The following is a 47,408-nucleotide window of genomic DNA, read 5'->3' as shown; positions in this document are numbered from 1 at the left end:
GCGGCGACCACGCGAACCAGACCGCCGACCGCAAACGCTCGGACCAGCTCACCCCAGGGCAACCGCCTGCCGCAGCCTGCCCGACCAGGACCGGCTGCGGCAGCGTGCCTCGCGGCGGTCTTCCGGATCAGGTTGCCTGCGTGGCGATCGTCTGCAGGAGTCGTACGACGCCCTCCGGGCCGTCTACCACGACGTCCGCCCTCTCCGAGAGTTCGGTGACCTCCTCGCTGCCGCTGCAGACCAGGAGGCCGGGGGTGCCGTCGGAGCGGAGTTTGCCGACGGCTGCGTAGGCGGGGAGGTCGCCGAGGTCGTCGCCGGCGTAGAGGACGGACTCGGCGCCGAGTTCGCGGACGTACTCGCTGAGCGCGACGCCCTTGTCCATGCCGGGTGGGCGGAGTTCGAGGACCATGCGACCGGGTTCGACGATGAGGCCGTTGCGGGTGGCGAGGTCGGTGAGGGGCGCTCGGAGGGCGTCGAAGGTGCCCTGGGGGTCGGGCGCGCGGCGCGTGTGCACGGCCAGGGCGTGACCCTTGTCCTCGATCCAGGTGCCCTGCGCGGTGGATTCGAGAAGGCCCGGCAGGTCGGCGCGGACTGCTGCGACGCCGGGGTGGGGGTCGGGTGCGGTGACCTCACCGCTTACCGCGTCCCACCGTTCGGCGCCGTAGTGGCCCAGCACGACGAGGTGCTCCAGGCCAGGGGTGTCGGCGAAACCGCCGTACTTCACGGCGACCTCGGCCGGCCGGCCGGTGATCACCGCGACGGCGGCCACCTTCGGCGCCAGTGCGGCCAGGGCCGGGACGGCGTCGGGGTGGGCCCGGGCCTTTTCCGGGTCCGGGACGATCGGGGCGAGGGTGCCGTCGAAGTCCAGCGCGATGAGTGAGCGCGCGGGGCGGGTGAGGATGGCGGCCAGGCCGTCGCGGCCGGGCTGGGTCGTGGGGGTCGGGAGGTGATCCTTGTGACTGCCCATGGGGCGACCTTATCGGGGGACGGGTGCTGGACCATCCCGACGAGGGTTTCCCGATCCCGGCCCAGGCAGATCCGGCCCGTCCGGGGGTGCCCCCTCTGGGGGAGTTCGAGGACGAGGCCGTTCAGGCCGACAGCGGGGGTCTGGGGGCGGCACCCCTCAGGGACGGGAAGGGTAGGGGCGGCGGGGGCGAAGAACCCCTGCAGCGCCGCCGCGCGTCACCGCTCCCCCCGCCGCCGCTCCCGAACCCGCCGCAACCGATTCACCGTCACCGGATCATGCGCCAGCGCCCGCGGGTCGTCCAACAGCGCGTTCAGCAGCTGGTAGTAGCGCACCGGCGCCAGCCCCAGCTCCTCCCGTATCGCCCGCTCCTTGGCCCCGGGCCCCGAGAACCCCCGCCGCTCCAGCGCAAGAATCGCCCGCTCCCGCTCAGCGAGAACGGCGGCCTCGGGTTGGTCCTGGTCCTGGTCCTGCTCCTGGTTCACGTGCCGCACCGTAGCTCACCCCACTGACACCCGAGCCGACAGCCGAGCCGACCGGCAACTACTCCGCACTCTCCGCCCGAGTGGCCCCCGACTGCAGCTGCCCCAGGATCGCCGACGGGCTCCCCCCGGACGTCACCGTCCTGCCGATGCTCTTCTTGACGTCCGCGCTCACCGCGGCCCAGGACGTCCGCCCCACCGGATAGAGCTCGGAGAGCGGGAGCTGATCGAGGAAGGGCTTGAGGGCGGCGTCCTGGTCGTCCCCGGCCATCACCGTGGACGCGGAGTTCGTGACGGGGAGCAGGTTGTACTCCCGGGAGAAGTCCAGGACGTTCTTCTTGTCGTAGGCGAAGTCGAGGAACTCCCCCACCTGCTCGGCATGACCGTTCTGCTTGAAGGCCATCATCCAGTCGGCCACACCCATGGAGACCTTGGTCGGGCCCTCAAGGCCGGGCATGGGCACCATGCCGAACCTCACGCCCTTCTTCTCGGCCATCTGCATCAGCGAGGGGTGCCCGTTGAGCATGCCGACATCCCCCGCGGCGAAGGCGGAGAACGCGTCGGCCCGGTTGAGCTCCCCGGGCGGAACCGGCCCCGTGAGCCCCTTGCCGACCAGGTTGTTCTTGAGCCAGTTGAAGGTGGAGACGTTCTCCGCGGAGTCGATGCTGTACGTACCGGTCTCCGCGTCGGTGTACCCGCCCCCGCCGCTGAGCAGCCACTGCATGGTCTCGGCCTGTGCCTCCTCGGCACCGAGCGGCAGCGCGTACGGATACTTCACGCCCTCCGCCTTGAGCGCCTCGGCGGCGGCGGCCAGCTCCTTCCAGGAGGTCGGCGGGGTGAGGCTGGCGTCCTCGAAGAGGGACTTGTTGTAGAAGAGCAGGCGCGTGGAGGAGGCGAACGGGATGCCGTACTGGACGCCGTTCACCTGCCCCGCGTCCGCGAGCTGCGCGACGAAGTCCGCCTGGACGGGAATGGAGAGCAGTTCGTCGGCCTCGTAGAGAAGGCCCTTCGCGGCGTAGTCGGCGTACGCGCCGATCTGCGCGATGTCCGGCGCCTTCCCGGCGTCGACCATCTCCTTGACCTTGGCGTCGACGTCGTTCCAGGAGTACACGGTGACGTCGATCTGCACGCCCTCGTGCTGCTCCTCGTACTCCTTGGCGAGCCTGTCCCAGTACTTCTGGGAACTGTTCGCCGCGCTGTCCCCGTAGTCCGCGGCGACCAGCCTCAGCGTCACCTCGTCCGAACCACCGGTCAGCCCACAGCCGCCCAGAACCGCCGACAGGCCCAGCGCGGACACCGCCGCAATCGTTCCCGTACGCCTACGCCGCTGCACGCAAAACCGCCCCACACCCATGTTCGAAACTTTCGAAACGTCATACATATTGCCCCCATAAGGTCTACACCACGTAAGTGGACTAGACCTCTCGCGGGTATGCAAGACACACTGTTCCCGTGAGACATGTCATCGCCCTCGATGTGGGCGGCACCGGGATGAAGGCCGCCCTGGCGGCAGCGAGCGGCGAGCTGCTCCACCAGGCCCGCCGCCCGACCGGGCGCGAGCGCGGACCGGACGCGGTCGTCGAGGGCATCCTCGACTTCGCCGGCGAGCTGCGCGCCTACGGCGAGGAGCGCTTCGGCGAGCCCGCGGCGGCCGCCGGCATCGCCGTCCCCGGCATCGTCGACGAGGATCAGGGCGTCGCCGCCTACTCGGCCAACCTGGGCTGGCGTGACGTACCCCTGCGGCGGCTGCTCGCCGAACGGCTCGGCGGCGTCCCGGTCGCCCTCGGCCACGACGTGCGCACCGGCGGTCTGGCGGAGGGCCGGATCGGCGCCGGCAAGGGTGCCGACCGGTTCCTGTTCGTGCCGCTCGGCACCGGGATAGCCGGCGCCATCGGCATCGACGGCCGGGTGGAGGCGGGTGCGCACGGCTTCGCGGGCGAGATCGGCCACATCGTCGTACGGCCCGGTGGAGCGCCGTGTCCGTGCGGGCAGCGCGGCTGCCTGGAGCGGTTCGCCTCCGCTGCGGCGGTGAGCGAGGCGTGGGCCGCCGCGTGCGGGGACCCGGAGGCGGACGCGGCCGACTGCGCCAAGGCCGTCACGTCCGGTGATCCGAACGCCGTACGGGTCTGGCACGAGGCCGTGGACGCCCTGGCCGACGGTCTGGTCACCGCCCTCACCCTGCTGGACCCGCGCACCCTGATCATCGGTGGCGGCCTGGCGGAGGCGGGGGAAACCTTGTTCACACCGCTGAGGAAGGCCGTCCGGCGCCGGGTGACCTTCCAGAAGCTGCCGTCCATCGTCCCCGCGGCCCTGGGCGACACCGCCGGATGCCTGGGTGCCGGCCTCCTGGCCTGGGATCTCCTCGACCGAACCGACCGTACGGAGGTAACTCCCTGATGGCAGCCGACCTAGGGGCGCGGGACAGCGCTGAATCTGCGGCTACCGCCGCGCGGGCTCGATCAGCCACGACGCACCCGCAGCCCGCGACGGACAAGGTGCCCCTCATCCTGGCCGGCGCCAACGTAGTCATGCCGACGGGGACCCTCGCAGCGGGCCAAGTGATCGTCGACGGCACCCGCATCGCCGGTACGGCCCCGGAGAACGCCCACCGCATCGACCTCACCGGACACTGGCTCCTGCCAGGGTTCGTGGACATCCACAACCACGGCGGAGGCGGAGCCTCGTTCACGTCGGGCACCGCAGACGACGTGGTCACCGGCATCCACACCCACCGCCTGCACGGCACCACCACCCTCGTCGCCTCCACCGTCACCGGCGACATGGACTTCCTCACCCGTCGCGCGGGCCTGCTGTCCGAGCTGGCCGAGCAGGGCGACATCGCCGGCATCCACTTCGAGGGCCCCTTCATCTCCCCGTGCCGCAAGGGCGCGCACTCCGAGGAACTGCTGCGCGACCCGGACCCGGCGGACGTGCGCAAGCTGATCGACGCGGCGCGCGGCCACGCGACGATGGTCACCCTCGCCACCGAACTGCCGGGTGGCCTCGATTCCGTACGGCTGCTCGCCGAGCACGGCGTGATCGCCGCGATCGGGCACACGGACGCGACGTACGAGCAGACGGTGGAGGCGATCGAGGCGGGCGCTACGGTCGCCACGCACCTGTTCAACGCGATGCCGCCGCTCGGCCACCGCGAGCCGGGCCCGATCGCGGCCCTGCTGGAGGACGAGCGGGTGACCGTCGAGCTGATCAACGACGGCACGCATCTGCACCCGGCCGCGCTGGAGCTGGCGTTCCGTCACGCGGGCGCGGACCGGGTCGCGTTCATCACGGACGCGATGGACGCGGCCGGCTTCGGCGACGGCCGCTACATGCTCGGCCCGCTGGAGGTGGAGGTCGCCGGCGGAGTGGCCCGCCTCGTCGAGGGCGGCTCGATCGCGGGCTCGACCCTCACCCTGGACCGCGCCTTCAAGCGGGCGGTGACGATCGACCGGCTGCCGGTCGAGGACGCGGTGGCGGCCCTGTCCGCCAACCCCGCCAGGCTGCTCGGCCGCTACGACCGCATCGGCTCCCTGGAGCCCGGCAAGGACGCCGACCTGGTGGTACTGGACTCCGAGTTCGACCTCAAGGGCGTGATGCGCCGGGGCGAATGGGTGGTGAATCCCCAACTGGGGTGATCTGTCCTGCTGTTGAGGGCGGTGGTTGTCCTGCGAGACTGGGACGGCCGCCGCCCTTTTGGCATGATCGGCAGCTGCCGGAAGGACAACCGGCGGACGGACGGCACACGCATGCTGAACTCTTCGGGGGAGGTCGAGTACAGGTGATCCTCACGGTCACGCTGAACACCGCTCTCGACATCACCTATCGCGTGCGGGCCCTGCGCCCCCACGCTTCCCACCGCGTCTCCGAGGTGACCGAGCGCCCCGGCGGCAAGGGGCTGAACGTGGCCCGGGTGCTGGCGGCCCTCGGCCACGAGGTGACAGTCACGGGCTTCACGGGCGGCGCGACGGGGAGCGAGGTCCAGGACCTGCTCGCGGCCACGCCCGCCGTGGTGGACGCGCTGGTCCCGGTGACCGGAGCGACCCGCCGGACGATCGCCGTGGTGGACGAGCTCACCGGCGACACGACCCAGCTCAACGAACCCGGCCCGACGATCACCCCGGCCGAGTGGTCCGCGTTCCAGGAGGCCTACGAGGACCTCCTCACCTCGGCCGCCACGGTGGCCCTGTGCGGCAGCCTGCCGCCGGGCGTACCGGTCGGGGCGTACGCCGGCCTGGTCAGGTCCGCGAGGGCCGCGGGCGTCCCCGTCCTGCTGGACACCAGCGGCGAGGCCCTGCGCCGGGGCGTCGCCGCCCGCCCGGACATCATCAAGCCCAACGCCGACGAACTGGCCGAACTCACCGGCTCCCACGAGCCGTTGCGTGCCACCCAGGACGCGCGCCGCCGGGGCGCCCGCACGGTGGTCGCCTCCCTCGGCAAGTCCGGCCTCCTGGCCGTCACCCCCGAGGGCCGCTGGCAAGCCACCCCACCGGCCCGCCTCCACGGCAACCCGACCGGCGCCGGCGACGCGGCGGTCGCGGGCCTGCTGTCGGGTCTGGTGGAACACCTCGCCTGGCCGGACCGCCTGACCCGAGCTACGGCGCTCAGCGCGGCGAGCGTGGTGGCACCGGTGGCGGGGGAGTTCGACCGGGGGGCCTACGAGGAGTTGCTGGGGCGGGTGGCGGTGACCGGGGAGGTCACCGCCGCGTGATCAGGAGCTGGACTTGATCCAGCCCTTCACCAGCCACATCTGGTCGAGCAGGGCGTCGCACTGGTTGCCCTGCTCGCAGGACACCTTGATCGTGTTTGTGCCCTTGTTGAGCTGGACGTAGTTGTAGGTCTTCGTCCAGCCCTTCTCGTAGTCGCCCTCGGGGCCGCCCGCCCAGTTCTTCAGGTCGACCGGGGTGTTGGCGGGGGTGCCGTTGACCGTGAGGGTGGCGTTCTGGTCCTTGCCCGGGACGCTGTAGCCGACGAAGACGGTGTACTTGCCGGACTTCGGGATCTCGTCGACGCTCCAGCTGACCGAGGAGCCGACCGCGTTGAACCCGGCGACGTAGACGCCGCCGTCCGCCCTGGCGCCCTTGATGTCGGACGCGGTGGTGGCACCGCCGGCGAGGGCCAGCGCCTTGGCGTCGATCGTCGGCAGGTCGTCCTCCGCCGCCTGGCTGTTGCTGTTCGACGGACTCGGCGCGCTGCTCTCCTGGGACTGCGTCGGGGTCGACCCCGTGTCGCCCCCCGCGTCGTCCTTCTCGCCGTCGCCGCCCAGCATCGCCACGCTGATGCCGATGACGACCGCCGCGACGACCGCGATCGCGCCGATCAGCAGGCCCTTGGTGTTGGGTCCGCCGCGGCCGCCCGAGCCGTGGCCGCCGCTGTAGGACGGCTGTGGGCTGGCCGTGGTCACGCCGTCGGGGTGTGTCTCCGGTGCCGCGTAGTGCGCGTTCGGCTGGCCGTACGTGCCCTGCTGTTGCGGTATCTGGCCGTACGCGGCCGTGGGGGCCTGCTGGCCGTACTGCCGCTGTCCGACCGGGCGCACACGGTTCACCGAACCCGGGTAGCCGTAGCCCCCCGACGGCGGCTGGGCGCCGTTGGCCTGCCCGTCGGCGTAGAGGTAGCCGAACGGGTCGTCGTCCTCGGGCGTGCTGGCGCCGTTGTTGCCGGACGTCATCCCTTGGTACTCCTCACCAGGTGCGGGCGGATGCGATGCGTGTGGTCAGAATGGCGAGCCTACCCGCTCCTGATGGCCCAAACGGGTGACTCGGATCGCATCAGCTCGCTGACCTGGGGGTTACCCGGCGCGTCTGTGTTGTTTGGGACGAGATCGTTTCTCTACGTACATCCGCTCGTCAGCGGACTTCAACACTTCGTCCGCAGTCATCCCGCAGTGCGCCCACCCGATGCCGAAGCTGGCGCCCACGCGGACCGCCCGCCCTTCGGCGCGGATGGGCTGGATGATCTCGTTACGCAGGCGTACGGCGAGGTCCTGGGCGTCCGCCTTGCCGAGCCCGTCGGCGAGGATCACGAACTCGTCGCCGCCGAGCCGGGCCACGGTGTCGCCGTCGCGGACCTGGCGGGACAGGCGCCTGGCCACCTCGATGAGAACCGCGTCACCCGCGTTGTGCCCGAACCGGTCGTTGATCGACTTGAAGCCGTCGAGGTCACAGAAGAGGACCGCGAGTCCCTTGGCACCGTCGTCCCGCTCGCCCTCGACCGGCGCGACGGTGTGCACATGGTGGTCGTAGGCGTCGAACGCCGCCACAGCCGGACGGAAGTCGAAGCCGTGGCCGTTGGCGTCGTAGGCCGGGTGGCCGTAGGCCGCGTCGACCGACTCCAGGGCGGCACCCGGGTGCGTGGAGCGCTGACACAGCCGCGAGGCGAGGCGGGAGCGCAGCTCGGCGGAGTTCGGCAGTCCGGTGAGGGAGTCGTGCGAGGCGCGGTGGGCGAGCTGCAGCTCGCGGCGCTTGCGCTCCTCGATGTCCTCGACGTGGGTGAGCAGGAAGCGGGGTCCGTCGGCGGCGTCGGCGACGACGGAGTTGCGGAGCGAGACCCAGACGTACGTGCCGTCGCGGCGGATCAGACGAAGCTCCGCGCGACCCCCCTCGGCGGACGTACGCAGCAGCGTGCCGATGTCCTCGGGGTGGACGAGGTCGGAGAAGGCGTAGCGGCGCATCGCGGAGGCGGGGCGGCCGAGCAGGCGGCACAGCGCGTCGTTGGTGCGCAGGATCCGGCCGTGCTGGTCGCCGCCCATCTCGGCGATGGCCATGCCGGACGGGGCGTACTCGAAGGCCTGCCTGAAGCTTTCCTCACTGGCGCGCAGGGCCTGCTGCTCCCGCTCCAGCCTGACCAGTGCCCGCTGCATATTCGCGCGTAGACGTGCGTTGCTGATGGCGATCGCCGCCTGGAACGCGTACATCTGGAGCGCCTCGCGCCCCCAGGCGCCGGGGAGCCGGCCATTGCGGGGCCGGTCCACGGACAGGACCCCGATCAGCTCGCCGCAGGCGCTGCCCTGCACGCCGGGCGTGTACATCGGGGCGAAGAGGCGGTCCGAGGGGTGCCACTCGTCCTCGAAGCGGGGCGCGGGACCGTCGGTGTACCACTGCGGGACGTCGTCGTCGTCGAGTATCCAGCCCTCGGTGTGCGGGATGAAGACCAGGTCGCCCCAGCGCTCACCCATGCTCAGCCGACGGTCCCAGGAGTCCCGGGAGCCGACACGGCCGGTGATGAGGGCCTCGGCGGCGGGATTGCCGGAGAAGGCGGCGACGACGAGATCGCCGTCGGGGCGTACGAGATTGACGCACGCCAGCTCATAGCCGAGGCCGTTGACGACACCGTCGGCAACTGTCTGCAGCGTGTCCGCCAGGCTGCGGGCCGTGTTCATGTCAGCCATGACCTGGTGCAGTTGTCGCAGGGTCGCAAGACGGACGTACGGCTCCGACTCGGTCTCCATGCTCGCCCTCCCCCCGAGACCTCGCAGCGAATCAAGGGTTCTACTTCGGCGTAACTTCCCTTGCTAGTTCCCCGCCACTGAATCACAGCGCGCTGCTCACTCGGTACACAGGGTCAACAATTAATGGCCCTTGTGACTCAAGTCACAGGTAAACGTGAACAATTGAGCGGTGTTTCTGCGTTTTTCCTGTGCGTTTACTGAACGCAAACTTTGTGCGTGTGTGGAGATGCCACGAAACGGCCTTGATCAGGTACGTCAGTCGTCCGTCCATGGTCCTAGGTCCACGTCCCGGTCCGTTCTCGGGCGAAGGCCCGATGCCGGATGCGCGGTGCCGACATTAGCGTTTCCGGCGTGCCGAACACTTCCCCGCCCGCGCCGCCCGTGCCCGCCGTCCTCCCCGCCTCGCGCAGCGCCGCCGGGCATGCTGAGGGAGTGAGCAACGACGAGTTCCGTGCCGCCATGTCGCGGCTGGCCGCCGGTGTGGTCCTGGTGACCGCACTGGAGCCGCCGCTGGACCCGGACGACCCGCACGCACCCGTCGGCGAGGACGTCGGCATGACGGCCACGGCGTTCATGTCGGTGTCCCTGGACCCGCCGTTGGTCCTGGTCAGCGTGCGCGAGGGGTCCCGCATGGACGACCTGCTCGACGAGCAGCCCCTGTGGGCCGTCTCGGTCCTCTCCGAGAGCCAGCGCCACATCGCCGGCCGCTTCGCCATGAAGGGCCGCGTCAGCGACCGCCTGCTGTTCGCCGACATCCCCTACGTCCGCGGCCAGGAGACCGGCGCCCCGCTCGTGGGTGGCGCCCTGGCCACCCTGGAGTGCCGCACCGAGCAGCGCGTGACGGCCGGCGACCACACCCTGGTGATCGGCCGCGTGCTGTCGGCTTCTCTGCCGAGTGCGAACGGGGGGCCGCTTACCTATTTCCGGGGCCGTTACCGGCAGTTGGGATGATCTCGCGGACAGGACCGTTCGCAATTCCATGGCGGGGAACTGATCATCCGGCTTACGGTGCCGGGATGACGTCGACGACTTCAGCGCCCCGCCTGGAAGAAATCACACCCGCGAACTTCGAGGCCGCCACCGGCATACGCGTGCGTCCTGAACAGGAATTCGCAGTCTCCCCGGTGATGCAGTCCCTGGCCGAGGCGTACGTCCACCCCGCGGACGTCGCCTGGCCCCGCCTGATCGTCGACGGCGGCCGCCCGGTCGGGTTCCTGATGGCCTTCTTCGACATCGACTGGCGCGGCGACGGCACCCTCCTGCGCTCCGGACTGTGGCGGCTGAACATCGCCGCGGACGAACAGGGCCGGGGGTACGGCCGGTTCGCGGTCGAGTCCGTGGCCGCGGAGCTCCGCCGCCGCGGCGGCAGGCAGCTCTACGTCACCTGGCACCCCGGCCCGAACGGCCCGGAGGGGTTCTACCTGGGCCTCGGCTTCCGCCCCAACGGCGAGACCAGCGAGGGCGAGACGGTGGGTGTGCTGGAACTGGACCGGACCGGCACCGCACCGGCTAGATCGGCCTGACGTCGAGCCGGGACGCCCGCTCGGCGTCCGTCACGATGTCGATCACTGCGATCCGATCCCGTACGAACGCAAACCGCAAGGCGCGCTCCACCCGCCCGCCGACCAGCACGACGGCCCCCATGGCGCCGTCGACCAGCATGAGCCGCGCGACACCGGCAAGCGACCCGTACGTCGCCGCACCTCGCGCCACCGCCGCCGCCCCCGTGGCCACCCCGGCCTCGGTGCGCGCGATGACGTCCGGGTCCAGGACCTCCAGCAGCCCCTCGAAGTCACCCTCCCGCGCGGCGGCGAGGAAGGCGCCGACGACCTCCCGCTGCCTGCGCCGCCCGGCCGGGCCGGCCTCGTGCACATCGGCGCCCTGCACCCGGCGCCGGGCACGGCTGGCGAGCTGCCGCGCCGCGGCGGGCGTACGGTCCACGACGTCCGCCACCTCCTCGAACGGCACCCCGAACAGGTCATGCAGCACGAACGCCAGCCGCTCGGCGGGCGTCAGCATGTCCAGTACGACGAGCAGGGCGACGCCCACCGAGTCGGCGAGGACCGCGTCCTGCTCGGGGCCGGCGTCCGTGCCGGGCACGGCCGCACCGGGACCGGGGCCCGCAGGCGCGCGGTCCAGCGGCTCCTCGGCACGGGACTTGCGAGAGCGGAGCATGTCGAGACAGACCCGCCCCACGACGGTCGTCAGCCATCCCCCGAGATTGTCGATACGGGCGGTGTCGGACCGACTCACCCGAAACCACGCCTCCTGCACCGCGTCCTCGGCCTCGGCGACCGAGCCGAGCATCCGATGAGCCACGGCACGGAGGTGTCCGCGGTGCGCCTCGAAGCGCTGGGCGAGAAAGTCGGCGTCCCGATGGCCGGTGTCCCGAAATCCCTTGCAGTCGCCGCCGCTCATCTGTCCCAGCCTCTCGTCGCAGTCCCTCGTCGCAGTCGTCACTGCCCTGACGGACGGGGTGACGGGGATGTGACGGAGGCGCCTCGCCTTCCCCCTAGACGGCGGAGGTGAGCCCGGTCCCCTGGGCGTCGGGGTTGGATACGGGTGCCACGGCGGCCGCTTCGGGTGCGGGCGCAGGCGCGGGCGTGGCGACCGGGGTGGCGATCGCGGCGACGATGGCGAGGACGGCGACAGCGCGCAGGGTCCACTTCAGCACGAGGGAGGATCCAATCCGGACGTGTGATGGCTTGGGCCTCGATCGTCGCCGGCGACCCGGTGTCCAGGGATCATCCGAAGGTCGCGACCGCCTCCCCCGTACGGCGGAGGCGACGGTCGGCGCCGACCCGGACTACGTCCAGCCCCGCCCCGTCCGCCCCCGCTTGGTCTCCGAGCGCTGCTTCTTCTCCCTCAGCCGGCGTTCGTTGATGCCGCGGGGGATGCGGGTCGGTGTGCGCGGCTTGGGTGGCGGGGCCGTCGCCTCGGCGAGGAGGGCGGCGAGGCGGACGGCGGCGGTCTCGCGGTTGCGCCACTGTGAGCGGTGCTCGGAGGAGCGGACGGTGAGGACACCGTCGACGAGGCGGGACGCCAGCCGTTCCAGCGCCCGCTGCTTCCACACCTCGGGCAGCGCCTGAGTGCCCGCCAGGTCGAACCGCAGCTCGACCTGGGAGTCACTGGTGTTGACGTGCTGGCCCCCCGGGCCACTCGACCGCGAGAAACGCCACATGAGCTCGGCCTCGGGCAGGGAGACGGAGCCACGGATGACGTACGGACCAGACATGCCGTACATGTTCCCGCTTCTGTCCGGTCCACGTCACCCGAATATCCCCTACGGGTGCTCTTTGGCAAAGAAAGTAAAGACACCTGGAACTTGAGGTACCCCTCTCCGCGTTCATAGGGGTAGCTGTAGCTTCTAGCCGTACCGCAACGAGGGAAGGGACTCCCAACAATGGCTGTAAGCCTGTCCAAGGGTGGCAACGTCTCGCTCACCAAGGAGGCACCGGGCCTGACCGCCGTCACCGTGGGCCTCGGCTGGGACGTCCGCACCACCACCGGCACGGACTTCGACCTCGACGCCTCGGCGATCGCGGTCAACCCCACGGGCAAGGTCTACTCGGACGGACATTTCGTCTTCTTCAACAACAAGCAGACCCCGGACCAGACCATCGTCCACACCGGTGACAACCGCACCGGCGAGGGCGCGGGCGACGACGAGGCGATCAACGTCAACCTGGCCGGCCTCCCGGCCGACGTCGACAAGATCGTCTTCCCGGTCTCGATCTACGACGCGGAGAACCGCTCGCAGAACTTCGGCCAGGTCCGCAACGCCTACATCCGCATCGTCAACCAGGCCGGCGGGGCCGAGATCGCCCGCTACGACCTGTCCGAGGACGCGGCCACCGAGACCGCCATGGTCTTCGGTGAGCTCTACCGCAACGGCGCCGAGTGGAAGTTCCGCGCCGTCGGCCAGGGCTACGCCTCGGGCCTGGTCGGCATCGCGCAGGACTTCGGCGTGAACGTCTGACGGACGCCTCGCTGTGCTGGAACCCCTGGCTTCGGCCGGGGGTTCCGGCGTTCCGGGGCCCTCGGCCGTTCAGGGCCCCGGATCGTTCGGGGCCTCGGTCGTCCACCTCTTCGATCGTTCATGTCTTCGATAGGTTGCCGCACGTGATCCTCGACCCGCTCCCCCTCAGCCCCGACCGCGACATCCCGGCCCCGCTCCTGACCGAGCTCACCGCGCTGTACGCCTCCAACCGTGAGTTCCACGCGCTCAGCGGCGAGTTCCCGGACCCGGACGACGTACGGCCCGAGCAGGTGGCGGCCGCGCTGGCCGACGAGTTGGCCAACCCTGACGTGGAGGTCCTGCTGGCCCGCAGTGCCGGGCAGCTGGTCGGGATCGTGATCACGCTCGCCCGTCACCCGGACCCGTCCGACCCCGACCCGTGGATCGGCCTGCTGATGGTGGACGCGAGCGCCCAACGCCAGGGCCACGGACGCCACTTGGCCACCCTCGTCGAGGACCGCGTGCGCACCGCGGGCCGTACGGCCGTACGCCTCGCCGTCCTCGACAACAACCCCGACGCCATCGCCTTCTGGACCGCCCTCGACTACGAGGTCGTCGGTTACGGCGAGGACCTCCAACTCGGCCGTGCCTGCACGGTCCTGCGCAAGCCGCTCATGGATCCCGACGGCCCCCCGCGCACCCCACGCCAGGCCGCCCGAGTCGCCGTACTCGACCCGGAGGGCGCGGTCTTCATGTTCCAGTGCGACAACGTCGAGGTCGGCGCCCACTGGGCCCTCCCCGGCGGCGGCCTGGAGGCGGACGAGACACCCCAGGAGGGCGCCCTGCGCGAACTGCGCGAGGAGACCGGCTGGACCGACCTCGAACCGGGCGCCCTGCTCTGCACCTGGGAGCACGACTTCACCCACTACGGCATCCCGGTCCGCCAACACGAGCACATCTACGTCACCCGGGGCCCACACCGAAGCCCCACCGGCCCTGACCTCCCCGCGGCCCACGCCGCCGACGGCATCCTCTCGTGGCGGTGGTGGCCCCGAGCAGACCTCGCCAAGGCCCCCGAGCCCCTGTGGCCCCCGGACCTGCCCCGCTTGCTGGACGAGTGGGAAGCGGGCAGGGAGGCCTGAACCGGCGTGGACTGGACACCGCCGGCAGGCACCGCCCTCGGCGCGTGCGTCGGCGTCGGCTCGCCGCTCCTGCCTGGCGGACCGCACCAGCTGGCGCCGGGACCTGGCCGACCGGACCCGGCAGGAACGCCGGCAGACCTATGTGACGGTCCTGACGAAGTACCGCCTGGCCTACGAGGCCATACACGCGGCCGCCGCCGTCACCGGCCGCGACCAGACCCGGGCGGGCGAGCGGGACGGCCGTACGGGAGGCGTTCCGGTCCTCCGCCTGCGACGGGGCCACCGGACGGCGGGCCGACGGGCCGGCATCACGGTTGCGCGGGCTTTCCGTCCCCGTACAGCCAGTCCTCCCAGACGGACGTGAAGTCCTCGTCCGGAGCCGACTTCTCGACGTACGCCGTGAAGTCCCCGGTGTCCGCGTTCCCGTGCCGGTGGCCGGCCGTCCAGCCCTGGACGATGTCGTAGAAGGTGTCGTCGCCGACGGCCTGGCGGATCTTGTGGAGAACCATCGCACCGCGCTGGTAGACCGGGTCGCCGGAGATGTGCGCGGCGCTCGCGGGCTCGGCGGGCGGGAAGGACCAGAGGTCCTCGTACTCGTCCTCGCCGTGGTCGTACAGGGAGTCGAAGGTCTCCTGCGCGCTGTCGCCGCCGTTGTCCTCCTGCCACAGCCACTCCGCGTACGTCGCGAAGCCCTCGTTCAGCCACATGTCCCGCCAGCTCTCCGGCGTCACGGAGTTGCCGAACCACTGGTGGGCCAGCTCGTGGACGAGCAGTTCGGTGCCGGGAGTGCCGGGGAAGACGGGCCGGTTCTGGGTCTCCAGGGCGTAGGCGGAGGCGTTCTCACGGGCGACGATGGCGCCCGTGGAGGAGAAGGGGTAAGGGCCGAAGTTGTACTCGGCCCACTCCACGATCTCGGGGAGCCGGGCGAGGACTTCGCGGCTGGAGCGTGCCTGGGAGGGGGCTACGGCGGTGTAGACGGGCAGCGCGCTGCCGGCCGCGCCCGGCACGCTGGAGCGGCGGACGTCGTAGTCCCCGATGGCGAGCGTGACCACGTAACTCGCCATCGGCTCGGCGGTGCGCCAGTGGAACGTCGTACGGCCGCCCTCGGTGGCCCGCCCGGCCAACTCACCGTTGGAGACCACCTGGAGCCCCTCCGGGACGGTCACGGCGATGTCGTACGACGCCTTGTCGGACGGGTGGTGATTGCCGGGGTACCACGCCATGGACCCCGTCGGCTCCCCGAGCGCGAGCGCACCGTCGGCGGTGGGAAGCCACCCCTCCTGGGAGCCGTCCGGGTCGGTGATGGTCTGGGGGGTGCCGGAGTAGCGGACGGTGAGCCGGAAGGTCTCGCCCTTGTCGAGGTCGGCACGCGGCCGGACGACGACCTCCTGGCCGTTACGGCTCCAGCGGGCACGCTCGCCCTCCACCGTGACCCGCTCGACGTCCATGCCCTTCAGATCGAGGTCGAAGGCGGAGAGGTCCTTGCCCGCACGTGCGGTGATCTCGGCGGTGCCGGTGAGGTGGCGGTCGTCGGGGTCGTAGGCGAGGTCGAGGTCGTAGTGCGTGACGTCGTAGCCACCGTTGCCGGCCTTGGGGAAGTACGGGTCGCGCACGCCGGAACCACCGGGAGTGCCGTGGACGCCGCCGCACGCGGTGAGGGCGAGGGCGAGCAGGCCACAGGCGATGGGCGGGACAACAGGCACGGAACGGGACACACCCGCGATCCTATGAGCGCGGGCCACGACACCGTCACCTCCGCGCACAGCCGCGAGCCACGACACCGGCGGGCCTACATGCCTGCACGCGGGCCGCGACACCCCCACGCCCGAGCCGTGCCACCTCGCATCCGCGCCCCGCACCGACCCGTGACACCATCACCCCCGTGCTCGACATCGGCTACGCCCTCTCCAACCGCTTCCCGGACCCCCCGCAGACGGACTACCGTCGCGCGGACGTCCGTGCCCTGCGCCACGATCTGTTCTGCGGCGACGTGTACCTCGCCGACACCAAGGCGGACCGGGAGTTGTCCACAGCCTGGGGATGGGTGCCGGTGCTCGACTTCGCCTGGGCCCTGTGCGACATCGCCGAGCTGCTGGACCAGGACCCGGCCGGCTCCCGCGCCGCCCGCCCCCAGCACGCGGAACTGGACTTCACCGAGTCCACCGACCGCATGCTCTTCGAGCGCCGCTTCGGCTGGGTCGACATCGAGGCCGACTGGATGCGGGCGGAGGAGCCCCCGCTGACCTTCTCGCACGCCGAACTGCGCCGTGAGGCCCGCGACTTCCTGCACGATCTGATCGCCGACCTGATCGACCTGCACGAGGACCTGGCCGAGAACCCGGCGATCTGGACCCTGCAGGCCCGCTTTCCCAGGCCGGCCTAGCCCCGGCTTCCCACGGGCGACGAACGGACCACCGACCACGGACCACGGAAACGAAGGAGCCCCATCCCGCACAGTGTGGGATGGGGCTCCTGATCCGAGCGCCGGGCAGGCCTTGCACCTGCATCTCCCCGCAGGAAGCGGGACGTCTTTCCTTGGACCACCAACGCAACACCGACCACCAAGAGTTCCGGCGACCAGCTGCAAGATCAATCATACCGCACCCGTCCGGGCACCGCACACCTACTCCTCGGCCTCCACCCGCACCCCGACCGCCGCCGCCAGCATCGGTGCCAGATCCAGCAGCTGCGAAGGACTGATCACCGCCCCGGCCAGCCTTTCCACCCCCCGTGTGATGTCCAGCTCGCCCGCCCTGCGCAGATCCACGTCCGTGAGAGTCACCCCGGTGAGGTCCGCCCCCTTCAGCGCGCAGTCCACGAACTCCACCCGCTCCAACCGGGCGCCCCCGAAGTCCGGCTCGACCAGGACGCACCCCTCGAAGACGACGTCCCGGAGCCTGGCCTTGCGCAGGTTCAGGTAGTCGATCTTGCCGCCGCGGATCACGACCCGCTCCAGGACGGCCCCGTGCAGCTGCACCCCACCCAGCCGGGCGTCCACCAGTTCCACATCGCGCAGGGTCGACTCGGCGAGGTCGGTCCCGACACCGCGTGGGCCGGTGAGGACCGAGTCGAGGATGCGGGCGTGGTGAAGTCTCGTCTCGTCCAGGGCGCAGCCCCGCAGCGCGCAGTCCATGAAGCGGGCGCCCCCGCCGTCCTGTCCGGTGAGGTCCTCCTCCCGGAACTCCAAGCCGTCGTAGTCCCCGTCCGGTTCCAACTCCCCGTCCCGGAACGGCTCCAGCCGCGGCAGCTGCACCTCGGGCCGCCGCGCGCGCTTCACGCCGCCCCTGCCCGGACCGCCCGCCCCGCCGCCCGCACCCATCGCTCGCCTCGCCATGCCCCCATGCTGCACCCCACCACTGACAATCCCTCTGACCTGCGCCGACTCCACGCCGACGCGACACCGGTGCCGCGCCGACACCACCCGACCCCGCACCCCCGCTCCCCCCATGTCACATTCCGAGCGCCCAGGACCGTCGTACTCACAGAACAGGGAAGCAAGGCGACCCCGAGACGAGGGAGACCCCCAGCCATGCACCGCATCACCGTCATCGGCGGCGGCTTCGCCGGACTCACCGCAGCCATCACCGCCGCCGAGGCGGGCGCCAGAGTCACCGTGTACGAAGCCCATCACACCCTCGGCGGGCGGGCGCGGACCGCCGCGGGGCCGTACCGGACGAACGAAGGACCGCACGCCCTCTACAACGGAGGCCCGCACTGGGCCTGGCTCAAGCAGCGGGACCTCATCGGGCCGCTCGCACCGATCCCGCCGCTGGAGGCGGCCCGGCTGCGGCTGCGGCACCGGGGAGTCCTGCGCCGCACCCCGCCGTTCGCCATGCTCAAGCTGCTGCGCCGGGGCCTGCCGCAGGCGCCCGTGGACGTCGACTTCATGACGTGGGCCACCGGGATCGCCGGCGAGGAGGGAGCCCGTGCCGCCGCGCACTACTCCGCCGTCGCCCTGTTCCACCACGACCCCGGCGCGCTGTCAGCGGCGTTCGTGCAGGAACGGCTGCGCCGGGCCACCAAGCTGCCCCCGGAGGCGCACTACCCGCGCGGCGGCTGGGGGGCCGTGATCGACCGGATGGCGGCCCGGGCGTGGAACCTCGGGGTGCGGATGGAGACCCTGTCCCGCATCGACAGCCTCGACGACCTGACGACCGGCACGCCCGTCGTCGTCGCGACCTCCCTCGACGCCGCCCGCCGCCTCCTCGGGGACAACTCGCTGACGTGGACCAGCGGGCGTACGGCACTGATCGACCTCGCCGTGCGCACCCGGCGTGGTGATGCCTTCGCCGTCTCCGATCTCGACCAGACCGGATGGCTGGAGCGGTTCACCGCGCAGGACCGGTCACTGGCGCCGGCCGGTGAGCAGCTGGTCCAGGGGCAGATCCCGATCGCCCCGCACGAGAGCAAGGCGGCCGGCATCGCGCGTGCCGAGCAGCTCCTCGACCTCGGTTTCCCCGGCTGGCGCGAGCGCGTCACCTGGCGGCGCGAGTCCGTCGCGAACGGCCGTACGGGCGCCGTCGACCTGCCCGGCACCAGCTGGCGCGACCGCCCGGCCGTCGACCGGGGTGCCGGGGTCTACCTTGCCGGTGACCAGGTCGCCGCCCCCGGCGTCCTGTCCGAGGTCTCCTTCAACAGCGCTCTCACAGCCGTCTCGCTCGCCCTCGGCCGCAACGCCCTTGACCTCAAGCAAGCTTGAGGTTGGAGCATCGGTCAGCCGGCTCCGGTGACGGGGCGGACGCCTGACAGACCCGAGTTCACAGCAATGGGGGATTTCGATGCACGCCATCCGTCTGCACACCTTCGGCCCGGCCGAGAACCTCGCCCACGAGCAGGTCGACGATCCCGTACCAGGCCCCGGCCAGGTCCGTATCGCCGTGGAAGCGGCCGGTGTCCACCTCCTCGACACGGCCCTGCGCGAGGGCATGGCGGGCCCGGCGCCGCAGTTGCCCACGCTGCCCACGATCCCCGGCCGCGAGATCGCCGGCGTCGTCGAGTCCCTCGGCGAGGGCGTGGCCGCGCTCTGGCTCGGCAAGCGCGTCGTCGCGCACCTCGGTTTCGCGCCCGGCGGGTACGCCGAACTCGCCGTGACCGACGTCGACCGCGTGCACGAGATCCCGGCGAACCTCGATTCCGCCCAGGCCGTCGCGATGATCGGCACGGGCCGTACGGCGATGGGGATCCTGCAGTTCGCCGAGCTCGGCCCGGACGCGGTGGCCGTGATCCCGGCGGCGGCGGGCGGGATCGGCACCCTGCTCGTGCAGTACGCCAGGAACGCCGGCGCCGTGGTCGTCGGCCTCGCCGGAGGCCCGGAGAAGGTCGCCCGGGTACGGGAGAACGGCGCCGATCTCGCCGTCGACTACAAGATCCCCGGGTGGCCCGGGAAGGTCCGCGCCTTCCTGGGCGGACGCCCGGCCACGGTCGTTTTCGACGGCGTCGGCGGCGATGTGGCCCGCGACTCCGTCGCCCTGCTCGGGCCCGGCGGCAAACACCTCGTCTTCGGCTGGTCCGGCGCGGGGCTGCACGACGGCGAGCCCTACCTCGTCGACGGCGTCTCCCAGCAGGTCCTCGGCCCCGTGATGATGCAGCGGGCCGGCGGCCCCAACCCCGTGCAGACCCTCGAACTGCGCGCCCTGGCCGAGGCAGCCGAAGGCCGCCTCACCCCGGCCGTCCAGCGCTTCCCGCTCGCGCAGGCCGCGGCCGCCCACCGCGCCCTGGAGACGCGCGCCACCACCGGAAAGGTGGTACTGGAGCCGTGACCAGCCGCAAGCACGCCCGCCAGGAAATACCGCACCCGTCCCGGGAGGGGATTCCGCAGCCGTCCCCAGATGCGACACGTCCTGAACCATGGTCTTCTGGCCAGGTGAGTTTCACCCGAACAGGTGAACCCCCCGCGGCCACCTCGGATGCCGACCCCCGCCGCTGGTGGGGCTTGGTGATCATCGCCCTCGCGCAGCTCATGGTCGTCCTCGACGCGACCATCGTGAACATCGCGCTCCCCTCCGCCCAGAGCGACCTCGGCATCTCCGACGGCAACCGCCAGTGGGTGATCACCGCCTACACCCTGGCCTTCGGCGGACTGCTCCTGCTCGGCGGCCGGATCGCCGACCTGGTGGGCCGCAAACGCACCTTCGTCATCGGCCTCGTCGGCTTCGCCGCCGCCTCCGCGCTGGGCGGTGCCGCCACCACGGCCGGCATGCTCTTCGGCGCCCGCGCCCTCCAGGGTGTCTTCGCCGCCGTACTGGCCCCGTCGGCCCTGTCGTTGCTGACGACGACCTTCACCGACCGCAAGGAGCGCGGCAAGGCCTTCGGCATCTACGGCGCGCTGGCCGGCAGCGGAAGCGCGATCGGGTTCATCGTCGGCGGCCTGCTCACCGAGTACCTGGACTGGCGCTGGTGCCTGTACGTCAACGTGCCCATCGCGGTGATCGCCGTCTTCGGCGCGCTGACCCTGCTCCACGACAGCCCCGGCCACGCGGGCGCCCGCCTCGACGTGCCCGGCGTGCTGCTCGGCTGCGGCGGCCTGGTCGCCATCGTCTACGGGTTCGCCGAGGCGGAGCCGCGCGGCTGGACCGACCCGATGGTCCTGACCCTCTTCGTGGTCGGAGTCGCCCTCCTCGCCACGTTCGTCTGGTGGCAGACCAGGGCCCCGGTGCCCCTGCTCCCGCTGCACATCATCAAGGACCGCACCCGCGCCGGCTGCTTCCTCACCATGGCGCTGGCCGTCATCGGGATGTTCGGTCTGTTCCTCTTCATGACCTACTACCTCCAGGTCATCCTCGACTACTCGCCCGTGATGACCGGCCTCGCCTTCCTCCCCCTCACGGTCGCGATCATCACCGGCTCCACCCAGATCGCCGCCCGGCTCCTGGACCATGTGGCGCCGCGCCTTCTCATGGCTCCCGGCGCCCTGCTGGCCGCGATCGGCATGGTGCTCCTGACCCGGCTGACCGTGCACTCCTCCTACCCGAGCGACATCCTGCCCGCCCTCATCCTCATGGGCCTCGGCATGGGCCTGATCTTCATGCCGGTGTTCGCCACGGCGACGGCCGGCGTGGCCCCGCAGGACTCCGGTGTGACCTCCGCGACCATCAACACCTCGCAGCAGGTGGGCGGTTCGATCGGTACGGCCCTGCTCAACACCATCGCCACCACCAGCAGCGCCGCCTACCTCACCGCCCACCTGACCGACCCGGCCCAGCGGGCCCTGGTCACCAAGGAGGGGATCGTGCACGGCTACACGGTCGCCATCTGGTGGGCAGCCGCCATCATGCTGCTGGCCGGTGTGGTCGCGGCCCTGATGGTGACGGCGAAACCCCCGAAGCACGGCACAGAGCAGAAGGCGCCGATCCCGGAGTCGGTGGCCTGACAGCCACCTGCCACCGGCCTCCACGAACGGGGGGAGGGGCCCCACCGGACCGCGGAGCCCCTCCCCCACCCACCGCCCCGGCGGTGGGTATGTCAGTGCCGCCCGGCGACCCGGTCCGCCACCCGGGCCAACCGCGACGACTCCCCCGCGCCGCTCAGCCGCTCCCGCCGGTCGGCGGCCCGGTAGGTGGCGTACAGGCCCTGCACACCCAGCCACCGCAGCGGCTCCGGCTCCCACTTGCGGACCTTGTGCCCGACCCAGGGCAGGTCCATCAGTTCGGTCTGCAGGCCCTGTCCGGAGTCCAGTTGGACGAGATCGCGGAGCGTGCGCGCGGCGAGGTTGGCGGTGGCCACGCCCGAGCCGACGTAGCCGCCGGCCCAGCCGATCCCCGTCGAGCGGTCCAGGGTGACGGTGGCGCACCAGTCGCGCGGTACGCCCAGTACGCCCGACCAGGCGTGCTCGATGCGCACCCCCGCCAGGGCCGGGAAGAACCCGACGAGGATCTCCCGCAGGGCCTCGATGGTCTCGGGCTGCGTCCGGCCGTCGTTGTCGGTGCGCGACCCGAAGCGGTAGGGCACCCCGCGCCCGCCCAGCGCGATCCGCCCGTCGGCGGTGCGCTGCGCGTACATATAGGCGTGCGCCATGTCGCCGAGCGTCTCCAGGCCCGCCCAGCCCACCGACTCCCACTGCTCCTGCGACAGCGGCTCGGTGGCGATCATCGACGAGTTCATCGGCAGCCAGGTCCGCCGCTGGCCCTTCAGGCCCGCCGTGAAGCCCTCGGTGCAGCGCAGGACATAGGGCGCACGGACGGTGCCGTACGGGGTGACCGCGTGCTTGGGCCGGATCTCCGTGACCGGCGTCAGCTCGTGGATCGTCACGCCCAGCGCCTCGACGGCCGCCGCGAGCCCCTTGACCAGCTTGACGGGGTGCAGACGCGCGCCGTGCGGCGTCCACGTCGACCCGACGGCGTCGGCCACCCGGACCCGCTCGGCGGTCTCGCGGGCACCGTACAGCTCGCGGTCCTTCTCGCCGTACGACAGCTCGTGCGCGTGGAACTCCTTCAACCGCGCCAACTGGGCGGGCGTACGGGCGACTTCGAGCACCCCGCCCTTGTGGATGTCGGCGTCGATGCCCTCTTCCGCGGCGGCCCGCACCACCTCGTCGACGGTGTCGTTCATGGCGCGCTGCAGCCGTACGGCGGCCTCCTGGCCGTGCAGCTTCGCGTACCGGTCGCGGCCCGCGATGCCGTTGTAAAGCCAGCCGCCGTTGCGTCCGGAGGCGCCGTAGCCGCAGAACTTCTGTTCCAGGACGGTGATCCGAAGGAAGGGGACGGCCTTCTTGAGGTAGTACGCCGTCCACAGTCCCGTGTACCCGCCGCCGACGATCACCACGTCCGCGGAGGTGTCCCCCGCGAGCGGCTCACGCACCGAGGGGAGGCCGTCGTGCGCGTACCAGAAGGAGATGGCGCCGTTCACGGCACCGTTGACCGAGCTGCTCATGGGAGGACGTTAATTCGCGCGAGCCGATTCCGGCAGCCCAGTAGGGTCCGCAAAGTGATCGACATTCCGCCGGAGCTCGCCGCATCACAGCAGGAGTACAACGGGAAGGCAGGCCGCGCCTTCATCGCCGGGCTCCCGGACCTGACGGCCGGATTCCTCGACCGCTGGGAGCTGACGGTCGACGGACGGCCGATGCACGGGGTCAGCGCCCTGGTCCTCCCCGTGACCCGCCGCGACGGCACCCCGGCCGTGCTGAAGCTGCAACTCCGCGACGAGGAGAGCGAGGGCGAGCCGGTCGCCCTGCGTCTGTGGGACGGCGACGGGGCGGTGCGCCTCCTCGGCCACGACGAGGCCACCGGCACCATGCTCCTCGAACGCCTCGACCCGTCCCGCATGCTCGCGCACCAGCCGGACATCCACGAGTCGGTCCTGGTCATCGCCCGTCTGCTGGCCCACCTCACGTCCTTCACCGCCCCGGCCGGCATGCGCCGCCTCGGCGACATCGCGCAGGACATGCTGGAGCGGACGCCCCGGGCGCTGGAGCACATCCCGGACCCCGAGGCCCGCCGTATCGTCGCCGGCTGCGCAGCCGCCGTACGCGAAGTCGTCGACGAGCCCGGCGACCGCCTGCTGCACTGGGACCTCCACGACGAGAACGTCCTCGCCTCCGCACGCGCCCCGTGGCTCGCCATCGACCCCAAACCCCTCGCCGGCGACCCGGGCTTCGAACTGTGGCCCGCCCTCGCCAACCGCTTCGACGCCGACGACCTCCGCTGGCGCTTCGACGCCATGACCGACGTCCTCGCCCTGGACCGCGCACGCGCGCGTGCATGGACGTACGGCCGACTCCTGCAGAACTGCCTCTGGGACATCGAGGACGGCCGCCCGCTGGACGAGGAGCAACTGGAAATCGCCAGAAGGCTCCGCCCGCCGCGCGGCTGACCGACCGCAGCCCTCAGCTCACCCACGCGGCAGACGCCGCCACCGCCTTCAGTTCCTGGGCGACCGCGTCACCGATCATCTCGGCGTCACCTGCGCGCAGGTGACTGACGACGGTGAGGGTGTAGGCGTCGGCGGTGTGCACGAGACAGAGGTTCGCCGTGCCGGGCGGGGACAGCTGCGGCAGGGGAACGATGCGTGCCAGTGGGCGGCCGTTCAAGCGGCTGGGGTTGTCCCGCCACTTGAACGCGGTGCACAGGCTCGTGGTGAGCTCGGGGCGGGCCAGCCGCTCGGCCATCACCCCGGCCAGCCACGGCACCGTCCGTGCGGCACCCTTCAGCGCGGGAAGGAACGCGCGGTGAGCGTCGCAGCGGCGGTCGAACCCCGCTACCTCGTCCTGGCACGCCTGCAGCCGGGCCACGGGGGACTCGACGTCGACGGGCAGCGGCATCCGCAGCGCGGTGACGCCGTTGCCGAGTTGGCCCGCGTTCTGGCGGGTCCGCAGGTCGACCGGCACCGTGGCGTACAGGGGTGTCGGTGCGTTCGGCCAGGTCCGCAGGGGCCCGTAGCAGGCGTGGAGGGCACCGGCGTACGCGCTCAGCAGCAGCTCGTTGAGGGTCGCTCCGCGCCCCCCGGCCGGCTGACGTCGGGCGGCCCGCATCACCTGCGGGTCGAGCTCGACCACCGCCACCGAGGGGCGCAGTTCGGGCGTCGCGGGCAGGGGCTGGCCGGGGAACCCGATACGCCGCAACTCCCGGTACACGGTGCCGGCACCGACCCGCGACCTCTGTCGCACGACCGCGGCGGGGTCCGCCCCGGCCGGGACGCCGGGCCGCGGGGTCACGGCGTCGTCCATCAGCAGCCGGAACAGCGTCTCCAGGGATCTGCCGTCCAGCAGCGCGTGATGGGCGAGCAGCACGATGCCCTGGCGCGTGACCAGCAGCCGCCACAGGGGCCGTTCGGCCGGCAGCAGCTCACTGACGCCGTCGGTGAGCAGCGACCGCAGGTCCTCGTCGGTGGCAGTGACGTGCGCGACGGGATCGAACGGCCGGGCCGTCCGCCACCGATGGCCCGACAGCGCGGCCGGTCCGCCGGGCCGCCCGAGCACCAGGCTCATCCGCTCCAGCCCGCCCCACCGGTCGCGGACCCGGGACCGCACCTGCGCCAGGTCGAACGGCGCGCCGGGAAACACCGCGGCGATACCGATCGTCCCCGGCATCCCGTTGCGCAGGTGCCCTTCCTCGACGGCGGTCAGCCGCATGCTCCACTACCTCTCGTGCTCGCGTGATCAACCGCGTGGTGAGTCGAACACGACGCAGGCGTTGTGACCGCCGAAGGCGAAGCTGTTGCTGAGCACCGGCCCGTCCAGGATCTTGCGCGGTTCACCGGTGACCACGTCCAGTTCGCACCGGGGATCCAGTCGCGTCAGATGGGCGGTCGGAGGCGCGAGCCCTTCGCGCACGGACCAGGCCGTGATCACGGCCTCCAGCGCTCCCGCCAGCCCGAGCCCGTGCCCGGTCACGGCCTTGGGCGCGGTCACCGGCACCGCACGCGGGCCGAACACGGCCGCGATGGCCTGCGCTTCCGCAAGGTCGTTCAGCTCGGTGCCGGTGCCGTGCGCGTTGACGTGGGTGACGGCGTCGGCGGTCGTGCCGGCGTCGGCGATCGCCTGCTCCATGCACGCCCGGGCCCCCGCACCGTCGGGATGCGGTGCGGTGAGGTGGTGGGCGTCGGAGGTACGTCCGTATCCGGTCAGCGTGGCGTAGATCCGGGCACCGCGCGCGCGGGCCAGGTCCAGCCGCTCCAGCACCAGGAACGCGGCCCCTTCGGCGAGGACGAAACCGCGCCGCCCGGCGTCGAACGGCCGTGACGCGGAAGCGGGATCCTCGCACTCGGTGACCATCGCCCCGGCCCGCCCGAAGGCCAGCGCGGTCGTGGGCGTCAGCGGGCTGTCATGGCCCCCTGCCACCACCACGTCCGCGCACCCGGCCCGGATCATCTGCATGGCCTCCCCCACCGCATGCGTGCCCGAGGCACAGGCGGTGGAGACCGTCAGACTGGGCCCCGTGATACCGAGGCGGGCACTGACCCAGTACGCCCCCGCGTTGTTCATCAGCCGGGGCGCGTAGAGCACATCGGGATGCCCGATGCCGTTCTCCTGGCTGATCACCCCGCCGTACCCGGTGCCCGTGACCACCGCCCGCCGCCCGGGACCGACGTGCAGTCCGCCGGCGTCCTCGACGGCGTCCACGGCCGCGCACACGGCCAGCTGCACCGACCGGTCGGCTCGCCGTACCTCCTTGGGCGCGAGATAGCCGGTGGGGTCGAAGTCGGTCATCGGACACGCGGGGTAGCGGACTGCGCCCGCGTCGTCGAACGCGTGCAGCCGCGTCGCCGAACGGCACTGCACGAGACTCTCCCAGAGCGCCGCCGGGCTCGCCCCGGCCGCGCAGCGAACTCCCAGGCCGGTGACGGCGACAGCGGGTCGGCCGGTCATCGGGCGAGGGGGGTGCGGGCGGCAGGGGTACGCAGCCGCACGATGAGGTCGGCGACATCACCCACGGTGGACACCGCGGCCTTGTCGGTCCCCCGCAGGGACACCCCGAACAACTCCTCCGACGCCGCCTCCAGTTCGGTGATGTCCAGGCTGTCGGCGCCCAGGTCGGCGACCAGCCGGGCCTGCGGCACCACCGCCTCCGGCGGCACCGACATCACCCGCGCGCACAGCGGGCGCAGCGCTTCCCATACGTCGCCGTGTTCCGCTGCCCCGCCGTGTTCCGCTTCCATGCAACTGCCTCCATCTCCTGGTGCCGTCAGGGCACTGACGGCGTCGCCATCCGGGCCCATGTCTCGAACTCCGTGACGACCGCCTCCGCGAGCCGTCCCGCGTCGTTCGGGCGCAGGTTGCACACCACGGTGAGCGTGAACGCGTCCCCCGCCTGGGCCAGGGTCAGGCTGACGGTCCCGGGGTACTGCAAGGGCGGCAGCCCGACCGTGCGCACCAGCCGGCGGCCCTGGAAGGTGCTCGATCCGCCAGGCCACTTCATGGCCGTGGTCGCGGTCGCCGCGAAGCAGGAGTGCCGGCTGCGGCCGGCCAGGAACCTGGTGACCCAGGAGCCCGTCCGGCGAACCGCCGCTGCGGCGGGGAACAGCACGTTCGCGTGGACGGCGGCCCGCTCGGGGACGGTGGCCATCGCGGCCTGACAGGCCCGCAGCCGCGCCACGGGACCGTCCACGTCGACGGGCAGCGGGACCCGGATCACCGTGAGGGTGTTCCCGAGTTCCCCCGTGTTCGCACGACTACGCAGGTCACACGGTACGGCCGTGTAGACGGGCTCGTCCCGCTGCCGCCACCGCCGCACCGGACCGTACTGCGCGCGCAGTGCTCCGGCCACGGCGCCCACCAGCAGCTCGTTCAGCGTCGCGCCACGGCCGTCGGCCGGTTGCCGGCGTGCGGCTCGGACCGTGTGCGCGGGCAGTTCCGTCACCGCGACCGAGGAACACACCTGCCCCGGCGGCCGCACCGGCAGCGCCTGCCCCGGGGCCGTCATCGTCCTGAGCTCGCGGCCCGCCGCCAGCAGCCCGGTCCGCGCGAACGGCACCGGCCGGACCGGCTCGCCCGCCGTCACGGGGCTGTCCATCAGCGCGCGCAGCAACGTCGCCAGGGAACGCCCGTCCAGCAGCGCGTGCTGGGCCACGAGCGCCAGAGCGAAGTCCCCGCCATGTGCCGTGTCCGCAACGACGAAGAGCCGCCAGGGCGGCACTCCGCCGGCGAGCGGCCGGTTCACGTTCTGAGCCCACAGGTCGTCCAACTTGTGCCGCGCCACGGCGACATGCACGGCGGGATCGAACGGCCCCGGTACGACCCACCGCACCCGCCCTGACCGCCCGGGCCGCCCGAACAGCCCCTGCGGCGCCGTCCCGCCACCGTCCTTCGGACCCTCGAGCACGCAGTTCATCCGCTCCAGGCCCGCCCACCGCTCGGCGACGAGGGCCCGCACCTGATCCACGTCGGGCTGCTCGCCGGAGAGGACCGCCGCCAGGCCGATGACGCCCGGACACCCGTTGAACAGCAGCATCTCGTCGGCGTAGGACAGTCTCATGCGGTCTCTCCGGCTCGTAGTCCAAACGCCCGCCCCGTGATGGAGCGGGCGTTGAACCGAACTCTTCGTACGGTCTACTTGAGCGCTCCGCTGTTGCAGCCCATGTCCGAGCCGAGGTGGCTGGGCTGCGCACCCGGGGAGCCTTCGCCGTTGAGGGCGTTGCCCAGCGCGCCGTTGACGAGACCGAGGCTGCCGAGGACGTCGATGTTCATGTCGTGCGAGCGGCACTCGATGCCCTGCGTGATGTCGACGTCGTGGGCGCGCGCCTCACCGTGGGCGACGGCGGTGCCGACACCGAAGGAGCCGACACTGCCGAGGACGGCGCCCATGAGGGCGACCTTCTGAAGCTTGCGCATTTCTTCTCCGTTGGTCGAGCGGATGTGGGGTGCTGCGGAACGCGTTGGAACGGTGAAGGCTTACGGAACGACCGTCAGCCGAGCCGGGGCAGACCCAGCTGGCCCACCGGAGGCGCCGCGACCTGCCCGAGGCCGAGCCCGGGCACCTGCGGTGCGCTGGCCGGCGAGATCAGCGGGTTGATGAGCGGGTTCACCTCAGGGTTCACCTGCGGGTTCACCTGCGGCGCGACCTTCGGCGCGGGCTCCGGGTTGAAGACCTGCGGCGCGGAGACCTGCGGCGCGACCTGCGGCATCACCTGCGGGGCCGTCTGCGGGGTGACCTGCGGCACGACCTGCGGAACGGACGGCTGGGAAGCGGCAGGCGCCGAGGAGTGCGGCGAGCCGGCCTGCGCGAAGCCGCCCGAGTTGGCCGAGGCGGAGGCGTAACCGGTCTGCTGCTGCGGAGCCGGAGCCGGCGCGGGCGCCGGGGCCGGGGCCGGGGGCGCGTAGTGGGGCGCCGGCTGCGAACGCGTGACCTGCGCGTGGCCCGTCGACCGAGCCGCAGCCGTGGCCTGCGGAGCACTGTGCTGGGGCGGCGCGTACTGCGGAGCCGGAGCCGGGGCGTACTGGGGCGCCGCGTACTGCGGGGCCGGCGCCGGGGCGTATTGAGGTGCCTGGTACTGAGGAGCGGGCGCCGGGGCGTACTGGGGCGCCGCGTACTGCGGAGGAGGCGCCGGAGCGTACTGAGGCGCCTGATACTCAGGAGCGGGCGCCGGAGCACCGCTGTACCCGACGGGATACTCGGCGGCCTCGCTGACGCCGGCGCCGATGGCGGTCAGACCGCCGGCCGCTGCTACGACGAGCGCGGCCTTGTGAAGCTTGCGCATGGAACCCTCGGCCCTTCATTACCTGTACAGGGAAATCCGTTGTATTCAGTGCAGTCATGCGTGCGCTCAGTCTGATATTCGTACTGCGCCCTTACAGGGGTAATGCCTGAGCTGTCATGTGGACTTCACGCCGGAGCAGGCAGCGGACCCGATGCCTCTCTCTGATTCCAGATCGCTGCCCTCTCCCAGCTGGCAACGACTTTTCTCCGGCCAGGTCACGGGATCAGAATTTTCGTCACCCCATTGCCATCGATCCGATAAAAGGCTCTGCGGCTTGTCGACGAATAACACCCTCTGGCAAACGGGTGACCATGCCCCGACCCACGTGACCGCACCGGCATTTACCTCGTTCCCCCCACAGGGTCAGAGCGATGGTCCATCGCAGCCGCATTTCCATACGTTCCATGCATAGGTCAATGAAGGGCCGGGGTTCCATGCGCAAGCTTCATCAGGTCGCGCTCGTCGTAGCAGCAGCCAGTGGTCTGTCGGCCATCGGAGTCGCGCCCAGCGTCGCCGGCGACGTGCCCCTCGGATACGGCGGTGCTCCGGCACCCGTTGGACAGCCGGACACCCAGGCCGCCTCGTGGACCCGCTCACAGGCGACCGCGCAGTCCTCCAACTCACCGGCCGCGCACCGGCAGGCGGCCCCGGCTCCCCAGCGGGGCGCCGAAGTCAGCCCGCAGCTCAACCCCCAACTGAGCCCGAAGATCAGCCCGCAGGTCAACCCGCAGCCCGCCGTGGCGCCGGCCGGCCCCGTGGAGCAGGCCAACCTGTTCCGCCCGTACCAGGAGTGCAGCCCGCAGTCCGTGCTCAACGCGGCCGTCCCGGTCGCCGTACTCGCCGCCGCCGAGAGCCGCGGCGTCGACTGCGACCAGGCCAACAGCCAGGCGAACTCCTTCGCCCACGCCCAGTCGCGCTAGGGCGCGCGGCTCGAGGAGCCCTCAGGAGCTCAACGAGCCGCTGTGACCAGCGGTTTCACTTCACGCCACGGTGGGCGATGCGGCTTCCGGGTGCTTCTGCCACGAGATCACGAGCCCCGGCGTGCCTTCGGGACATAACGGGATACTTCGTATTAGTCTTTCGTAACTGTACGAAGTCGATCTCCTACAGATCGCACCCACCTCACTCCACCGGAGATGACATGCACAAGCTTCGCAAGGCTGCCGTCGTGGCCGTTGCCATCGGCACCGTCGGACTCCTTGGCGCCGGAACGGCCTCCGCCGACGGCCACGGCGGCAAGGACGGGGGCAAGTTCAGCGTCCTGCAGAGCTCCAACTGCAAGTCGCACGACCTGAACGTCGACGTCCTCGGCAATGTCGGCGTGCTCAACGGCCTGCTGGGCGCCGCGCTCAACGGCGAGGGCGACGTGGCCAAGCAGGACACCCACCTGGGCTCGTCGATGGGCTGCAACAACAGCGCCTTCTGATCCAGGCACTGACGGTCGCCCAGTCGACCGGAGCGGGAACCAGGTCCCGGTACCGAGCCTCAGGCCCGGTACCGGGGCCCTTTTCGTGGCACACATACGCCGTAATTCGCTTCACTCCCCTACAACAATATGAATTTAATATCCATCGGCCAAGATGGTGAGACTTTCCCCAATTCGGCGTGCCGCTGATTTCTCCCGAAATATTTCCTATTAGCCTCCGTAACTGTTCGAAGTCGATCTCTCAGGGATCGCACCAACTGCACTCCACCGGAGATGAATATGCACAAGCTCCACAAGGCCGCCGTCCTGGTCGCCGCTCTCGGGAGCGTCGGACTCCTTGGCGCCGGCGTCGCCCACGCCGACGGAGGCGGCTGGGGCCAGAAGGGCAAGGGCTCGAGCTTCAGCGTCCTGCAGAGCAGCAACTGCAAGTCGCACGACGCCAACGTGGACATCCTCGGCAATGTCGGCATCGCGAACGGCCTGGGCGGCAACCTGCTGAACGGTGAGGGCGCCCCCGGCTCGCAGGAGACCGGCATGGGCTCGTCCATGGGCTGCAGCAACACCGTCGGCGGCAAGTGACCTAGAGCCGCACGCTTCCCCTCGGTGCCCCGGCCCCATGCCGGGGCACCGGTCTTTTGCCGACCGGGCGCAGCCCCTGGAAGAACGAAATGCCGGACCGGGATCACGCCCGGTCCGGCATCTTCCGCTCGCGCCTCGAAAGCGCCTCAGAAGTGGAATTTCGGGAGCTTGACACCCTTGGGCAGCTCCGCCCGGTTGTTGCATTCCACGACCGGACCGCTCGTCGTGGACCCGCCCTCCGCCATGCGGCCCTCGGGCAGCGTGAAGCGCGGCCGCTCCGTCGTCGAGCAGTCGTGCTTCTGCTTGACGACATAGCCGTCGCGCTTGTCGCTGTGGACGACCTCGCTCTTCTTGACGCAGACGATGTCCCCCTGCGCGGTGATCGTGCAGGCACCCTTGGGGTCTTCGTCGGCGTACGCCGGCGCGGCACCGCTGTAGATCACGGCGAGAGCCCCGAGGAGCCCCGAGACGGTTGCGATCTTCTGTCGACCGATCATGTACGGCGTTCCTTTGCAAGGAGAAGGTCGAATACGGAAACTGCTGCAGCCCGGACGCGCACCCTGATGGGTCTGCCGCGCGTCCGGGCTGCATTTGCTAAGGGTGTTGTCCAGCACACCGTCGAAAACAGCTCGACCCGGTCCAGGAGCTGGGATTTCGGATCGCGCGATATGCATAACGGTGTTCCGACGGATTTCGATGCGCCCGTCGTGACGCTCCGAGGCGATGCCCTAAGGGGCTGACTGCGGCTGGGAGTTGGGAGCCGCCCGCCCCGCGGTGGTCACGACGACATTCACAGTGCCCTGAAACTCGCGCACCGAGCCCTCGGCACTTCCTTACTGAGCGGCGTACGGAGCGGAGTACTCGCCGTAGCCGTACTCCGGCGCGGCGGCCTTGGGAGCGGCCTCCGGCGCGGCCTGCGGGGCAGCCTCCGGAGCGACCTGCGGGGCAGCCTGCGGAGCGGCGTGCGCCTTGTCGGCCGGAGCGCCCCACGTGGCAACGGCGTTGGCCGTCGAGGTGGACACCGCGGAGACGATCTGACCGTCAAAGCCGTCGCCCTCGTGAGCGAAGGCACTGCCGGCGGCACCGAAGGCGGACAGCCCTGCGACCGCTGCGGCTACGACGGCAACGCGCTGAAACCTGCGCATAGTTTGACCCTTTCTTCCCGGGCACGAAGCCCTGGTTGACTACTTAATGTGAGCATATACAAACAAACCGTAGCAATTTGGGACCTTTAACCCTTCCCCTGTGTCGTGTCGGCATACGAAACGGCGGATGGCCGGACCGGGTTGACCCGGTCCGGCCATCCGCCGTCGGAAACTCAGCCCAGGATGCGGGAAAGCAGCGGGCTGGAGTCGTTCGTGTCACTGGTGTCGGCGGCCGGCATGGGCGACATCTCGGCGCAGGTGATGTGGGGGCCGATCTTCGTCTGCCCGTTGGACAGAAGTCCGGGAGACGGCAGGGTCAAGGGCTGGGTGGGCTGGCAACTCACCGACCGGCGGACGGCGAACCCGTCACCCTCGGGGGTCTGCCCCTGGATCTGCTGGGTGCAGATGATGTTGCCCTGGGAGTCGAGCGAGCAGACGCCCGGGCCCGCCGCGTGAGCCTGGCCGGCGCCGAGACAGGTCATGGCGAGGCCACCGAGAAGCCCGGTGACAGCCGCGATCTTCTTTCCGATGAACATGTGTTGCGTCTCCTTTTGCGGGGGGTGCCCGAGCGCAATACACCGCGAAGCGGCCGCGCCGGGCCCTGGGGAAATCGGAGAGACGGGCCACCGTGTCCGGTCCATGCCCGGGACGTTCGGGGCCGTTTCGCTTACGAAGTGAAGGACCGACCTGAGGGTGACTGGTCCTCGGGGGACCAATCGCTCATCGGTGCGCCGGAGTTCAGGACAGCAGCGAACGCATACGGGCCCAGGGAGCGGCCTCGCGCTCCGGGCAGCCGCACATGAACGGGCCCCTTCGGGGGTGACCCCGAAGGGGCCCGCGGAAGGCGTCGCGCACGACTATGCCGCCGACCTCAGCCAGTGAAGGCGTTGTTGAACTGACCGCAAGTGGTGTCGAAGGTCTCGGACAGACCGAGCACCGCGACCGGAATGGAGGCCTCGCCAACCGTCTGCGGGCTGCACTCCTGGTAGGGGCGGTAGAGGTCGGACACGCTCGGCCCGCTCTCGTAGGCGACACCGGTACCGGCACCGATGGCGGACAGGCCGCCGGCCGCCGCTGCGACGATCATGACCTGGTGAAGCTTGCGCATGGAACCCTCGGTTTTCATTACATGTACATTGAGGCTGATTGCCTACCGTGACTGAATGAACACTAGCAGTAGCGAAGCTAATCCACGTTTGGGCATGTCCCGTGTCCCAGCGGGGACATGGGGGCGTTCGAGAGTGCATTCGCGGACCGCGAAGTCGCTCGGCGGGCGAATGAAATGAGGGGATGAAAAACGAACTGCGGGGCGGTGTCATCGACCACCGCCCCGCTGATTGAGCCCCCTGTCGGATTCGAACCGACGACCTGCTGTTTACAAGACAGCCGCTCTGGACCAACTGAGCTAAGGAGGCCTGCACGCACTCTCACGCACGCGCCCGTGCAGTGTACCCAGGTTCCGAGCGGGCCCCATCGAAAATTTCCGCGAAGTTCACATGCCTCCAGGTACTGACATACAGGCGAACGCCAGGTACCGTCCAGATCCAGTCCGCACATGTGGACTACACCAACCACCTTCCTACAACGGATCGTCCGGCACGTTCCTGCCGGTAGAAGGGGGCCCATTCACCATGGCCACTGTCTCGTTCGACAAGGCGACCCGGATCTACCCGGGTACCGAGAAGCCCGCTGTTGACGCGCTCGACATCGAGATCGAGGACGGGGAGTTCCTCGTTCTGGTCGGCCCGTCCGGCTGCGGCAAGTCCACCTCGCTCCGGATGCTCGCGGGGCTCGAGGACGTGAACGCCGGCGCCATCCGCATCGGTGACCGCGACGTCACGCACCTGCCGCCGAAGGACCGGGACATCGCCATGGTGTTCCAGAACTACGCGCTGTACCCGCACATGACCGTCGCCGACAACATGGGCTTCGCGCTCAAGATCGCGGGCGTGCCGAAGGCCGAGATCCGCCAGAAGGTCGAGGACGCGGCGAAGATCCTCGACCTCACCGAGTACCTCGGCCGCAAGCCGAAGGCGCTCTCCGGCGGTCAGCGCCAGCGTGTCGCGATGGGCCGCGCGATCGTGCGTGAGCCGCAGGTCTTCCTCATGGACGAGCCGCTGTCCAACCTGGACGCCAAGCTCCGTGTGTCGACCCGTACGCAGATCGCCTCGCTGCAGCGCCGCCTCGGCATCACCACCGTCTACGTCACCCACGACCAGGTCGAGGCCATGACGATGGGTGACCGCGTGGCGGTCCTGAAGGACGGTCTGCTCCAGCAGGTCGACACCCCGCGCAACATGTACGACCGCCCGGCCAACCTCTTCGTCGCCGGCTTCATCGGCTCCCCCGCCATGAACCTGGTCGAGGTCCCGATCACCGACGGCGGCGTGAAGTTCGGCAACTCCGTGGTGCCGGTCGACCGCGATGCGCTGTCCGCCGCCACCGACAAGACCGTCACCGTCGGTGTCCGTCCCGAGCACTTCGACGTGGCCGGCGCCGACTCGGACCAGGGCCTCGCGGTCACGGTGAACGTCGTCGAGGAGCTCGGCGCCGACGCGTACGTCTACGGCACCGCCAAGGTCGGCGGCGACGACTCCAAGGACCTCGTCGTCCGTGTCAGCGGCCGTGACGTCCCGGAGAAGGGCAGCACGCTGCACGTCGTCCCGCGCGCGGGCGAGAGCCACGTGTTCGCGACCTCCACGGGCGCGCGGCTCTCCGACTGAGAGAGCGCCGACTGCGTGACGTAAAGGCAGCACAACCCCGGGTAATTCACCCAGGTTGACGAAGAGGGCCCCGCAGAGCGCTGCGGGGCCCTCTTCGTTGTCGACAAATACCCCGGCATACCCGGTGATTTCGAGTGCTGTACGTCAACACGCTACAAGGGGAGAGGCACCTCTTCGTCCCTCGAAACGGTGACCAAATGTCGCCATATCAGTACTGAACGCTACCCTCACTCGCGTGAAGCACTCCACCATCCAACAGACACGACGCGGCCAGCGGGGCCCCGCCCGCCAGCTCGGCCGCACTCTCGCCCTCGTCCTGCCCGTCGTCCTGGTGCTCTCCGGGACGCTCGCGGTCACCCGGGTCAACTGGTCGGGGAACCCCTCGGACTCGGTGCTGACCGCGACCGACGTCTCGAGCGCACGTGACACCAAGAACGCCGCTCCGCGCGCCCCTCAGGACGTGCTGCGCGACCAGCTCCTGACCGAGCTCCAGCAGGAGGACCCGGGCGTCGCCCTCACCCACCTCCAGCAGGCCGTCCACGACCGCCCGTCGCTGGGCCGGCACTGCGCGTCGATCGCCCGGGCGCTGGGGCGCGCGGCGGTCCGTGTGTACGGGCCGACGCGGGCACAGTCGTATGCCCGGCCCGTCTGTGACACCGCGTTCGCGTCAGGGGTCGCCGCGGCGCACGGCTAGCCATCCCCTTTTCGGAGAACACTCCGCTACCGGACCGTAACGGCTGATTAAGGAACGGTTGCAGGTGAATGCCGTGAGCGGGGCGCCGCGTACAGTTCGGTCATGACTGATCCGAACGCCGCGTCCCGCCCCGTTCAAGCCGTTGTCCTGGCCGGTGGCCAGGGCTCCCGGCTGCGCCCGTACACCGACGATCGGCCCAAGCCGATGGTGGAGATCCCCGGGACGGGGACGCCGATCATCGGCCACCAGCTCACCTGGCTCGCCGAAGAGGGCGTGACCGACGTCGTGGTCAGCTGTGGGCATCTCGCCGAGGTGCTGCAGGACTGGCTGAAGTCGGCCGAGCTGCCGGTGCGGGTCACCACCGTCGTGGAGACGGAGCCGCTCGGGCGGGGTGGCGGTCTGAAGTACGCGGCCGCGCACCTGCCGCATCCGGACCGGCCCTGGTACGCGACCAACGGTGACATCTGGACCCGGTTCTCGCTGCGCGACATGGCGGACTTCCACGCCGAGCGCGACGCGGTCGCCACGCTGGCGCTCGCGCGGCCGCGGATTCCCTGGGGTGCGGTGAAGACGGACGGCTTCGGGCACATCACGGACTTCATCGAGGCGCCGCCGTCGACCTTCGAGATCAACGCGGGCGTGTACGTCTTCTCCCCCGCCTTCTCCGGCCTCCTCCCCGAGCGCGGCGACCACGAACGCACGACCTTCCCCCACCTGGCCCGCGAACGCCGCCTGGCCGGGTTCCCGATCCCGCAGGGCGCCTACTGGCGCGCCATCGACACGGCGAAGGACCTGACGGAGGCGGCGAAGGAACTGGCGGCGCTGGGGCGCTGACGCCTCCGGCGGTCGGGCGGGATGCCTGCTGCGGCCTGTTTCGGCCTTTCAGCCCTGCCAGGGGACTGCGCCCCCTGGACCCCCTATCGGCCTGAACGGCCTCGTCCTCAAACGCCGGACGGGCTGAGATGCCTGGGCCGGCATCGAGAAACATCGGAAGGTGTGGCGTAGCAATGGGCCCCGCACAGGAAGTGTGTGCGGGGCCCATCGTGGTTGTGCTGCTCCGGGTCAGCCGGTGGACGAGGGGGCGAGCAGGGGGTCCACCGGCAGGGTTACCCCAACAGGCCGCCCACAAGGCCCGGTTCGTCGGCGTCGGAGCCGCCCGTGGAGCCGCCGCCGGAGGAGGGACCCCCGGAGGTCGGACCGGTGCTGGTGCTGGGCGCCTCGTCGGCCGGAGTGGACTGCTGGGGCGGGGCCTGCCCCCCAGTGCCCTGCGTCTGGCTGGGCGTACCCGCCCCGGCGCTGCCCGTGTCGCTGGTCGCGCCCGGCGTCGTCGCGGCGCCGGACGGCGTGGCCGCCCCCGACGTGGCGCCCTGCGTGGGCGAGTTGGAGGCCGACGGCGTCTTCTTGTGCCGTTGGCCGGGCTCCTGCGGCAGCGGGGAGCCGGGCAGTTCGTTGCGCGGGGCCTCGCCGGGTCCGGGGACGACGACGCGGTCGGCGTCTCGGACAGCGCCGCCGAGCAGCGAGCCGATGAGGAGGGTCAGGCCGGTGACGATCACCGTGACCAGGGCGCCCCGGCGCAGGACGTAACTGCGGAGCTCCCAGATGTCGGCGCGTGGGCCGAGGCGGCGCCAGGCCATGCCCGCGAGGCGGCCGTCGATCGAGTAGACCGGGGCCCCGGCGATGATCAGCGGGGACCACGCGGCGAGGTAGATGATGTCGGGGGTGTCGTAGGCCGGGACGCTCTTCCAGCTGACGGTGACCAGGAGCGCGGCTGACAGCAGCGCGCCGACTACCGCCGCGACTCGCTGCCAGCATCCCAGGACCGTGAGGACGCCCACGATGACCTGGAAGAAGGCGATGACCAGGCCGGAGCCGACCGGGTGCTCCAGGGCGAACTGGCGGAGGGGCTCGGCCACTTCCCACGGGTGCAGGGTGTTGAGCCACTTCACCATCGAGCCGCGTTTGCCGCCGTCGAAGTAGACGGGGTCGCAGAGCTTGCCCATGCCGGCGTAGATGGAGATGAAGCCGAGGAAGACGCGCAGCGGGAGGAGCACGACGCCGAGGTTCATGCGGCGGCCGGGGTAATAGGCATGCCGGGCCGGGTCGTCGCCGCCGGGCCGCTTGGGGGGCTCGTCGGTTGCGTGCGTGCTGCGGGGGTCTTCCGCGAACTCCTCGTCGTCGTAGACGAGTTCCTCGTCGTATGCGCTCTCGACCGTGCGCATGTTGGGCAGGAGCCGGGTTTCGAGGGATTCGTGCGTGCGCTGGGCGCCGACGATCGGCGTTTCGACGGTCCGTGACAAGTCGTCGTCGTAGCCGGCGTCGTAGCCGTCATAGCCGTCGTAGCCGCCGACGTCGACCCGTGGGATGACCTGGGTGGCTCCCCCGAGGCCGGGGGCCGGCTCCTCGCCGTGGCGGACGCTTCCGTCCCGCACGGCCTGGAGCAGGCGGTGGGCGCCGGTGTCGTCGGGCGCGGACGTGCCGTTCCAGACGGCGACCCGGCGGCGGGCGCCGGTGGCCGCGCCCGCTCTGCCGGCCGCGCCGACGACAGGGATGCGGGTGGTGTCCTCGGTGGCGCTCAAGTGCCGTGCGATCCGGGGGGATTTGGTGCGCCCGGTCGACGCGCCCAACAACACGCGGAAGCTCGCGTGATTGACGATGATCTGCGCCGGATCGCTCGGCACCTTCACCATGCTCAGCGCGGGAGCGTCGTCGTATCCCGACGAACGGTCCCCCGTGGGTGTGCGGGGTGTTCTGGTGTCCACACTCAACTAACCGAGTGACGTGTGGTTAGGACACTGCCTTGACCGGCCCGATCTGTCCGGACCCCGTCAAGGATGCGCAGGTCGCACCACTGTCACCGGAATTACCCCGCACGGGTGACGCCACGGACGCGTGTTCAGCCGCGTCGGCGAGCCGCCTCGTAGAGGACGATCCCCGCCGCCACACCGGCGTTGAGGGACTCCGCGCCGCCCGGCATCGGGATGCGGACGCGGAAGTCGCACGTCTCGCCCACGAGTCGGGACAGGCCCTTGCCCTCGCTGCCGACCACGATGACGACCGGGCCCTCCAGGGCTTCCAGGTCGCCGAGTTCGGCCTCGCCGTCGGCGGCGAGGCCGACGACCACGATGCCCGCCTTCTTGTACGCCTCCAGGGCGCGGGTCAGGTTCGTGGCCCGGGCGACGGGGGTGCGGGCCGCGGTGCCGGCCGAGGTCTTCCAGGCGCCGGCCGTCATACCGGCCGCTCGCCTCTCCGGTACGACGACGCCGTGGCCGCCGAATGCGGAGACCGAGCGGACCACGGCACCCAGGTTGCGCGGGTCCGTCACTCCGTCGAGGGCGACGATGAGCGGGTCCACGCCCTCGTCCGCGGCCGCGTCGGCCAGCTCCTCGGGGTGGGCGTACTCGTACGGCGGGACCTGGAGGACGAGGCCCTGGTGGTTGAGGCCGTTCGTCATGCGGTCCAGCTCGGGGCGCGGGGCCTCCATGAGGTTGATGCCGCCGCGCTCGGCGGCGAGCTGGAGGGCCTCGCGGACGCGCTCGTCGTTGTCGATGAACTGCTGGACGTAGAGCGTGCTCGCGGGCACGCCCTCGCGCAGCGCCTCGACGACGGGGTTACGGCCGACGACCAGCTCGGACGTGGACTTGCCGCCGCGGCCCCGGGGCGCGGGACGGCGGGCGGTCTGCTTCGCCTTGGAGGTGGCGATGCGGTTCTTCTTGTGTCCCTTGCGCATCTCGGCGGGCGGGGTCGGGCCCTTGCCCTCGAGGCCCCGGCGTCGCTGGCCGCCACTGCCGACCTGCGCGCCCTTCTTGCCGGACATGCGGCGGTTGTTCGCGGCCATGACCTACCTGTCTGTCGTGAGGCGTTCGTATGTACGTCTATGCAGTGTGCCGCCCGGAGGGCCGGGCGGCACAATCGATCTTCCGGGAACCGGAATCCGTCAGCGTGGACCGAGGGTCCAGCGGGGGCCCTGCGGACCGTCCTCGATGACGAGACCCGACTGCTTGAGCTGGTCGCGGATGGCGTCGGCGGTGGCCCAGTCCTTGCGGGAGCGGGCCGCCTCGCGCTGGTCGAGGACCATGCGGACCAGGGTGTCGACCACGCCGTGGAGGTCCTCGCCGCGGTCGGACTCGCCGGCCCAGTGCTCGTCGAGCGGGTCGAGGCCGAGGACGCCGAGCATGGCGCGGACCTCGGCGAGGCGGGCCACGGCGGCTTCCTTGTCGTCGGCGGCCAGTGCGCTGTTGCCCTGGCGGACGGTGGTGTGGACGACTGCCAGCGCCTGCGGGACTCCGAGGTCGTCGTCCATCGCCTCGGCGAAGGCGAGCGGCACCTCGGGGGACGGCTCGACGACGTGCCCGGTCATCTCGACCACGCGCTGCACGAAGCCCTCGATGCGCGCGAACGCCGACTCGGCCTCGCGCAGGGCCTCCTCGCTGTACTCGATCGTCGAGCGGTAGTGCGGGGTGCCCAGGTAGTAGCGCAGGACGATCGGGCGCCACTGCTTGACCATCTCGGAGACCAGGACGGAATTGCCGAGCGACTTCGACATCTTCTCGCCGCTCATGGTGACCCAGGCGTTGTGCACCCAGTACTGCGCGAAGTCGTCGCCGTAGGCCTTGGCCTGGGCGATCTCGTTCTCGTGGTGCGGGAAGATCAGGTCGAGTCCGCCGCCGTGGATGTCGAAGGCGGAGCCGAGGTACTTGTGCGCCATCGCCGAGCACTCCAGGTGCCAGCCGGGGCGGCCGCGGCCCCACGGCGTCTCCCAGTCGGGCTCGCCGGGCTTGGCGGCCTTCCACATCGCGAAGTCGCGCGGGTCCCGCTTGCCGGTGATGCCCTCCTCGGTGGGCTGCCGCATCTCGTCGAGGTCCTGCCGGGACAGCTCCAGGTAGGAGGGCCAGGACCGGACGTCGAAGTAGACGCTGCCGTCCGCCTCGTAGGCGTGTCCGCGCTCGATGAGCCCGCGCATCATCTCGACCATCTCGGTGACATGACCGGTGGCACGGGGCTCGTACGTCGGCGGGAGGCAGCCGAGGGCGGTGTAGCCGTCGGTGAAGGCACGCTCGTTCTCGTAGCCGATGGACCACCAGGGGCGGTCCTGCTGCTCCGCCTTCCAGATGATCTTGTCGTCGATGTCCGTGACATTCCGGATGAAGGTGACGTCGTAGCCGCGGTACTCGAACCAGCGGCGCATGATGTCGAAGTTGAGCCCGGAGCGGATGTGCCCGATGTGCGGTGCGGCCTGCACGGTGGCGCCACAGAGGTAGATCGAGACACAGCCCTGCTGGAGCGGGGTGAAGTCACGGATCTGCCGGGCGCTGGTGTCGTACAGGCGAATAGTCACGACACCAGGGTAGTGGGCGGACAGGAGTGCCCGGTGCGTAAGTGCGGTTTGGCCGTTCGTGGTCACTCGCGGGCCGCTGGGGGCAGGTCGGGCCGCCGCCGGGACGGCCCGCCGACCGGTCTCAGCCGACCCGGACCACCAGCGCCGTCGCCACCGCCATCAGTCCCTCGTCGCGGCCCGGGAAGCCGAGGCCGTCCGTGGTCGCGCCCGACACCGACACCGAGGCTCCGGCCGCCTCCGACAGGATCTTCTGCGCCTCGTCGCGGCGCTTGCCGATCTTGGGGCGGGGGCCGACGACCTGGACCGCGACGTTGCCGATCCGGAAGCCCGCCTCGCGCACGATCCGGGCCGCCTCGGTGAGCAGTACGACGCCCGAGGCGCCCGACCACTCGGGGCGCCCCGTGCCGAAGTGCTGTCCCAGGTCGCCGAGCCCGGCCGCCGAGAACAGCGCGTTGCAGGCGGCGTGCGCGACGACGTCCGCGTCGGAGTGGCCGGCGAGACCCGGCCCCTCGCCCTCCCACTTCAGGCCCGCGCACCACAGCTCGCGGCCCTCCTCGAAGGCGTGGATGTCGGTGCCGATGCCGACCTGGGGAAGCGGGGGCTCATCCGGCGGCGGCCGGAGACCGGATGCGTCAGAAGCCATCGTTCAGCCTCCGGCGCGCCAGGACCGCCTCCGCCAGGACCAGGTCCAGCGGGCGCGTGACCTTGAAGGCCTCCTCGTGGCCGGGCACGACCACGACGGTGAGACCGAGCTGCTCGACCATGCTCGCGTCGTCGGTGACGTCGCCGGTCACCGTCTCGTGCGCACGGATCAGCGTCGCGCGGTCGAAGCCCTGCGGAGTCTGTACGGCACGCAGGCGGGCTCGCCGCGGGGTGGCCACCACCGGTTCGGGCTCGCCCGTGACGCCGGCCGGCTCGACCTCCTTCACCGTGTCCGCGAGCGGCAGCGCGGGGACCACGGCCTGCGCCCCGTCCCGTACCGTCTCGATCACCGCGTCCACCGTGTCCACCGGCACCAGCGGGCGGGCCGCGTCGTGCACCAGGACGATGTCGTACTCCGGCGGCAGCGCGTCCAGGCCGAGCTTCACGGACTCCTGGCGCGTCTCGCCGCCGGGGACCACCAGGAAGTCGGTGCGCTCGGGCATCGCGTGCGCGTCGAGCAGGCTCTTGACCTCGGCGGCGCCGTCGGGCGGAGCCACGACGACCACGAGGGAGACGGCCCGGGACGCGGCCATCGCGCGCACGGCGTGGATGAGCATCGGCGTGCCGTTCAGCGCGCGCAGCGCTTTGGGGGCGCCCGGACCGAGGCGTACGCCCTTTCCGGCGGCCGGGATCACGACGGCGGTACGGGCCCCGGCACGCGTGTCCGCGGGGACACCCGTGGGCGAAGGACGCGAAACGTCAGACATCGGTTCCTGTCAGGTTTGTGTGCTCTGCCTACGTGGGTATGGCCTCAAGCGTGCCGGGTGGGCCTTTCTTGACCGAACCCTTCCGTGACATCGGTCGAGCCGGCTGCCCGGACCCGGCACATCAAGTATCGGGGGCGCCCCCGAGGTAGGACGTACCGCGCCTGTGAGCGAACATGCCGCAGCGCCCGGCGACAGCAATTACGTCATCGGGCACCGCGGCACTTCTTTGAAAAAAATCAGCACGCTTCCGAAACCACTGTGCTGAAACTGAGGCGGATGTACCGCGTCAGGACGCGAGAACCTCGTCGAGCAGCGCCTCGGCCTTGTCCTCGTTGGTGTTCTCCGCGAGGGCGAGCTCGCTCACCAGGATCTGGCGTGCCTTGGCGAGCATGCGCTTCTCACCGGCGGAGAGTCCGCGCTCGCGCTCACGACGCCACAGGTCACGCACCACTTCCGCGACCTTGATGACATCGCCGGAGGCGAGCTTCTCCAGATTTGCCTTGTATCGACGCGACCAGTTCGTGGGCTCCTCGGCGTACGGCGCGCGCAGCACCTCGAAGACCCGGTCCAGCCCGTCCTGACCGACCACATCACGCACGCCGACGAACTCCGCATTGTCCGCTGGCACACGTACCGTCAGGTCACCCTGGGCGACCTTCAGCACCAAGTAGGTCTTGTCCACGCCTTTGATCTGGCGAGTTTCGATGGCCTCGATCAGCGCGGCCCCGTGATGGGGATAGACCACGGTGTCGCCAACCTTGAACGTCATGTGACAGGTACCCCTTCCGTGGCTATCCAGGGTAACACGGAAACTGCGGGTTCTGAATGGCGTTTTCGCAGGTCAGGGCATATCTCGGGGCTTGACAACTCCAACAGGAACGTGCTGCGCGGGCCGAGCGGAAGAAAGTATTCGCAGGTGGGAGCGGCTCTGCGGGCGAGGTGAAACGCGTACGTTACACACATCCAGAGGCGCCTCCGAGTGGCCGAACGTCCACATATGTCCGGTTCCAAGTGTGCGACTTCCGCTACTCCGTTCGGCGTCCCGAGTCACCTCCCGGGCGAATCCGGAATTGATCACAGCCAGGTCGGCGGCACATCTGGTGATCAATTCCGGGAGGGTCGCGCATTCCTTCACGGAAATTTTGCGCGGGGACTTGCGAGACGTCTTATGTGAATGACGGACAGAGCTCCGGGCAAAGTGACAACCGGGCCACTTGTGGGTGAAGGAAGGGGTGCCGGAAGCGGCGCTTCGGACGTACTTCCACGGCTCATCGCCGCTCGGGGGAGGGTCGGGTGCGGTAGCGCGGGAACGGCTCGGTAACCTAAGGCCGCTGACAGACACTTAGGGCGGCACTACGCGCCCGCCCCGTTCGAGTCAAGGAGTTGCCGCCGCCGTGAGCAGCAGCCTTCGACGCGGCGCCCTCGCCGCCGCCGCCATCACGTTCTCGATCGCCGCGCTCTCCGCGTGCGCGGCCGGCAACAACGCGCAGACCCTGGAGATCAAGCCGGACAACGCAGCCACCAGCGTCGGCGACATCAAGATCCAGAACGCCATCGTCATCACCCAGCCCGACCTGGAGTCGACCGGCCCGGCCGCGATCTCCGCGACCCTGTTCAACTCCGGCAGCTCCGCGCAGACGCTGGACTCGATCAAGGTGGACGGCACCGCCAAGAGTGCCGAGCTCAAGCCCGCCAAGGGCGGCAGCCTGACCATCCCGGCCGGCGGTTCGCTGATCATCGGCGGCAAGGACAACGCCACCGCCGTGCTGCCCAGCAGCCGCGAGGCCATCCAGGACGGCAACGCGCAGAAGATCACCTTCACCTTCAGCAAGACCGGTGACGTGAGCCTGCGCGCGTTCGTCGTGCCCGCCGAGCACTACTTCGAGAGCTGGGGCCCGAGCGAGGTGCCGGCGACGCCGGGCACCACGTCCTCCCCCACCGGCTCGCCGACCGGAACCCCGGGCGAGGGAGCGGGGGCCACCCCGACCGACGGTGCGTCCGCGGGCGCGACGGAGACCGGCGGGGCGGCCGGGGACGGGGCACAGGCCGGCAACACGGCCACCCCGAGCGACAGCGCCTCCCAGACGGTCTCCGGGCACTGAGCGGCCGCACGGCGCCGGATCGTCGTACGGCACCTGCACAGTCGTAGAAAAAGGGCGGGACCCCCGGAATCGGAGGTCCCGCCCTTCGACGTACGTGGCGACCGTGTTCGCAGTCCTTACGGCCGCGTCCTCATCACGGCAGCGGTTCGCGCGGCAGCGGCTTACACGGCAGCGGTTTACGGCTCGAACTTGTAGCCGAGGCCGCGGACCGTCACCAGGTACCGCGGCGCGCCCGGGTCCGGCTCGATCTTGGCGCGCAGGCGCTTGACGTGGACGTCCAGGGTCTTGGTGTCCCCGACGTAGTCGGCACCCCAGACGCGGTCGATGAGCTGCATACGGGTCAGGACGCGGCCCGCGTTGCGCAGGAGCATCTCCAGGAGGTCGAACTCCTTGAGCGGGAGGTCGACCTTCGAGCCGGAGACCGTGACCACGTGGCGGTCGACGTCCATCCGGACCGGGCCCGCCTCCAGGGCGGCCGGGGTCACCTCCTCCGGCTCACCGCGGCGGCGCAGGACGGCCCGGATACGGGCGACCAGCTCGCGCGAGGAGAACGGCTTGGTGACGTAGTCATCGGCTCCTATTTCCAGGCCGACAACCTTGTCGATCTCGCTGTCCTTGGCGGTGACCATGATCACCGGAACGTTGGATCGGCCGCGCAGCTGGCGGCAGACCTCGGTGCCCGGCAGGCCGGGCAGCATCAGGTCGAGGAGGACGAGGTCGGCGCCGTTGCGCTCGAACTCGTCGAGTCCGTCGGGCCCGGTGGTCGCGACGGCGACCTCGAAGCCCTCTTTGCGGAGCATGTACGACAGGGCGTCGGAGAAGGACTCCTCGTCCTCGACGACGAGCACACGGGTCACGGAAGGACCTCCGGGGCGGAAAGCGTTTCGTACGCGGTTGAGTCAGCGGGTGAATCGGGGGTGGTGCGGTGATGGGATGAGGCGGACTGCCCGGCCTCGTCGTCGAGATCGGGGTGCTGCTGTGCGCGGTCGCGGGCCGCACCCGCCTCCGGCAGCCGCAGGGTGAAGGTGGAGCCCTGTCCCTCGGAGCTCCACACCGTGACCTCTCCGCTGTGTGAGGCGGCCACGTGTTTGACGATCGCGAGGCCGAGGCCGGTGCCGCCTGTGGCACGGGAACGGGCCGGGTCCACGCGGTAGAAGCGCTCGAAGATGCGCTCCTTGTCCTTGTCCGAGATGCCGATGCCCTGGTCGGTCACGGCGATCTCGATACTGTCACCGCCCGGCGCGCTGACCCGGCGGGCGGCGATGCCGACACGGGTACGGGCGGGCGAGTAGTTGACGGCGTTCTCGACGAGGTTGCCGAGCGCGGCCGCGAGCTGGCCGCGGTTGCCCCAGATGCTGAGGTCGGTGGTGCCCCCCGCGGCCATGGTGATCTGCTTCGTCCCGGCGGCGTGCCGGCAGCGGTCCATGGCCTCGGCGACGAGCTCGTCGACGCGGACGGGCTCGGCGTCCTCCAGCGGGTCGTCGTTCTGCACCCGGGAGAGGTCGATCAGTTCCTGCACCAGGTTGGTCAGCCGGGTCGCCTCGATCTGCATGCGCCCGGCGAAGCGCTGCACGGCCTCCGGCTCGTCGGAGGCGTCCATGACGGCCTCGGACAGCAGGGAGAGCGCGCCGACCGGTGTCTTCAGCTCATGACTGACGTTCGCGACGAAGTCACGCCGCACGGCCTCTATCCGCCGGGCCTCGGTGAGGTCCTCGACGAGGAGGAGGACGAGGCGGGAGCCGAGGGGCGCGACGCGCGCGGACACGGCGAGGGCCTCGCCGCGTCCGGTGCCACGCCTGGGCAGATCCAGCTCGACCTGCCGTATCTCACCGTCGCGTCTGGTGTCCCGGGCCATCTGGAGCATGGGCTCGACGGAGAGCTTGCCGCCGCGCACCAGACCGAGGGCGTACGCCGCCGAGCTTGCCTTGACGACGGCGTCCCCCTCGTCGAGTACGACGGCGGAGGAGCGCAGCACCGACAGGACCGTGTCCACGCCGGGCGGCAGGACCGGGTCGGTGTGCAGAGAGGTTCGGGTGGGTCGCTTCAGGTCGCGTTCGCTCCAGCGGAACGCCAGCATGGCGATGACACCGGTAAGCACCCCGGCGATCGCTGCCGCTGCGGCGACCGCCGCGTTCACGTCCATGCACCCAGGTTAGGCATGACGCAGGCAGTGGCCACAGCCGTCGGAGTGCGACCTCGAACACTCGTCGCCCAGAGTTCACCTTGGAGCCAGTGCTGGTTCATTTGGGGTGGCGGAAACGGACGCGTACGGACCGGATCGTGGATGCGTGGGGTTCGCACAGGCGGTTTAGCTTGGGATCACACTGGCGGTTTCACGACAGTCCGACTGACGTTTTCGCGACAGTCTTACTGTCGGAGGGCATGACGGTAAGACTTCCGGTTCAACGGGATTCGACAAGATCCGACTACAGGACTGCCGGTCCGACGACAGTCTCCTGGCCCCGGAACCCCCGAGGCACACGTTAGAGAGGGACCCTGATGCGGGACGCGTACCACGAGGAACTGGACTCGATCGGCGACGGTCTGGTGGAGATGGCCCGGCTGGTCGGCTCGGCGATCGGGCGCGCCACGGCGGCGATCCTCGACACCGACCTGAAGCTGGCCGAGAGCGTGATCGAGGCCGACCAGAAGGTCGACGACCTCCAGCACGACCTGGAGGCCCGGGCCATAGCCCTGCTGGCGCGCCAGCAGCCGGTGGCGACGGACCTCCGTATCGTCGTCACCTCACTGCGTATGTCGGCGGACCTGGAGCGCTCGGGCGACCTGGCCCAGCACGTGGCGAAGCTCACGCGGCTGCGCTACCCGGAGCGCGCGATTCCGCAGGACCTGCACGCCACCATCCTGGAGATGGG

49 protein-coding genes and 1 tRNA gene are annotated in these 47,408 nt (G+C 70.7%); 20 read left to right on the top strand and 30 right to left on the bottom strand.

Annotated elements, in window-relative coordinates:
• Nucleotides 1-127 precede the first annotated feature (127 nt).
• From otsB to ACFY5C_RS39780, 3 genes are all read right to left on the bottom strand, one after another.
• A complete protein-coding gene (gene otsB, locus ACFY5C_RS39790; protein WP_389454794.1) occupies nt 128-967 on the bottom strand; it encodes a trehalose-phosphatase in 840 nt (279 codons plus the stop codon).
• 215 nt (nt 968-1,182) lie between these two features.
• Complete coding sequence (locus tag ACFY5C_RS39785; protein WP_389454792.1) at nt 1,183-1,449, bottom strand: DUF3263 domain-containing protein; 267 nt, start codon at nt 1,447-1,449, stop codon at nt 1,183-1,185.
• Nucleotides 1,450-1,507: 58 nt separating this feature from the next.
• A complete protein-coding gene (locus ACFY5C_RS39780) occupies nt 1,508-2,800 on the bottom strand; it encodes an extracellular solute-binding protein (RefSeq protein WP_389454790.1) in 1,293 nt (430 codons plus the stop codon).
• A 98-nt stretch (nt 2,801-2,898) separates the two neighbouring features.
• On the opposite strand from ACFY5C_RS39780, the gene ACFY5C_RS39775 reads away from it, so the two are divergent.
• The 3 genes from ACFY5C_RS39775 (at nt 2,899) to ACFY5C_RS39765 (ending at nt 6,154) form a co-directional block, all read left to right on the top strand.
• The gene (locus tag ACFY5C_RS39775) at nt 2,899-3,843 is read left to right on the top strand and encodes an ROK family protein (RefSeq protein WP_389454788.1); all 945 of its coding nucleotides are present in this window, start codon (nt 2,899-2,901) and stop codon (nt 3,841-3,843) included.
• A complete protein-coding gene (nagA, locus tag ACFY5C_RS39770; protein ID WP_389454786.1) occupies nt 3,843-5,081 on the top strand; it encodes an N-acetylglucosamine-6-phosphate deacetylase in 1,239 nt (412 codons plus the stop codon). The genes ACFY5C_RS39775 and nagA overlap by 1 nt, the downstream gene beginning before the upstream one ends.
• Before the next feature lie 143 nt (nt 5,082-5,224).
• Nucleotides 5,225-6,154 (top strand): 1-phosphofructokinase family hexose kinase, encoded by a 930-nt coding sequence (locus tag ACFY5C_RS39765; RefSeq protein WP_389454784.1) that lies wholly within the window; start codon nt 5,225-5,227, stop codon nt 6,152-6,154.
• Here ACFY5C_RS39765 and ACFY5C_RS39760 read toward each other — a convergent pair whose 3' ends face one another.
• Together ACFY5C_RS39760 and cdgB are read right to left on the bottom strand one after the other, a co-directional pair.
• Nucleotides 6,155-7,111, bottom strand: a complete 957-nt coding sequence (locus ACFY5C_RS39760) for a CBM35 domain-containing protein (protein WP_389454782.1) — start codon at nt 7,109-7,111, stop codon at nt 6,155-6,157.
• A gap of 120 nt (nt 7,112-7,231) precedes the next feature.
• Nucleotides 7,232-8,890, bottom strand: coding sequence for a diguanylate cyclase CdgB (gene cdgB, locus ACFY5C_RS39755; RefSeq protein WP_389454780.1), 1,659 nt, complete (start codon nt 8,888-8,890; stop codon nt 7,232-7,234).
• Between the two features lie 351 nt (nt 8,891-9,241).
• Here cdgB and ACFY5C_RS39750 point away from each other — a divergent pair, with 351 nt between their 5' ends.
• A complete protein-coding gene (locus ACFY5C_RS39750; protein WP_389454778.1) occupies nt 9,242-9,841 on the top strand; it encodes a flavin reductase family protein in 600 nt (199 codons plus the stop codon).
• A gap of 65 nt (nt 9,842-9,906) precedes the next feature.
• Complete coding sequence (locus ACFY5C_RS39745; protein WP_389454776.1) at nt 9,907-10,413, top strand: GNAT family N-acetyltransferase; 507 nt, start codon at nt 9,907-9,909, stop codon at nt 10,411-10,413.
• Here the strand turns inward: ACFY5C_RS39745 and ACFY5C_RS39740 are convergent.
• The 3 genes from ACFY5C_RS39740 to arfB all read right to left on the bottom strand — a co-directional run bounded on the left by ACFY5C_RS39740 (nt 10,400) and on the right by arfB (nt 12,134).
• The gene (locus ACFY5C_RS39740; RefSeq protein ID WP_389454774.1) at nt 10,400-11,308 is read right to left on the bottom strand and encodes a sigma-70 family RNA polymerase sigma factor; all 909 of its coding nucleotides are present in this window, start codon (nt 11,306-11,308) and stop codon (nt 10,400-10,402) included. The two genes, ACFY5C_RS39745 and ACFY5C_RS39740, sit on opposite strands and share 14 nt — an antisense overlap.
• A gap of 94 nt (nt 11,309-11,402) precedes the next feature.
• Nucleotides 11,403-11,564: a hypothetical protein gene (locus ACFY5C_RS39735; RefSeq protein ID WP_389454772.1), complete on the bottom strand. Its 162-nt coding sequence runs from the start codon at nt 11,562-11,564 to the stop codon at nt 11,403-11,405.
• A gap of 132 nt (nt 11,565-11,696) precedes the next feature.
• Nucleotides 11,697-12,134, bottom strand: coding sequence for an alternative ribosome rescue aminoacyl-tRNA hydrolase ArfB (arfB, locus tag ACFY5C_RS39730; RefSeq protein WP_389454770.1), 438 nt, complete (start codon nt 12,132-12,134; stop codon nt 11,697-11,699).
• 159 nt (nt 12,135-12,293) lie between these two features.
• On the opposite strand from arfB, the gene ACFY5C_RS39725 reads away from it, so the two are divergent.
• Both ACFY5C_RS39725 and ACFY5C_RS39720 read left to right on the top strand, forming a co-directional pair.
• Nucleotides 12,294-12,869: a TerD family protein gene (locus ACFY5C_RS39725; protein ID WP_107906089.1), complete on the top strand. Its 576-nt coding sequence runs from the start codon at nt 12,294-12,296 to the stop codon at nt 12,867-12,869.
• 143 nt (nt 12,870-13,012) lie between these two features.
• The gene (locus ACFY5C_RS39720; RefSeq protein ID WP_389454768.1) at nt 13,013-13,990 is read left to right on the top strand and encodes a GNAT family N-acetyltransferase; all 978 of its coding nucleotides are present in this window, start codon (nt 13,013-13,015) and stop codon (nt 13,988-13,990) included.
• Nucleotides 13,991-14,298: 308 nt separating this feature from the next.
• Here ACFY5C_RS39720 and ACFY5C_RS39715 read toward each other — a convergent pair whose 3' ends face one another.
• A complete protein-coding gene (locus tag ACFY5C_RS39715) occupies nt 14,299-15,705 on the bottom strand; it encodes a M1 family metallopeptidase (RefSeq protein ID WP_389454766.1) in 1,407 nt (468 codons plus the stop codon).
• A 167-nt stretch (nt 15,706-15,872) separates the two neighbouring features.
• Here ACFY5C_RS39715 and ACFY5C_RS39710 point away from each other — a divergent pair, with 167 nt between their 5' ends.
• Complete coding sequence (locus ACFY5C_RS39710) at nt 15,873-16,373, top strand: hypothetical protein (RefSeq protein ID WP_363041401.1); 501 nt, start codon at nt 15,873-15,875, stop codon at nt 16,371-16,373.
• 240 nt (nt 16,374-16,613) lie between these two features.
• Here the strand turns inward: ACFY5C_RS39710 and ACFY5C_RS39705 are convergent, their stop codons facing one another.
• Nucleotides 16,614-17,324, bottom strand: coding sequence for a pentapeptide repeat-containing protein (locus tag ACFY5C_RS39705; RefSeq protein WP_389454764.1), 711 nt, complete (start codon nt 17,322-17,324; stop codon nt 16,614-16,616).
• Between the two features lie 195 nt (nt 17,325-17,519).
• On the opposite strand from ACFY5C_RS39705, the gene ACFY5C_RS39700 reads away from it, so the two are divergent.
• The 3 genes from ACFY5C_RS39700 to ACFY5C_RS39690 all read left to right on the top strand — a co-directional run bounded on the left by ACFY5C_RS39700 (nt 17,520) and on the right by ACFY5C_RS39690 (nt 21,359).
• Entirely contained in the window at nt 17,520-18,689 is a 1,170-nt protein-coding gene (locus ACFY5C_RS39700) for an FAD-dependent oxidoreductase (protein ID WP_389454762.1), read from the top strand.
• A 79-nt stretch (nt 18,690-18,768) separates the two neighbouring features.
• Nucleotides 18,769-19,749, top strand: a complete 981-nt coding sequence (locus ACFY5C_RS39695; protein WP_389454760.1) for a zinc-binding dehydrogenase — start codon at nt 18,769-18,771, stop codon at nt 19,747-19,749.
• A 104-nt stretch (nt 19,750-19,853) separates the two neighbouring features.
• Complete coding sequence (locus ACFY5C_RS39690) at nt 19,854-21,359, top strand: MFS transporter (RefSeq protein ID WP_389454758.1); 1,506 nt, start codon at nt 19,854-19,856, stop codon at nt 21,357-21,359.
• 92 nt (nt 21,360-21,451) lie between these two features.
• Here the strand turns inward: ACFY5C_RS39690 and ACFY5C_RS39685 are convergent, their stop codons facing one another.
• Nucleotides 21,452-22,858 carry an NAD(P)/FAD-dependent oxidoreductase gene (locus ACFY5C_RS39685; RefSeq protein ID WP_389454756.1) on the bottom strand — a complete coding sequence of 469 codons (1,407 nt, stop codon included), beginning with the start codon at nt 22,856-22,858 and terminating at the stop codon, nt 21,452-21,454.
• 54 nt (nt 22,859-22,912) lie between these two features.
• Here ACFY5C_RS39685 and ACFY5C_RS39680 point away from each other — a divergent pair, with 54 nt between their 5' ends.
• Nucleotides 22,913-23,800, top strand: coding sequence for an aminoglycoside phosphotransferase family protein (locus tag ACFY5C_RS39680; protein ID WP_389454754.1), 888 nt, complete (start codon nt 22,913-22,915; stop codon nt 23,798-23,800).
• 13 nt (nt 23,801-23,813) lie between these two features.
• On the opposite strand, the gene ACFY5C_RS39675 is transcribed toward ACFY5C_RS39680, so the two are convergent.
• The 6 genes from ACFY5C_RS39675 to ACFY5C_RS39650 form a co-directional block, all read right to left on the bottom strand.
• Nucleotides 23,814-25,058, bottom strand: a complete 1,245-nt coding sequence (locus ACFY5C_RS39675; protein WP_389454752.1) for a wax ester/triacylglycerol synthase domain-containing protein — start codon at nt 25,056-25,058, stop codon at nt 23,814-23,816.
• A gap of 27 nt (nt 25,059-25,085) precedes the next feature.
• Nucleotides 25,086-26,294 carry a beta-ketoacyl-[acyl-carrier-protein] synthase family protein gene (locus ACFY5C_RS39670; protein ID WP_389454750.1) on the bottom strand — a complete coding sequence of 403 codons (1,209 nt, stop codon included), beginning with the start codon at nt 26,292-26,294 and terminating at the stop codon, nt 25,086-25,088.
• The gene (locus tag ACFY5C_RS39665) at nt 26,291-26,584 is read right to left on the bottom strand and encodes an acyl carrier protein (RefSeq protein ID WP_389454749.1); all 294 of its coding nucleotides are present in this window, start codon (nt 26,582-26,584) and stop codon (nt 26,291-26,293) included. Before ACFY5C_RS39665 ends, ACFY5C_RS39670 begins: the two co-directional genes overlap by 4 nt.
• A gap of 26 nt (nt 26,585-26,610) precedes the next feature.
• Nucleotides 26,611-27,900: a WS/DGAT domain-containing protein gene (locus ACFY5C_RS39660; RefSeq protein ID WP_389454748.1), complete on the bottom strand. Its 1,290-nt coding sequence runs from the start codon at nt 27,898-27,900 to the stop codon at nt 26,611-26,613.
• Between the two features lie 74 nt (nt 27,901-27,974).
• Nucleotides 27,975-28,256, bottom strand: a complete 282-nt coding sequence (locus ACFY5C_RS39655) for a hypothetical protein (RefSeq protein ID WP_389454747.1) — start codon at nt 28,254-28,256, stop codon at nt 27,975-27,977.
• A gap of 74 nt (nt 28,257-28,330) precedes the next feature.
• A complete protein-coding gene (locus ACFY5C_RS39650) occupies nt 28,331-29,122 on the bottom strand; it encodes a hypothetical protein (protein WP_389454746.1) in 792 nt (263 codons plus the stop codon).
• Between the two features lie 434 nt (nt 29,123-29,556).
• Between ACFY5C_RS39650 and ACFY5C_RS39645 the strand changes: the two genes are divergently transcribed.
• From ACFY5C_RS39645 to ACFY5C_RS39635, 3 genes are all read left to right on the top strand, one after another.
• Nucleotides 29,557-30,042, top strand: coding sequence for a hypothetical protein (locus ACFY5C_RS39645; protein ID WP_389454744.1), 486 nt, complete (start codon nt 29,557-29,559; stop codon nt 30,040-30,042).
• A 221-nt stretch (nt 30,043-30,263) separates the two neighbouring features.
• Complete coding sequence (locus ACFY5C_RS39640; protein ID WP_389454743.1) at nt 30,264-30,548, top strand: hypothetical protein; 285 nt, start codon at nt 30,264-30,266, stop codon at nt 30,546-30,548.
• A gap of 279 nt (nt 30,549-30,827) precedes the next feature.
• The gene (locus ACFY5C_RS39635) at nt 30,828-31,127 is read left to right on the top strand and encodes a hypothetical protein (RefSeq protein ID WP_389454742.1); all 300 of its coding nucleotides are present in this window, start codon (nt 30,828-30,830) and stop codon (nt 31,125-31,127) included.
• A 146-nt stretch (nt 31,128-31,273) separates the two neighbouring features.
• On the opposite strand, the gene ACFY5C_RS39630 is transcribed toward ACFY5C_RS39635, so the two are convergent.
• The 5 genes from ACFY5C_RS39630 to ACFY5C_RS39610 form a co-directional block, all read right to left on the bottom strand.
• Nucleotides 31,274-31,624 carry a hypothetical protein gene (locus tag ACFY5C_RS39630; RefSeq protein WP_389454740.1) on the bottom strand — a complete coding sequence of 117 codons (351 nt, stop codon included), beginning with the start codon at nt 31,622-31,624 and terminating at the stop codon, nt 31,274-31,276.
• Between the two features lie 336 nt (nt 31,625-31,960).
• Nucleotides 31,961-32,272 (bottom strand): hypothetical protein, encoded by a 312-nt coding sequence (locus tag ACFY5C_RS39625; RefSeq protein WP_389454738.1) that lies wholly within the window; start codon nt 32,270-32,272, stop codon nt 31,961-31,963.
• Nucleotides 32,273-32,445: 173 nt separating this feature from the next.
• A complete protein-coding gene (locus tag ACFY5C_RS39620) occupies nt 32,446-32,808 on the bottom strand; it encodes a hypothetical protein (protein WP_389454736.1) in 363 nt (120 codons plus the stop codon).
• Between the two features lie 335 nt (nt 32,809-33,143).
• Nucleotides 33,144-33,380 carry a hypothetical protein gene (locus ACFY5C_RS39615; protein ID WP_328426772.1) on the bottom strand — a complete coding sequence of 79 codons (237 nt, stop codon included), beginning with the start codon at nt 33,378-33,380 and terminating at the stop codon, nt 33,144-33,146.
• A 232-nt stretch (nt 33,381-33,612) separates the two neighbouring features.
• Nucleotides 33,613-33,687: transfer RNA gene (locus ACFY5C_RS39610), tRNA-Thr, on the bottom strand.
• 216 nt (nt 33,688-33,903) lie between these two features.
• On the opposite strand from ACFY5C_RS39610, the gene ACFY5C_RS39605 reads away from it, so the two are divergent.
• The 3 genes from ACFY5C_RS39605 (at nt 33,904) to ACFY5C_RS39595 (ending at nt 36,523) form a co-directional block, all read left to right on the top strand.
• Nucleotides 33,904-34,995 (top strand): ABC transporter ATP-binding protein, encoded by a 1,092-nt coding sequence (locus ACFY5C_RS39605; protein ID WP_389454734.1) that lies wholly within the window; start codon nt 33,904-33,906, stop codon nt 34,993-34,995.
• 235 nt (nt 34,996-35,230) lie between these two features.
• A complete protein-coding gene (locus tag ACFY5C_RS39600; RefSeq protein ID WP_389454732.1) occupies nt 35,231-35,689 on the top strand; it encodes a hypothetical protein in 459 nt (152 codons plus the stop codon).
• Nucleotides 35,690-35,791: 102 nt separating this feature from the next.
• A complete protein-coding gene (locus ACFY5C_RS39595) occupies nt 35,792-36,523 on the top strand; it encodes an NDP-sugar synthase (protein WP_389454730.1) in 732 nt (243 codons plus the stop codon).
• 272 nt (nt 36,524-36,795) lie between these two features.
• On the opposite strand, the gene ACFY5C_RS39590 is transcribed toward ACFY5C_RS39595, so the two are convergent.
• The 6 genes from ACFY5C_RS39590 to ACFY5C_RS39565 form a co-directional block, all read right to left on the bottom strand.
• A complete protein-coding gene (locus ACFY5C_RS39590; RefSeq protein WP_389454804.1) occupies nt 36,796-38,448 on the bottom strand; it encodes a DoxX family membrane protein in 1,653 nt (550 codons plus the stop codon).
• A gap of 134 nt (nt 38,449-38,582) precedes the next feature.
• Nucleotides 38,583-39,524, bottom strand: a complete 942-nt coding sequence (rlmB, locus tag ACFY5C_RS39585; protein WP_389454728.1) for a 23S rRNA (guanosine(2251)-2'-O)-methyltransferase RlmB — start codon at nt 39,522-39,524, stop codon at nt 38,583-38,585.
• 99 nt (nt 39,525-39,623) lie between these two features.
• On the bottom strand, nt 39,624-41,024 hold the full coding sequence (cysS, locus tag ACFY5C_RS39580) for a cysteine--tRNA ligase (protein ID WP_389454726.1): 1,401 nt from the start codon (nt 41,022-41,024) through the stop codon (nt 39,624-39,626).
• A 121-nt stretch (nt 41,025-41,145) separates the two neighbouring features.
• The gene (ispF, locus tag ACFY5C_RS39575; protein ID WP_389454724.1) at nt 41,146-41,667 is read right to left on the bottom strand and encodes a 2-C-methyl-D-erythritol 2,4-cyclodiphosphate synthase; all 522 of its coding nucleotides are present in this window, start codon (nt 41,665-41,667) and stop codon (nt 41,146-41,148) included.
• The gene (gene ispD, locus ACFY5C_RS39570) at nt 41,657-42,433 is read right to left on the bottom strand and encodes a 2-C-methyl-D-erythritol 4-phosphate cytidylyltransferase (RefSeq protein ID WP_389454722.1); all 777 of its coding nucleotides are present in this window, start codon (nt 42,431-42,433) and stop codon (nt 41,657-41,659) included. Before ispD ends, ispF begins: the two co-directional genes overlap by 11 nt.
• A 286-nt stretch (nt 42,434-42,719) precedes the next feature.
• Entirely contained in the window at nt 42,720-43,202 is a 483-nt protein-coding gene (locus tag ACFY5C_RS39565; protein ID WP_003953493.1) for a CarD family transcriptional regulator, read from the bottom strand.
• 625 nt (nt 43,203-43,827) lie between these two features.
• Between ACFY5C_RS39565 and ACFY5C_RS39560 the strand changes: the two genes are divergently transcribed.
• Nucleotides 43,828-44,535: a DUF461 domain-containing protein gene (locus ACFY5C_RS39560; RefSeq protein ID WP_389454720.1), complete on the top strand. Its 708-nt coding sequence runs from the start codon at nt 43,828-43,830 to the stop codon at nt 44,533-44,535.
• A 176-nt stretch (nt 44,536-44,711) separates the two neighbouring features.
• Here ACFY5C_RS39560 and ACFY5C_RS39555 read toward each other — a convergent pair whose 3' ends face one another.
• Both ACFY5C_RS39555 and ACFY5C_RS39550 read right to left on the bottom strand, forming a co-directional pair.
• Nucleotides 44,712-45,392 carry a response regulator transcription factor gene (locus ACFY5C_RS39555; protein WP_015659563.1) on the bottom strand — a complete coding sequence of 227 codons (681 nt, stop codon included), beginning with the start codon at nt 45,390-45,392 and terminating at the stop codon, nt 44,712-44,714.
• Nucleotides 45,389-46,678, bottom strand: coding sequence for a sensor histidine kinase (locus ACFY5C_RS39550; protein ID WP_389454718.1), 1,290 nt, complete (start codon nt 46,676-46,678; stop codon nt 45,389-45,391). Before ACFY5C_RS39550 ends, ACFY5C_RS39555 begins: the two co-directional genes overlap by 4 nt.
• Nucleotides 46,679-47,034: 356 nt before the next feature.
• On the opposite strand from ACFY5C_RS39550, the gene ACFY5C_RS39545 reads away from it, so the two are divergent.
• A partial coding sequence (locus ACFY5C_RS39545) for a phosphate uptake regulator PhoU (RefSeq protein ID WP_389454716.1) occupies nt 47,035-47,408 on the top strand: 374 nt, incomplete at its 3' end.

The sequence above is a fragment of the Streptomyces sp. NPDC012935 genome, from assembly GCF_042900345.1.
Lineage (GTDB): Bacteria > Actinomycetota > Actinomycetes > Streptomycetales > Streptomycetaceae > Streptomyces.
Note: the sequence above shows the minus strand (reverse complement) of the source record. Positions and strands in the feature narration are given on the sequence as shown.

Excerpts from the sequence above, each read along its gene's own strand:
- otsB (WP_389454794.1), bottom strand. The coding sequence starts at position 967 with ATGGGCAGTCACAAGGATCACCTCCCGACCCCCACGACCCAGCCCGGC.
- ACFY5C_RS39780 (WP_389454790.1), bottom strand. The coding sequence starts at position 2,800 with ATGGGTGTGGGGCGGTTTTGCGTGCAGCGGCGTAGGCGTACGGGAACG.
- nagA (WP_389454786.1), top strand. The coding sequence starts at position 3,843 with ATGGCAGCCGACCTAGGGGCGCGGGACAGCGCTGAATCTGCGGCTACC.
- ACFY5C_RS39760 (WP_389454782.1), bottom strand. The coding sequence starts at position 7,111 with ATGACGTCCGGCAACAACGGCGCCAGCACGCCCGAGGACGACGACCCG.
- cdgB (WP_389454780.1), bottom strand. The coding sequence starts at position 8,890 with ATGGAGACCGAGTCGGAGCCGTACGTCCGTCTTGCGACCCTGCGACAA.
- ACFY5C_RS39745 (WP_389454776.1), top strand. The coding sequence starts at position 9,907 with ATGACGTCGACGACTTCAGCGCCCCGCCTGGAAGAAATCACACCCGCG.
- ACFY5C_RS39740 (WP_389454774.1), bottom strand. The coding sequence starts at position 11,308 with ATGAGCGGCGGCGACTGCAAGGGATTTCGGGACACCGGCCATCGGGAC.
- arfB (WP_389454770.1), bottom strand. The coding sequence starts at position 12,134 with ATGTACGGCATGTCTGGTCCGTACGTCATCCGTGGCTCCGTCTCCCTG.
- ACFY5C_RS39725 (WP_107906089.1), top strand. The coding sequence starts at position 12,294 with ATGGCTGTAAGCCTGTCCAAGGGTGGCAACGTCTCGCTCACCAAGGAG.
- ACFY5C_RS39705 (WP_389454764.1), bottom strand. The coding sequence starts at position 17,324 with ATGGCGAGGCGAGCGATGGGTGCGGGCGGCGGGGCGGGCGGTCCGGGC.
- ACFY5C_RS39700 (WP_389454762.1), top strand. The coding sequence starts at position 17,520 with ATGCACCGCATCACCGTCATCGGCGGCGGCTTCGCCGGACTCACCGCA.
- ACFY5C_RS39695 (WP_389454760.1), top strand. The coding sequence starts at position 18,769 with ATGCACGCCATCCGTCTGCACACCTTCGGCCCGGCCGAGAACCTCGCC.
- ACFY5C_RS39685 (WP_389454756.1), bottom strand. The coding sequence starts at position 22,858 with ATGAGCAGCTCGGTCAACGGTGCCGTGAACGGCGCCATCTCCTTCTGG.
- ACFY5C_RS39675 (WP_389454752.1), bottom strand. The coding sequence starts at position 25,058 with ATGCGGCTGACCGCCGTCGAGGAAGGGCACCTGCGCAACGGGATGCCG.
- ACFY5C_RS39670 (WP_389454750.1), bottom strand. The coding sequence starts at position 26,294 with ATGACCGGCCGACCCGCTGTCGCCGTCACCGGCCTGGGAGTTCGCTGC.
- ACFY5C_RS39665 (WP_389454749.1), bottom strand. The coding sequence starts at position 26,584 with ATGGAAGCGGAACACGGCGGGGCAGCGGAACACGGCGACGTATGGGAA.
- ACFY5C_RS39660 (WP_389454748.1), bottom strand. The coding sequence starts at position 27,900 with ATGAGACTGTCCTACGCCGACGAGATGCTGCTGTTCAACGGGTGTCCG.
- ACFY5C_RS39655 (WP_389454747.1), bottom strand. The coding sequence starts at position 28,256 with ATGCGCAAGCTTCAGAAGGTCGCCCTCATGGGCGCCGTCCTCGGCAGT.
- ACFY5C_RS39650 (WP_389454746.1), bottom strand. The coding sequence starts at position 29,122 with ATGCGCAAGCTTCACAAGGCCGCGCTCGTCGTAGCAGCGGCCGGCGGT.
- ACFY5C_RS39645 (WP_389454744.1), top strand. The coding sequence starts at position 29,557 with ATGCGCAAGCTTCATCAGGTCGCGCTCGTCGTAGCAGCAGCCAGTGGT.
- ACFY5C_RS39640 (WP_389454743.1), top strand. The coding sequence starts at position 30,264 with ATGCACAAGCTTCGCAAGGCTGCCGTCGTGGCCGTTGCCATCGGCACC.
- ACFY5C_RS39635 (WP_389454742.1), top strand. The coding sequence starts at position 30,828 with ATGCACAAGCTCCACAAGGCCGCCGTCCTGGTCGCCGCTCTCGGGAGC.
- ACFY5C_RS39630 (WP_389454740.1), bottom strand. The coding sequence starts at position 31,624 with ATGATCGGTCGACAGAAGATCGCAACCGTCTCGGGGCTCCTCGGGGCT.
- ACFY5C_RS39625 (WP_389454738.1), bottom strand. The coding sequence starts at position 32,272 with ATGCGCAGGTTTCAGCGCGTTGCCGTCGTAGCCGCAGCGGTCGCAGGG.
- ACFY5C_RS39620 (WP_389454736.1), bottom strand. The coding sequence starts at position 32,808 with ATGTTCATCGGAAAGAAGATCGCGGCTGTCACCGGGCTTCTCGGTGGC.
- ACFY5C_RS39615 (WP_328426772.1), bottom strand. The coding sequence starts at position 33,380 with ATGCGCAAGCTTCACCAGGTCATGATCGTCGCAGCGGCGGCCGGCGGC.
- ACFY5C_RS39605 (WP_389454734.1), top strand. The coding sequence starts at position 33,904 with ATGGCCACTGTCTCGTTCGACAAGGCGACCCGGATCTACCCGGGTACC.
- ACFY5C_RS39595 (WP_389454730.1), top strand. The coding sequence starts at position 35,792 with ATGACTGATCCGAACGCCGCGTCCCGCCCCGTTCAAGCCGTTGTCCTG.
- rlmB (WP_389454728.1), bottom strand. The coding sequence starts at position 39,524 with ATGGCCGCGAACAACCGCCGCATGTCCGGCAAGAAGGGCGCGCAGGTC.
- ispF (WP_389454724.1), bottom strand. The coding sequence starts at position 41,667 with ATGGCTTCTGACGCATCCGGTCTCCGGCCGCCGCCGGATGAGCCCCCG.
- ispD (WP_389454722.1), bottom strand. The coding sequence starts at position 42,433 with ATGTCTGACGTTTCGCGTCCTTCGCCCACGGGTGTCCCCGCGGACACG.
- ACFY5C_RS39565 (WP_003953493.1), bottom strand. The coding sequence starts at position 43,202 with ATGACGTTCAAGGTTGGCGACACCGTGGTCTATCCCCATCACGGGGCC.
- ACFY5C_RS39550 (WP_389454718.1), bottom strand. The coding sequence starts at position 46,678 with ATGGACGTGAACGCGGCGGTCGCCGCAGCGGCAGCGATCGCCGGGGTG.